This window comes from Nostoc sp., from assembly GCF_036917635.1.
In the GTDB taxonomy this organism is placed as follows: Bacteria; Cyanobacteriota; Cyanobacteriia; order Cyanobacteriales; family Nostocaceae; genus Nostoc.
This window is the reverse complement of the sequence record NZ_JBALCW010000078.1, coordinates 57,672-115,342: the sequence shown is the minus strand read 5'-3', so window position 1 is coordinate 115,342 and position 57,671 is coordinate 57,672. Positions and strand designations below refer to the sequence as shown.

Genomic DNA, 57,671 nt, shown 5'->3' with positions numbered 1-57,671 from the left:
TAGTTCTAGCATTTCTAACTGCTGTTGAATTTGCCGTAACTCTGCTTTGATTTCTGGTGTCTGAGATAAATTATGCTTTAGTTGATCCCGACGCTGTTGCCATTGTGCCTGTTGTTGGCGATCGCGTTGCACTTGATCATAACGTTCTTTTAATGATCGGAGCGATCGCTCTACTTCCTCTAGTTCTTGTTCAAAATCTGGTTCGGGATTTTCTGCTGGCTGCTGTGATTGTTTTGGCGGCTTCATTTACAAGTAGTAAAGTAGAAGTAAATGCAAATGTGCCAATAGTTATGTCCCAATCTACCCAGCTGCCGAAAACCAGTCAACTGAATGAACTTAGTACACTGGAACTAGCTCAAGCTCTCATGGAAAGACTGAGCATTTCCCCTAACGATTGGCATCGCCTCAAGTCTAACCGCAATTCCCGCGCTAATGAACAAGTGGCAGCAGCTATTGTGTATCTTTTAAAGAATCAGCCACAAGAAGCTCAAGCTAGATTAGAACAGGCAATTGGTTGGTTAGATCGCTCCATTTCTGCTCCTCCCTGTCCAACTCACGGAAAAAGTTAAAAGTTAGGAGTGAGGAGTTAAAAATAAGGAGTTAAAAGTTTTAAATTCTTAACTCCTAACTCCTAAGGAACGTGGATTAAATAAAATGCAAATACTTCATCCTCTATCCAGCTTCCCTCTCCAATATATCGGAGAGGGATTGAGGGTGAGGTAAGCTGTCGGACATAAGGGACTGACAAGAAATAAATTATTCCAATAAACGAACCACTCCAGACAAGGCAGCGCGGTCTTGGGGGTTTCCCCCATGAGCGACTGCCGCACAGAGAACGCAGAGAGAAGAAATAAAGAGAGTTTTTGCGTCCGTTTTGGAACATTTTTTTATTTGTCAGTCCCTAAGTTGTATGTTATTTAACTCCTAACTCCTAACTCCTAACTCCAAAATACGCTACCGCCGCAGAGATAAACGAGGACGATTTTCCATTTGTTTACAAAGTCTCAATTCTGTGCCTTTGCGGTTCCACTCTACCTGATCAAAAATTTGATGCAGAAGACATAAACCCCGCCCACTTTCTGATTCATCTGGTGGTAAATAGTCTGTTGGTTCTTCTTCATTAGTAGATGAAGGAGTAAAGCCGCTACCCTGGTCTGATATTATCCACCAATATTGATTATCTATTAAAGAAAAACGGACTACAACTGTTTTACTTGGATCAAGATTATTGCCATGTTTAGCTGCGTTTACTAGGGCTTCTTGAAGTCCTAGCCGCAGTTCTGCTTGTAATTTTGCTGGAATTTCTGCCAACAGTAAATCTAATATTGGACAAAGGTAGAGGGTTGAGGCGAAACTAATAGTGCCCCAATAACGTGCAACTGGACGGAGTGAAATTGTAATCACAAGAGAAACCCCATAGCTTTCAGTTAGCTAGACATCAGTTTGCTATTACAGGCACCCTGATAAAACTTGAGGTGGTCATGCTGCCTTCAAACTTGCGTCTTTAAAACTAAATTTTGAAAATGCTAGGGAGCATTGGCTTTATAGTATGAGTTGGGATTGTTTGGATAGATAACCGCTGGAATAGTTTTGATAATGGATTCAGCAACTTAAAAAGATGCTACTAATTTGAGAGAGTATTGGCATACTCTAGTTAATTCCCGATTTTTCATTTACCCAATCCAATTCATATTTTTAAGAACCTATGCAGCTTGAATTTATTGAAACAAAATGAATTTTTATTTTTGCCTTAATTCAATTTTAGCATCTTTAGTATGCACTAGACTAAAAATTTCAAACTTCAGTTTTTGTAAAGGAATTACTATCCTTGTGCAAATCCGATAGCACAAGAAAGGCGGCAGCTTCAACATGAGCAGTTTGAGGAAAAAAATCAGCAGGTTGTACCCGTGTGATAGTATATTGCCCATCTTGACAAAGCAATTTCAGGTCGCGGGCGAGGGTGGCTACTTTACAGCTGACGTAAACTATCCGAGATGGTTTCAATTGCCGTAAAGTCTCGATGACTGCGCGATCGCACCCCTTACGTGGGGGATCGAGTATTACTACTTCTGGTATTGTTCCCATTTTGGGAAGCAATTTCTCTACTGCCCCGACTTGGAATGTCACATTATCAATTCCGTTGCGGTGGGCATTCAAAATAGCTTGTTCTACTGCTGCTGGTTGCACTTCTAATCCTGTAGCAATCCGTACTTTTTTCGCCAGAGGTAAAGTTAAAGTCCCAATACCACAATAGGCATCAACTAGCAACTCATGCCCTTGAAGATTGAGTTCTGATTGAATTACCTGCAATAGTGCCTCTGCTGTTTCTGTATACACTTGGAAAAATGTATCTGGGCGCACTTGAAATTCCAGTCCAGCAAAATTTTCACGCAGGTGGGGGACTCCAGCGATGCAACGGGTTTCTGACCCAAAGATAGCATTTGTGCGATCGCTATTGCGGTTGAGCGACACTCCTACTAACTGCGGATAGCGCTTTAACCATTCCTGGGCTTGGGTTTCAATTCCTGATAAATTCCAGTCTTTCACGACCAAAGTCAGCAACATTTCTCCAGTGTGTCGGCCAATGCGTAAACTGAGATGGCGAATTTTTCCCTGGTGGCGCTGTTCGTCATAGATTCGCCAACCCCGTTGTTGAATATCCTGCTTAACTTCGGCAAGTAAAGGATTTAATCGCGCATCTTGGACTGGACATTGATTTAAGTTAATTAATTGGTGACTACCTTTTTGGTAGTAACCAGCTTGTACCTGTCCTGTTGCCGATATACCCAAAGGATATGTAGATTTATTACGGTAGCCAAAAGCAGAAGCGGCGGCGAGTACCGCATCTACCGGTGGTTGGACAAAACCGCCAATGCGTTCCAAAGCTTGGATAACTTGATTTTGCTTGGCTACTAGCTGGTAATCATAATTAATATGCTGCCACTGGCAACCACCGCACTTATCCGCCACAATACAACTAGGTCGGATGCGGTCGGGAGATGGTGACAATAGCTGCTGGAGCTTCCCGTGGGCGTATTTTGGTTTAACATGTACCAAGCGGACAATAGCGCGATCGCCTGGTACTGTATCTGGGACAAACACTACACGCTCATCAGCGCGTCCCACACCATCGCCTGTATCACTCAGGTTAGCGATCGTTACTTCAATTAATTCACCCTGTTGCCAAATTATTTTAGTCATTAGTCATTAGTCATTAGTCATTAGTCATTAGTCATTAGTCATTGGGCATTGGGCAAGAATCAATAGTTCTTCTTCTCCCCCACTCCCTCATCTCCCCCACTCCCAACTCCCCAAACAGATAAATTCAATATATAACTAGCTCCTATCCCTTCACTTGTGTACCTCCAACTCGCTAAACTAACAGATAATATTCAGGTGATTTCAATAATCATGACTGTAATTAGCCAAGTTATTCTCAAAGCCGACGACGAACTGCGTTATCCCAGCAGTGGCGAACTTAAAAACATCAAAGACTTTTTGGAAACCGGCGTACAACGGACGCGGATTGCGGCTACCTTAGCCGAAAACGAAAAAAAGATAGTTCAAGAAGCAACCAAACAACTTTGGCAGAAGCGTCCTGACTTTATCTCCCCCGGAGGTAATGCTTACGGAGAACGCCAACGCTCTCTATGTATCCGCGATTTTGGTTGGTATTTGCGTCTAATTACTTATGGTGTGCTTGCTGGCGACAAAGAGCCAATTGAAAAAATTGGTTTGATTGGTGTGCGGGAAATGTACAACTCATTGGGCGTTCCTGTGCCTGGAATGGTAGAAGCGATCAATTCCCTCAAAACAGCCTCCGTTAGCTTACTGAGTGCAGAAGACGCTGCCGAAGCAGCACCCTACTTTGATTACATCATTCAAGCGATGTCTTAATACAAAGTGTGTGCTGGTTTTAGGAGTATACTTCCGGTCTACTAGAGTGAGTGCGATATATTAGCGCTCGATAGGCATAAGATACCCAATTTGATCGTAACCTTCCCCACACTTGGTAGTGGCTGTGGCAAAATCTCTGTCAAGTTACTAACCAGTTGTGGGGAAATTTATTTAAGTATAATTATGGGCATTTCTCAAAGAAGGACATATAGGCATAAAAAACCGACAGTCCTTGATTAAGGCTGTCGGTAATTAAGTGTGTTCCCTATTAATGACTCGGCTAGAGTTCAGTTGTCATTAATTATGCCTAGTTAGCGATCGCAAAGTGACGATCCTAATCATAGATATGTGTGATTCTCGTCACTTGATTGTTACATCTAAACTGCATATACCGGAATAATTTCTGAGCATCAGTAAATATCCGTAACTTTTGATTAATAATATATACGTTGCTAAATGCTTTTTCAGCTTCAAAGCAAACAACACTAATTAGACACTCAAAGGTTAAAACACCAGATAGAGGAATTAACAAACCTATGCCCCGTTTGCCAAACTGCTGTAGCAGAAAGAGCTATCTGCAAAAATAAATTTCTCAAAGCCGGTCGTAGACAAGCTAATGGAGTTTCCATTGTTGTTGAAACTGAGGTTGGCACTTTTAAGAGTATTGCCAGAAATCACACCAGATACAATCAGTTGGGAGCGATTGAAAGCGCTCAGATCGAGGGTGTCAAAACCTCTACCACCATCAACAGTCGCAAGGCCAAATCCTTTAAAGTAGTCATTCCCAGTACCCAGATCAATCTTGATTCCGCCACCGATAGAGACTTTCTGTTGAACTCCGTCTAGGAGACTGGCGGCGATAAGAGAGTCATTGCCATCGCCAGTCTTGATGATTCCCTGTCCATAAATGCCATAGGCAGTGCCACCAATTGTTGCTGTAGCCTGTCCGGTAAGCTTGTCAGAACCATTGCCAGTATCAATGACTCCATCGTTGACAATGCCATAGGTGGTAACGTTTGTTCCTGAACTGTTGCCATAACCAGTAATCGTATCCTTGCCCGACCCTGTAGTGATGGTGCCGTCTTTAGTGTTCTGAATACCAGTCCCAGCACCACCGTTGCCGATGCCACCGTTGCCGATGCCGCCATTGCCGCCAATACCAGTGCCGACGATCGTGTCTTCTCCGTTTTCGGTATCTAGTTTGCCACTATTGCTGATACCGATTCCAGTACCGCCCTTGCCGCCGACCCTCTCAGGACTGACATTGATGCCACCCCCGCCGTTGCCACCAGCACCAGTGCTGATGATTGTGTTTTGTCCGTCCCCTAGATTCAGACTGCTACTGTTAACGATGCCTGTTCCATTACCGCCATCGCCGAAGAAGGTCTGGCCACCGATGCCGCCCTTCGCTGTAGCAGTGATCGCGTCATTTGCGTCCCCTGCATTCAGACTGCCACTGTTGTTGATGCCTGTCCCATCACCCCCGTTGCCAGCGTTGGGAAAACCCTCAGCGCCAATGCCGCCAGTACCTGTACCGGCGATCGTGTTTTGTCCATCCCCTGCATTCAGACTGCCACTGTTGCTGATGCCGATTCCAATACCACCATCGCCAGAGAAGGGACCGCCCTCGCCGCCGATGCCGCCGTTCCCTGTACCGCTGATAGTGTCTTCTCCATTCCCTGTATTTAGACTGCCACTATTAGCAATACCGATTCCAGTACCGCCAAAGGAAGCGCCAAGACCGCTGCCACCCTTGGTGCCAGTACCGGTGCCGATGATCGTGTCTTCTCTATCCCCTGTATTCAAATTGCCACTGTTGTTGATGCCAGTCCCAGTACCAGCATCGCCGATGTTAAAGCGGCCGTCGCCTGCATTGCCGCCAATACCAGTGCCGATGAGGGTATATTTTCCGTTCCCTGTATTAATACTGCCACTGTTAGCGATACCAGTCCCAGTACCGCCGTAGCCACCGCCTGCCTCACGAGATGTTCCATTTCCGCCGTTACCGCCAGTACCAGTGCCGATGATCGTGTCATTTCCGTCCCCTACAATACTGCTATTGTTGGTGATGCCTGTCCCAGTACCACCATTGCCGCCGCCGTCCCCGCTGTCGCCGCCGTTGCCGCCAGTACCAGTGCCGATAATCGTGTCATTTCCGTCCCCTACAATACTGCTATTGTTGGTGATGCCTGTCCCAGTACCGCCCTTGCCACCGTCATCGCTGGGGAAAGGGCCGCCGCCGCCGTTGCCGCCAGTACCAGTGCCGATAATCGTGTCATTTCCGTCCCCTGGATTCAGACTGCCACGGTTGGTGATGCCAGTTCCATCCGCGCCCTTACCGGAGCTACCGATGCCGCCAGCCGCCGTGCCCTCAATAGTGTCATTTCCTGAGAGTGTACCAATGAAACCTCCAGTTAAAATATCAATACCTGTTGCCAGAGATATATTTAAGTCGTTTCCGATTAAAGTGTCGGCATTGGGGGTGCCGATAAAATTGGGTGGAATCGTAAGTCTAGGCACGATCAAAATCCTCTCAATTAGGTTAGTACGGTCGGTTTTATGCACGTTACAAGAAAATTTTATTTTCTGACTTCGCAAGTAACAGTACATAAATCAGAGCATAGTAGGATTTCAGAATTTCATACAATCTATCTTTAGACGTTTACGATATTTATTTAAGTATATTTTACCGTATAGCTATGAACTATCCTAAAGCTGCACCTACAGGGCAAGTAAATCGATAGAATAATGCTGCTCTCTACAACTAGCGACAAACCTAGCTTGGGGTAATCATGGCAACAGAACAAAAGCACAGCAATTATTTATCAGAAGCCGAGAGCCGTTTGCGTCAACTTTCTATTGAAAAGTTGCGATTAGCTGTTGCGTTTCTGGCTTATTTGCAAGAAACAGAAGAAAACGAAGTTATTGAAAAAGTATTATTAAATATTCCTGATTTTGCCCAATCTTTCCGCGAGATTGAACAAAATGAAGACAAGTTAGAAAATACTGCCTCAAATCAGATTGCCTCAGATGAAGACGTATGGCAGGCTTATTTAGCTTCTAAACAGAAATGGCAGGAGGTTTACCGTCGCCTTGCAGACTCCTAGATTTCTTTCTATTTATCAAGTCCTAAACATTCACCAAGATGAGATAAACAGCTTTGGTGGAACATCTGGTGTTAGAGACGAAGGTTTGCTAGATTCAGCATTGGCACAACCTCAAGCTACTTTTGGCGGCGAACTTCTCCATCGTACAATTCACGAGCAAGCAGCAGCCTACCTGTACCATTTAGCAATGAACCATCCGTTTATTGATGGCAACAAGCGCACTGCATTTGCGGTTATGGATACCTTCATAACCTTAAACGGCTACAGTTTTAACTTATCGCAAGAGCAAGCTTACAACTTGGTGATTCAAGTTGTCCAGAGAGAAATATCCAAAGAAGAATTATCTGCATTCCTAGAACTGCATCTGCAAGGCAAGTAAATCGATAGAATAATGCTCTGTCCGCCAGAGTGCATTTTCATAACTGCAAGCTCAAAACCAGCTTACCAAAAATCGTCAAATCTGGAGCCTCAAAGGTTAAAACACGAGATAAGACCTCTTGCAAAAGTCTCTAACACCCCACCCCCCAACCCCTCACCTTACTAAGGGGAGGGGAGCGTTTGCGCCAGCAAATGCGGGGTGAGGTTCTTTATTTTTGATTTATGCAAGAGGTCTATACAGGAATTAACAAACCTATGCCCCGTTTGCCAAAGTGCTGTAGCAGAAAGAGCTATCTGCAAAAATAAATTTCTCAAAGCCGGTCGTAGACAAGCTAATGGAGTTTCCATTGTTGTTGAAACTGAGGTTGGCACTTTTAAGAGTATTGCCAGAAATCACACCAGATACAATCAGTTGGGAGCGATTGAAAGCGCTCAGATCGAGGGTGTCAAAACCTCTACCACCATCAACAGTCGCAAGGCCAAATCCTTTAAAGTAGTCATTCCCAGTACCCAGATCAATTTTGATTCCGCCACAGATAGAGACTTTCTGTTGAACTCCATCTAGGATACTGGTGGCGATAACAGAGTCATTCCCATCGCCAGTCTTGATGATTCCTTGTCCATAAATGCCATAGGCAGTGCCACCAATTATTGCTGTAGCCTGTCCGGTAAGTTTGTCAGAACCCTTGCCGGTATCAATGACTCCATCGTTGACAATGCCATAGGCGGTAGCGTTTGTTCCTGAACTGTTGCCATAACCAGTAATCGTATCCTTGTCCGACCCTGTAGTGATGATGCCGTCTTTAGTGTTCTGAATGCCAGTTCCAGCACCGCCATCGCCGATGCTGCTGCCGCCGATGCCGCCATCGCCACCAGTACCTGTGCCAGTGATAGTGTTTTCACCGTCTTCGGTATTGAGTTTGCCACTATTGCTAATGCCAGTCCCACTACCGCCGTTGCCACCCTCATTACCAGCGCCGCCGCTACCAGCAGTAGCTGTACCGTCGATGGTGTCATTTCCGTCACCTGCATTAAGACTACCACTGTTAACGATGCCGGTTGCAGTACCGCCGTTTCCACTCTGGTTTTGTTCGGGACCGATGCCGCCTGTAGCGATACCGGCGATGGAGTCATTTCCGTCCCCTGCATTAAGACTACCATTGTTAACGATGCCGGTTGCAGTACCGCCGTCGTTGCCCATGCCTGGATAGGAGTAGCCGATATTACCAATACCAGTACCAGTAATCGCGTCTTTTCCGTATCCGGTATTCAGACTACCACTGTTAAGGATGCCAATCCCATTACCGTCGAGGCTGCCAATTCTGCTGTATACCTGAAAGCCACCAGTACCTCTGCCATTGATATCATCTTCTCCGTCCCCTGTATTCAGACTCCCGGTGTTAGCAATGCCGATCCCAGCACCCCTGTTAGAGTCACTGTTATAGTCATTGTAACTGCCACCAGTACCAGTGCCGTTAATCTTGTCTTGTCCTTCCCCGGTGTCCAGTTCGCCACTGTTGGCGATGCCAATTCCATCTCCGGCTAGGCCGTTGTGGTAACCGATGCCGGCGTTGCCGCCAGTACCAGTGCCGATAATCGTGTCTTGTCCTTTCCCAGTGTCCAGTTTGCCACTGTTAGCTATACCAGTCCCAGCAACGCCGTTGCCGCCCTCGAAAATACCTCCATGTCCGCCCTTACCGCCAATACCAGTGCCGATGATCGTGTCATTTCCGTCTCCTGCATTAATATTCCTATTGTTGGCTATGCCAGTCCCAGTTGCGCCATTGCCGCCAATGAAGTCGCTTCGACCTCGGATTAGTCCGCCGCCGTTACCGCCAGTACCAGTGCCGACGATCGTGTCATTTCCGTCTCCTGCATTAATATTCCTATTGTTGGCTATGCCAGTCGCAGTTCCGCCATTGCCGTTAGCGGAGCTGGTGTAGTAATTGCCGTTGACGCCGTTTTCCCCAGTACCGATGCCAGTGATCCTGTCTTTTCCTGAGAGTGTACGAATGTCACCTCCAGTTAAAATATCAATACCAATTGCTGCTGATCTATTTAATTCTTCCCCAAGTAAAGTGTCGGAATCGGGGGTACTGATGAAATTCGGTGGAATGGTGAGTCTAGGCATGAGTCAAATCCTTTCAATTAGTTTAATATGGGCGGTTTGCTCATTTGGATGAGCAGTTTCTCAAAAAACTCCCGGAATTCTTTCTCGAAAAGTTATTCAGTGATTGAGTCTACTGTTGCAAAATTGACTTAAGCTCAATGAAGTTCTGACGAATTAATCATATTCCTGGGCATTAAATTCACATTCTGTAAGTGCGAAAGTGCGATCGCCTCCTATGAATTTTTTCTGCGTTCAGAATAATGGCTCATCTGACAGGCTGATAGACATTTGCATAACCTGGAAATTATCTATGTACCTTGCAGCAAAATTAAATTTTATTACTTTCTAATTTTCAGTAAATAATCACTATTTCAAGATTTAATACAATTGACCTTTAGACGGATTACGAATATTTATTGAGTAAATCTATTTAGTTAATCTTTAGCATTTAGCCATGAACCATCCTAGAACTGCACCTACAGGGCAAGTAAATCGATAGAATAATTCTCTGTACAATTGGTGCATTATTTCCATGACCGCCACATCTCCTGCTCCCTTTTCCCCTCAAGAAATTGCTGCTGAAAGTATAAAGCCAGAAGAATACACAGAAATTGTCCGTCGGTTAGGGCGTCATCCCAACAAAGCCGAACTGGGAATGTTTGGGGTAATGTGGTCAGAGCATTGCTGTTACAAAAATTCTCGACCTCTACTCAAACAATTTCCCACTGAGGGACCCCGCATTCTCGTGGGGCCTGGTGAAAATGCTGGTGTTGTAGATTTGGGCGACGGACTGCAACTAGCTTTTAAGATTGAATCCCACAACCACCCATCAGCTGTAGAACCATTTCAAGGTGCAGCAACGGGAGTAGGCGGTATTCTCAGAGATATTTTTACAATGGGTGCGCGTCCCATTGCTCTCTTAAACTCACTGCGCTTCGGTTCCTTAGAAGATGCCAAAACTCAAAGGCTGTTCCAAGGCGTAGTGGCAGGAATTTCACATTATGGTAATTGCGTTGGTGTACCCACCGTTGGCGGCGAAGTTTACTTTGACCCTGCTTATTCTGGTAATCCCCTGGTGAACGTTATGGCACTAGGGTTAATGGAAACCCAGGAAATCGTTAAATCTGGGGCATCTGGCTTAGGCAACCCTGTGCTTTATGTTGGTTCCACTACTGGGCGCGATGGCATGGGAGGCGCAAGTTTTGCTAGTGCGGAATTGAGCGATCGCTCAATAGACGATCGCCCTGCTGTTCAAGTAGGCGATCCATTTTTGGAAAAGTCGTTAATTGAAGCTTGTCTAGAAGCGTTTAAGACAGGTGCAGTTGTCGCCGCCCAGGATATGGGAGCAGCTGGTATCACCTGTTCTACTTCAGAGATGGCGGCAAAAGGCGGTGTGGGAATTGAACTCGATTTAGATAAGATTCCCGTCAGAGAAACGGGGATGGTTCCCTATGAATATCTGCTTTCGGAATCTCAAGAACGAATGCTATTCGTTGCCCACAAGGGACGTGAGCAAGAGTTAATCGACATTTTCCACCGTTGGGGACTTCAAGCCGTTGTCGCTGGTACTGTCATCGCTGAACCCATCGTGCGGATTCTCTTTCAGGGTGAAGTAGCAGCAGAAATCCCGGCTGAGGCTTTGGCGGAGAATACCCCACTATATAACCGGGAATTGTTGACAGAACCGCCAGAATATGCTAAAAAAGCTTGGGAATGGACATCTGATTCCTTACCTCCTTGCACAACTGCTGGAATAGAACTCAAAAGAGGCGTGCGAAGTTGGAATGATATTGTGTTAACTTTGCTCGATACACCCACGATCGCATCTAAAAACTGGGTATATCGTCAGTATGACCATCAAGTACAAAATAATACAGTAATATTACCAGGTGGTGCAGATGCGGCTGTGATCCGTTTGCGCCCCCTAGAACAAATCCCAAATCTAAAATCCCAAATCCCAAATCTAAAATTAGGAGTGGCGGCGACGGTAGATTGCAACCCTCGTTATGTTTATCTTGACCCCTACGAAGGAGCTAAGGCAGTGGTGGCAGAAGCAGCACGCAATCTTAGCTGTGTGGGTGCAGAACCTGTGGCGGTGACGGATAACCTAAATTTTGGCTCTCCAGAAAAACCGATTGGTTACTGGCAATTGGCAGAAGCTTGTCGCGGTTTGGCAGAAGGTTGTCGAGAATTGGCAACACCCGTCACAGGCGGTAATGTCTCTTTGTATAACGAAACTCTTGATGCTCAAGGCATTCCCCAACCAATTTATCCTACTCCAGTAGTGGGTATGGTGGGCTTGATTCCCGATATCACCAAAATTTGTGGTCAAGGTTGGCAAGCAGCCGGCGATGTCATTTACCTTCTGGGATTGTCTGTGGTATCCAAGTTCAGTTTAGGAGCATCTGAGTATTTAGCTACTATCCACAATAGTGTTGCCGGAAAACCACCACGGGTAGATTTTGACTTAGAACGGCGCGTCCAGAAAGTTTGTCGGGAAGGAATTCGTAATGGTTGGATACGTTCAGCCCATGATTCTGCTGAAGGGGGATTGGCGATCGCAATAGCAGAATGTTGCATTTCTGGCAACCTTGGGGCCGAAATCAATTTAGAAATAACACCAACTCAGTTAACCCGTGTGGATGAGGTGTTGTTTGCCGAAGGTGGTGCCAGAATTTTAGTTTCTGTAACATCCACACAACAAGCAGTTTGGGAATCATATTTACAGGAACATCTCGGTAAGGAGTGGCAAATATTAGGTACAGTTGGAAATTTCGAGACTGGTTTGGGGGTTTTCACCACTGATAATCAAGCCTTAATCAAAGTTAGTATCGAAGATATGAGCGATCGCTATTCCCACGCGATCGCTAGGCGGATCGGCAACCACACCACTATTTCTGAGTCTTGAGTATTTAGACTTCACTCAGAACTATTAACGTCTCTGAGCAGAATTACGGTACTGTTTTAATAGATGGTTAAAGATTTGTTAAGAAATCCACAACTATCCATCGACATTATCCAGTGACTAAATAATTACTAATTCGTAATTCGTAATTCGTAATTCGTAATTGAACCATACAAGCCCCTTGATTAGTCAATGGAAACACAAAAGCTCGTAGCATCACTATTTCAAGCCCCGTAAGGGTTTAGCAATGCTAAATCCATACAATCATGGGCTAATAATTACGAATTACAAATTATCAATTACGAATTATTTTGACTTGACCCCCCCCCACCAGGAGCAAAGCTAGCATGACCTCTATTCATTCTGTCACTTCGGATGAATACCCCGACCCGACTAACAACCCAATCAATAGTCATGAAAATCAGCCTGACAAGCCAGAAGAAGCTTGTGGTGTTTTTGGCATCTATGCACCAGGAGAAAACGTTGCTAAACTGACCTACTTTGGATTGTATGCCCTCCAGCATCGGGGTCAAGAATCAGCCGGTATTGCCACCTTTGAGGGTACACAAGTCCACCTCCACAAAGATATGGGCTTGGTGTCTCAAGTTTTTAATGAATCCATTTTGGATCAGTTGCCTGGTAGCCTTGCTGTTGGTCACACTCGTTATTCAACCACAGGTTCTAGCCGCAAAGTTAATGCCCAACCCGCAGTACTAGAAACTCGCTTAGGTTCATTAGCTCTAGCACATAATGGTAATTTAGTCAATACAGTACAATTGCGTCAAGAGTTGCTTGAGAAAAAATGCAACTTAATCACGACAACAGACTCAGAAATGATCGCTTTTGCGATCGCAGAAGCCGTCAATGCTGGCGCAGATTGGCTAGAAGGTTCAATTCAGGCATTTCATCGTTGCCAAGGAGCCTTTAGTTTAGTTATTGGCACTCCTAACGGCGTTATGGGTGTCCGGGACACCAATGGTATTCGCCCCCTAGTGATTGGCACTTTGGCTGGTAATCCAGTTCGTTACGTTTTGGCTTCGGAGACTTGTGGTTTAGACATCATTGGAGCCGAATACCTGCGAGATGTAGAACCAGGCGAATTAGTTTGGATTACTGAAGAAGGTTTGGCTTCCTATCATTGGAGCCAAAAGCCCCAAAGGAAATTGTGTATCTTTGAGATGATTTACTTTGCCCGCCCTGATAGCATCATGCACAACGAGAGTTTGTACAGCTATCGAATGCGGTTAGGGCATCAACTAGCTAAAGAATCTTGTGTCGATGCCGATATTGTTTTTGGTGTTCCTGATTCAGGTATTCCGGCTGCGATCGGATTTTCCCAAGCTTCTGGTGTAGCTTACGCCGAAGGACTGATTAAAAATCGCTATGTTGGACGAACCTTTATTCAGCCGACACAAACCATGCGTGAGTCAGGTATCCGCATGAAACTTAACCCGCTTAAAGATGTGCTGGCGGGTAAACGAGTAATTATTGTTGATGACTCTATTGTTCGCGGTACTACCAGCCGTAAACTAGTCAAAACCTTACGTGATGCTGGTGCAGTGGAAGTACACATGCGAATTTCTTCCCCACCAGTAACTCACCCCTGCTTCTATGGCATCGATACCGATTCTCAAGATCAGCTGATTGCTGCTACCAAGTCAGTAGCGGAAATTGCCAAGCAACTGGAAGTAGACAGCCTCGCCTATCTCAGTTGGGAAGGAATGCTAGAAGCGACACGAGAAGACACCAATAGTTTCTGCTCTGCTTGCTTTACTGGAGATTATCCCGTAGCGATTCCTGAGCCAGTGAAGCGTTCTAAGTTGAGTTTAGAAAAGGTAGTGGTGTAAAGGCTCCGACAGACTTGAACAAAAAGATCCCCGACTTCTTGAAGAAGTCGGGGATCTGAGCTTCTAGGTGTTTGTAAATTAAATAAGATTGCGATATTATCTCACGCTAAAATGGCTAAATCCCCTAAATAAAGATGGTTTATGAACCAGCCAATATCTGAGAGAGTGCGCTGGACTACCGCCGATTTAGAGTTGTTTCCAGATAACGGGAACCGCTATGAAATTATTGACGGAGATTTGTTTGTGACTAGAGCGCCTCACTGGAATCATCAAAAAGTCTGTGTCAGAATTATGACTCGATTGGATATCTGGTCACAAGCTACTTCTTTGGGAGAAGTTGTTACTGCTCCAGGCATAATTTTTGGCGATAATGATAATGTAATTCCTGATGTTGTCTGGGCTAGCAATGAGAGATTGCCCCTACTTTTAGACGAGGCGGGGCATTTGACTGGTGCGCCAGAACTGGTAATAGAGGTACTGTCTGCTGGTATTGAGAATGAAAAGCGAGACAGGGAATTTAAACTAAAGCTTTACTCAGTAAGAGGTGTTTGGGAATATTGGATTGTGGATTGGCGCAACCAACAGGTGGAAGTTTATCGACGTGAGCAAGCGAGTTTAAAGTTAGTTGCTACGTTGTTCAATGGTGATGAGTTGAACTCACCCATATTGCCTGATTTTACTTGTGCGATCGCATTCTTATTTACTTAACACAAGTTCGCAGAATTGCTGTAATTGCTTACTATTCGCAATTTTTAACAAAGAGCAATAGGCAGAGGAGAAGGTAGAATGTCTCAGCAGTATTCAATTGAGCAAGTTCCTAAGAATCTGGATAAAATTTTTCAGGAAATTGAACAAGGCGAATCGATACAAATTATGCAACAGGGGCAGCAAGTTGCTGTGATTCTATCTGCGGCTGAATATCAGCGTCTGTTGCATGGAAAACCAGCTTTTTGGGAATCTGTAGAGCGATTTCGTCAAGAAATTATGGAAGAAGGAATCGAAATTGATCCTGATGAGGTTTGGAAAAATGTACGCGACAAGTCTCCTGGACGAGACATAATATTGTGAGTCGCTTTTTACTCGATACTAACGTCATCTCTGAGCCATTAAGGCCACAACCGAATGCAGCAGTTATCCAAAAGTTGCAACAGTATCAAGGTGAATTTGCTATTGCTTCCGTTACTTGGCATGAATTGCTATTTGGTTGCTATCGTCTGCCCGCTTCTAAAAGGCGAGAGAGAATTGAACAGTATCTCAAGGAGATCGTCCAACCAAATATTCCTATCCTGCCCTATGAGAGTATGGGAGCCGAATGGTTTGCTTTAGAAAGAGTGCGACTGGTAACTATAGGAAAAACTCCCGCGTATCCAGATGGGCAGATTGCAGCGATCGCAAAACTTAATGGTCTGATTTTGGTAACAAATAATATTTCAGACTTTATCGATTTTCAAGAACTTCAACTAGAGAATTGGTTTTGTTAGTTAAGTAGGTTACTCTTTTTCAAGATGGCAAAACTACTTTTTATTGCGCGATGTCTACGAGAGGCTATTCGGCGATCGCATCCTTATTTACTTAACACAATAACAAGCGATCACTGAAGGGGAGTGCGCTATCTTTGAATATGTTAATTAATGCGGAATTGAGGTATGGATGCCGAGGAATTACTTAGGCGTTATGCTGCTGGAGATAGAGATTTTACTCGAGTTGATTTGAGTAACGCTAACTTGAGTAGAACCGACTTGCGGGGTATTAATCTGAGTAGAGCTTATTTGGATGGTGCAAACCTAATGGATGCCAACCTCTGTGGGGCTTGTTTGGTAGGTACTCACTTCGAGGCTACTGAAATGATTAATACTGATCTCAGACAGGCTAATCTCAGTGATAGTCATCTGAGTGCGGATCTGAGTGGGGCTAATCTCAGTGGTGCTGACCTAAATAGGGCTGACCTGTATAGCGCCTCTTTGGAGAATGCTCTGTTGATTGGGGCTGATCTCTCCTACGCCAAGTTGGAGGCTGCTATTTTTGATGGGGCTAACCTCAGCTATGCTAACTTGACGGGTAGTACTGATGGTGATGTCAATGATGCTATTCTTGATCACACCATCATGTAGGATGGAAGTATTGGAAATAATTAATGCGATCGCTCCCCTCACTAGTTCAGAAACGAAACCCAATATTCATGACCGATATTCAATTCACAAATAGAAAGTACAGCTTAACTGTGCTGCAAAAACTCAACTTTGGGCAATAACGGGTCAGTCACAATACCCACACCGCTAAAACCCCAGCGTTTGAGCAAGTTTCCTAACTGTGTACGCGCAATAGATTCTACAGTAAAGCGATTTGCCAATTCTCCTGCATGGGTGTTGAGATAGCTAAGGGCATCAAAGTTTTCCTGAAACAGCAATAAATAACCTGATGTTTCGGTGTCAGGGCGAGCTATGAGATAATTACCGTCAGTTTTTGAACGCACTAAGTAATAGACTTCGGACAGCATGGAGATGGGGATGGGGAGAGTGGGATTAAACCAATGACAAATGACAAATGACTAATTAAGATTTTCTAGGCGAATACGTGGATCGGCCGCTTTTAACATTAAATCGGCGATTAAATTACCAGCAATCAGCAACACTGCGCCCATTACCAAGCTTGCCATTAACAAATATAAATCTTGAGCTTGTAAAGCCTGTAGAGTCAACCTCCCTAAACCGGGCCAGTTGAAGAAAAATTCGGCAATGAAAGCACCATTTAATAAACTAGCTAATTCAAAACCCAATAAGGTAATCAAGGGATTTATCGCATTACGGAGTGCATGAACGTAGATAACGCGATTTTCTGGCAAACCTTTGGCACGAGCCGTTTGGATATAATCTTGACGCAGCACATCCAATAATTCGCCGCGAGTAATGCGTTGTAAACCAGCAAAACTAGTAATTGAAAGAGCGATCGTGGGTAAAATCATGTGCCAGCCGATATCTAAAATTTTGCCAAACCACGACAGTTCGGAGTGAATGATGCTAGTCATACTACCCACTGGGAATAAGGGCGAGGTGAATTGGGCTAAAACCAGCAGCGCTAAGGCAGTGATGAAACTGGGAAAGCCTTGTCCGGCGTAGCTAATGACCTGTAAAACCCGGTCTGATAGCTTGTTTTGGTTAACAGCAGCAAAGATCCCTAGAGGGATAGCGATCGCCCATGTGACAATTAAAGATGCGATCGCTAATAACAAAGTCGCTGGTACTCGTTCCCACAACAGCGATGCTACTGAACGTTGATAAATAAAACTCGTGCCAAAATCCCCTTTTGTCAAAATTCGCCATAACCATAGCCAAAATTGCTCTGGCCAAGACTTATCCAAACCAAACTGCTGCTTGATTTGTTCAATTCTTTCTGGCGATATCTTCGGGTTTTGCCGCAGGGTATCTACATAATCTCCTGGAGCAAGTTGAATAATGAAAAACGATAACGCTGACGCCAAAAACAAAGTCAGTAGTGCCTGCAATACCCGCTTTCCCACATAAACAAAAGTTTCACTCGTGACTAGCGTTATTAGCCAATCCCGACCTGTCTCCAAAGAAATTCTCGTAGATGTCATTTGTCCTTTGTCCTTTGTCCTTTGTCATTTGTCATTTGTCATTTACTAATCACCAATGACAAATAACTAATATTCAATTAAAGAGATAATCGGCACGTCTGGCAGATATTTACGCCCTTCTAAATCCCGTAGCTCGATAATAAACCCAAATCCTACTAGTTCGCAGCCAATCTTCTGCATTAACTTTGCTGTTGCACTGGCAGTTCCACCCGTGGCAATCAAATCGTCCACAATTAAAATTCGGCTACCTTGGTGTAAACCGTCTTGATGCACTTCTAGGCAGTCCATACCATACTCTAGTTCATATTCAATTGAATAAACGGCTGCTGGTAACTTACCTTTTTTACGGACGGGAATAAAACCAGCTCCTAATTTATAAGCCAGAGGTGAACCAAAAATAAATCCCCTCGACTCTATACCAATGACATAATCCGCCGTTATCCCAGCTTCATTGCATTTTTGTGCTAAAAAGTCAATAGTATAGCGCAGTCCCTCTGGATCGCGCAGCAGGGTAGTAATATCCCGAAATAAAATTCCGGGTTTAGGGAAATCTGGGATGTCACGAACGAGAGACTTCAAATCCATAAAATGGGGAGTGGGGAGTGGGGAAGAAGCAGGGGAGCAGAGGAGCAAGGGAGAAGAGTTTTCTCGTCTGCCTCTTTTCAATGCCCAATGCCAATTTCAGATACCTGAAAAATCGTACACTATAATGTCATACGCTGGTGGTCGAGTCTGAAGCTTCGCCCTTTATTGACGATAATTAGAATCTAAATCAAGCTATAAAGGGTATTGCACTAAATAAATGAGGTGAATTAAGTTATGTTTTAAAATTTTGATTTCAATATAGGGAAAACTTTGAATAGAAAGAGTTAAGTAATGTATATATCAGGTAGTTATGCTATTGCTACAAGTCTAATGCTCAAGCCTTGGCTACCGATCTTAAATTTGTTTTATCTAGTCTGTTGGAACCGCACAAGGTATTTATAGAATGAATGTCTCAGCAAGTTTAACGCCGTTCAACAGTCCAACTCAAGATTCACTGCCGATGGTTTTGGACACTTTACCAGATCCGGCGATCGCTTCCAAAACGTGTCCTCGCAGAACCAGGCTGCAAATTGACCTGATTTTATTGGCAATTGAAGCTTTAGAGCTTGGTGGTTCAGAAGCAATCCTGACTTTTGCTCAAGAGTTGGATCTAAAAGGAATTGTTAAAGACAGAGTGAATTTATGGCGGATGCGTAGCTCTAATCCGCTACGGAGAGCGCATATCCGCCGTCCCTTAAGTATCATGGAAGCAAAAGCTTTGGTGGTGATTGCTTGCTACATAGCACGGCGTTTAACTGTTGTGATTCGCCAGTTACTAATGATTTGTCAACAAATGGAAGAAAAGCAGATTCCATTAGAACAGAATTTGCGCTTATCTAATTACCTAGAGCGGTTTAGAGCGCATTTTAAGAGCCGGATGAATGCTCGACGTTCTGGTCTCTTGGCATTAACTTCTGATGCAAAATTAGATGAGCTAGCGATAAATTTGTTAGGACAATTACTATTTTGTACTGGTACAGCTGGAATGCAGCGATTCTGGATTAGTCTTTTTGACGGTGAAGTGGAATGAACATTCAACGTAAGTACAGTTTGCCTAATTGTACACTGCTTTTAGAAGGGTTAAGCGATCTTAGTAGGGCTGCACATTTCCAGGAAATGCGCCCGGAATTATCAATATTGGTAAATGCAGAATGTTATTTATCTGGTTACAACCAACCCCTAACGGGAGGGCGAGAATTTTTTGAAAGTTTGGTGAGGGCTGTTAGTGGCTATGCCCAAGAATTTTTAAGTAGTGTACCTAATCCGCAAGCACACAATCAGGAATCGGAGCTAGTAGAGTTTCGCAAAATTGACAGCAACCGACATAGGTTAATTATATATTCCGAAGGCGCTCCAGAGGGGTTCGATCGCTCTAACAATTCCAAACGTCCGCCTATTGAAATAGATTTAAATACAGTACAGTTGTTTGATTTAGTGGAAGCAGTGGATCAGTTTTTTGCTGATACTCAAACTTTACCTGAACTTTCCTTAGAACTACAACCAGTTACCAGACGCTATGGCGGTGCTAGTCAGGCTGCGATCAGACAGGCTATACCTGCTGCTGTGGGTGTGTCAAGTTTAGCAGTAGCTGCGATCGCCTTTAACTTGATTCCACCCCCCCAAATTCGTCCACCGCAGCCTCAACCAGATAAGCAAACTAGCTCTACAACAAACAATCTCACTGCTCCAGCATCAGCTGCTGCAACTCCCATCGCTGCTGCAACCCCCACACCAACATCCCCAGCTAATAGAAAGCCGCCAGTTAAAGATTTAGAAGCACTTTTAAATACAGTTCCAGAAATTACCGATCCATCCCAGTTACGTGCATTGAATCGTCAAGTGTACAATCAAATTCATCCAGCTTGGACTAATCGCTCAGGATTGCAAGAGGATTTGATCTATCGTCTGGGTGTAGCTGCGGATGGAGCAATCATTGGTTATAAAGCGTTGAATAAAGAGGCAAATACAGGAGTAGGTCAAACTCCTCTGCCTAACGTACTTTATAATCCAGCTACCCGTCCTGCTATTTCTAATGAACCCATCGCCCAATTCCGAGTCGTATTTACTACAAAAGGTGTGCTAGAAGTTAGTCCTTGGCGGGGATATGCTAAGACGCCAGAGGTAGTAGGTTCAAAAATTACTGACTCTAATATAGTCAAAGGTTTAAACCAAAAGCTTTATAGTACAGTTCGGCAAAACTGGAGTGGTACCCCCACCTTTACGCGAGATTTGAAATATCGGGTAGCAGTCAACAAAGATGGTGTAATTGCTGACTATGAACCACTAAACCAAGTCGCCTTTGACTATTTCCGCGAAACACCCCTTCCCAAAATGTTCAACGCTGTCTACGGTTCCAATGTAGCAGCTCCCAACAATAAAGAACCTCTCGCCCACTTTCAAGTGATATTTAAGCCTAACAGTACGCTGGAAGTTACTCCTTGGCAGGGATATCAGTAGTTGGGAATGGGGCAAGAAAATTAAACCAATTCGCAAACGCACAAGCGTGCCTCCGGCAAGAGTGCGAATTGGTTTAACGCTATCATATTTATGCTTTCATCCCCCATGCTTCTAGCCGGGGGAGATGTGAATGACTTGTTGAGCCAGTAAAACTAATTCCATTACCCCATCCCCTGCATCTACTAAAGATATGGGGGATAATTTTTAGAGTATTAAGATAAATAAGGTGTGACCTATTGGCTTAGTTAGCGTGAGGATATCTTGAGCATGGTAACAAAGTATAAAAATATGCTCATATCTTTATTGGATTTTGAGCATATAGCGGTTGCTATTGAGATGCGGTACAACATTTATCGCAAGGTCTAGGCTGTACCTCACGTAAACGAGAACCACTATATATCGAGCATTTCGAGAACTATAAACCCTGTAACTATTCAATTAAGGTATTTATATGTTTCTAATAACTGGAGCAACGGGAGGAATCGGTCGCAGAGTTGTGCGACTCCTAAGGCAACGAGAACAGTCTGTGCGGGCATTTGTCCGCCTTACCTCGCGCTATAGCGAGTTAGAACACCGGGGTGCAGAAATCTTCATCGGTGACTTGCTTTCAGAAAGAGATATCCAGAAAGCTAGTCGGGGTGTGAAGTATATTATCAGCGCCCACGGTTCTGATAGCGATGCCCTATCTTTAGATTACCGCGCCAATATTGAACTAATAGACCAAGCGAAAGCCAATGGTGTAGAGCATTTTGTCTTCATTTCCGTACTGGGAGCCGATCGCGGATATGAAGACGCTCCTGTGTTCAAAGCAAAACGAGCAGTAGAACGATATTTGTCAGCTAGTGGCTTGAATTACACTATTTTACGCCCATCTGGATTAGCATCTAACTTGCTGCCACTAGTAGAACAATTTCGAGAAACGGGATTGTATTTGCTAATTGGCGATCGCAAAAACCGTACCTCAATTGTCAGTACCGATGATTTGGCAAGGATAGTGGTGGATTCTGTGACACTTGAAGGCGCTCGCAACCAAATTTTATCAGTAGGAGGGCCAGAGATTTTATTACGAGAAGATATCCCTCGGATTTTTGGTCGGATCTTCAACAAACAGCCAGTAATTATTAACTCACCACTATTTGCCATTGATGGGTTACAGGGTGCATTGGGTTTAATTAATCCCCAAATTAAAAAAGCTTTGGGAACTTATCGCACATTGCTAGCAAATGAATTTTTCTGTACAAAAGATGAAATTGCCAATTTAGAGGCAATTTTTAACTTCCAGTTGGAAACATTAGAAACTTTTTTGCGGCGTTATATAGCAGTTTAAATAGTCATTAGTCATTAGTCATTTGTCCTTAGTTATTCACTAATTACAAATGATTAATGACAAATGACAAAGGACAAAGGACAAAAATATATGGTAAATGCTGCTCAAGCACGTCAGACAAAAGAGCGATTCGCCCAACCAGAGGAACAACTCACTTATGAGTTAGGGAAGGCAGTACAGGAATTACCACCCCTGTACACTAGATTATTAGCGGGAACGATTAGCTTCATTGTATTTGGAGCGATCGCCTGGGCGTACTTCTCGCAAATAGATGAAGTAGCAACAGCACCAGGGGAATTAATTGCTTCCACGCAGGTAAGACCGGTGACATCATTGGGTGGGGGGTCAATTGTTGCTGTTAAAGTACGAGAAGGCGATCGCGTTACTAAAGGTGAAGTTCTGATTCAAAAAGATCCAGACTTGCAAATAACCGATGTTTCCCGTCTAGCCAAATCTTCTAGATTGATTCAGGACGATTTGCAACGTTTAGATGCAGAACGCACTGGAGGCAAAACTACTGGGACGAAACTCCAAGATGAACTTTTAAGTTCCCGTCTGCAAGACTTCCAAGCGCGGCAAGCAGGAGCCGAAGCAGAAGCAAATCGCCAACAAGCACTGATCAATCAAGCCAAAGTCCGTTTGACTCGCTTACAAGATAACTTAGTTAATGCCAAAAGTAGCGTTGCCAATGCTAAAACCAACCTTGCCAACGCAGATAGCATCCGAATTAAAATTGAAAGTAATTTGGGCCTTGCAGAACAAAGGGAAAAAAGCCTACGCAGCCTAATGACTACTGGTGCTGTACCTCGTGTCGATTACTTGGATGCCCAAGAAAGATTAACTCGTGCAAAGACAGAAATCACTAGATCGCAAGATGAAGTGACTAACGCCCAGAATAAAATAACTGAGGCTGAAGATAAAGTCACATCATTAGAAAAAGATATTGCTGCCCAAGTCCAAGAAATTCGCCAAGCAGAACAAGCTTATAATGCTGCACGTAGTCAGTCCCAGCGTGTAGCATCAGAACGCCAAAGTGAAATTTTGACCCAGTTCAACAAGCGTAAAGAAGAACTGACAACTGTTCAAGGTCAATTAGAGCAGGCGAAGAAGCAGCAAGCTTTAGAAACGATTGAGGCTCCCGTTGCTGGTACAATTTACAGAGTTAAAGCCACTAAGGGGCCAGTGCAATCAGGTGAAGAATTGCTATCAATTTTGCCGGAAGGGGAAGAAATGCTCCTAGAGGTGAAAGTTCTCAACCGCGATATTGGGTTTATTCGTCAAGGAATGAAGGCAAAAGTGAAAATGGCAACTTTCCCCTTCCAGGAATTTGGCACTGTGAATGGCGAAGTTATGCAAGTCAGTCCGAATGCAATTGTTGATAAAGAATTAGGCTTAGTTTTTCCTACCAGAATTAAGCTAAATAAACACTCAGTGAACGTGCGCGGTCAAGAAGTAGAATTTACGCCAGGTATGTCTGCTACAGGTGAAATTGTCACTCGTAAAAAGTCAATTTTGACATTCATTACTGAGCCTGTGACGCGGCGGTTCAATGAGGCATTTTCCGTTAGGTAGGTTTGCGGCCTGTGCTGTTTTTATAGCTATATGAACAGCTATGCCTAGAATGTCACAAATTACACCTAAAACGTAGGGGTTTAGCAATTGCTCATAGGTGTCAACCTAAGGTGAAAGACATGTACCACAAGGAACTGAAGTTCCTTAGCTTTTAGCGAAAGTCATCTTTTGATGACTAAATTATAGCCAAAAATGTTTAAGTAAGTAGGCGGAAAAATTCATAACTACGTCATTGCGAGTGTAAGGGACTGACAAGAAATAAATTATTCCAATAAACGAACCACTCCAGACAAGGCAGCGCGGTCTTGGGGGTTTCCCCCATGAGCGACTGCCGCACAGAGAACGCAGAGAGAAGAAATAGAGAGAGTTTTTGCGTCAGTTTTGGAACATTTTTTTATTTGTCAGTCCCTAATGAAGTGAAACGAACCAATCGCAATCGTTTCAAACTTTTTACATTTCGTTACATAGTTAGGTTTGTTTATGCCCACCTACTTAGTCTATTTCAATAGACTTTAGCTAAAAGCCAAAGAACTTTAGTTCGAGGCGGGTGAAGAAAGAAGCTAAAAGTTTTGCTACTTTTAGCTTAAGTTGACAACAATGAGCAATTGCTAAACCCCTACCGTCTATTGCATCCAAATGAGAGCCGTAATCAATACTGTGTAGGTTAGGACTTACGCATCAAGTACGAAATGTAGGGGCAATTCATGAATTGCCCCTACGGGAAATCAAGGCTTTCACTGCTTTTTGCGTAAGTCTTTTTTTTAATCATTTTTTTTGATGATTTTGATAAAAAATCATATTGGCTATTATCAATAGTTTTTCTTAAAGTAAAATTACCAATTTTGAATATGTGAAAAAGATATTACTCATGGAAAAGATTAATCCGATTCCAGAAATACTGGGTGAAACAACTGATGTAGAAACTTGGCTAATTCGGGGTGGGCTAAGATTTTCAGACTTAGGTAACGATGCCGCCAGTCTTGCAATCCGTAAGCAATGGCGAGAGTACCAAGCCGCAGTGCAAAGATACTGTGCAACCCTACACCAACCACCGTCACATGTTCAACTAAGCGGCGACTATGCCAAACTGAGAATACCTGGTGCGGCATCAAGCAATTATCCGATAAGCTGTCGAGTCGTGCCAAATCCTTAGACTGGGCAAAAGATAGAAAATCTTAAAGAATCAAGTGTCGGGTAGGGTAACTGCTAACTGTTTGACTAATAATCCTGTTGCACACCGCCTACCACTGGCTTAATTTCCGAAAATGGATCAGTACCGCCACCCCAGTTAAAATCACTAATTCGGATGGTGAAGCCGCCTAACTCTAGCACCGGATTGTAACGCAGGGTGATGCCATAGGTGCGACGGCTATATTCCACAATGTAGTCGGTGCTGGTTTGTTTACCAGTATCCAAGTTAACAGATGTTTGAAAGCCTAAGCGAAAAGGTCCGTAGATTTGCTGTGATATGCCAGCGCTCAATACTTGGTTATCAACGGAGCGATCAAACAAAAAGGGTGATAATCCGTTGTTTAAGCCTTGAGAGTAACTAATATTAAAGGCGGTATAGTCGAAAAAAGGTCGAGAAAAATGACCAATTTGACCTTGTAAGCCAATTGTACCAGTTAGGGTGCTTTGGTTATCACCATTGGTGTAATAACTGGTAGTGCCTGTAAGTCCAGCGATCGCTTGCAAGTAAGGAACTACAGGGTTACCCGTGTATCGTAATCCCTCAGTGGCAGTGGGTGGTAATGGTTTTCCCTGCCACAGCAACAGCCCTTTACTGAGGGAAGCACTGCCTTGAAAACGACCTAATGAGATGCGATCGTTTTCTCGCCCTGGTTTTAGTAAGTCTTGGCGATCGGTGTTGGCATTGATATATCGAGCGCTTCCCTGATACGTGAGGTTGATGCCACTCTTGCCTAAAGGAATTACAGGAGAGGTAATAATGCCGCCGATACTGCTCTGGACGGTTTGAAAGCCGAGGGTACCGTTATAAAAACGATCGCGGTAGCTATACTCCAGATTCAACAGATGCGGAAGGGAAGTCCCTAATATCTGGCGCAATCCTAACCTCGCCCGCAAATTATCTTCTACCTTGTTCAAGTCAAAACTAGTTAATTCTCCAGTCCCGTTAATTACGGCTCGTGGACTCAAAACAGAATTTATCCTTGTCTTGACAGCAAATAGTGAGCCTAAATCACCCGTGCCTCCTTGCACAGCTCTCTGTATTAACAACTGGGGGGTGATCGTCCAGTGTGTCTGCTCTGTATCGATTACTGGAAAGCCATGCTCAATATACAAACCACCCCGATCTTCTCCATCATAGCCAGGAGAGACTATTGCAGGTGTAACGTCCCGCTCCCGGCGGTCAATAGTCCGCTCATTCACCGGAATTGGTAAGGAGACGGTTTGATCCAATACCAAACGCTGCTTCTGTGTCCTGATGCGGTCTACCAAGGGTGATTCTCGCGTCAGAGTTACTGTATCTGCACGCAACTCTAATTCAGGAGGCGAAAAAGGATCGTTGGTGATGCGGACATCTCTTGCTTGCCAGCCTTGGGGATAAAAGTCAATGTGTTCAGCTTCAAATCTGAGCCGATTCACTACACCCCCTGTTTTCGGGGGCGGGATGTTGCTAGCACCCCGACCACCAATTGTTACATCAATTCCTCCAGGGCTGCTCACACCTGAAAGGGGCTGATTGGCTCTAATGCGATCGCTAGGCGGACGTTTTGGAACTCCACCAGCAATTACACTCGTGCTTACACCCGTGGGTGAAAAAGCAAAATCTGTTTGTGCTGAGGGTACGTAAATTTCTCCTCTACCATTTAGCAGTTCCCCGCTATCTTGAACAAAGTTATAGGTAAAGCGTTGTCCACGCAGTATCTGATCGCCTCGTGTTAAAGTTATGTTCCCGTAGCCCGCAGCTATCAAGTTGTCTAAGTTTACTTGCAAGCGATCGGCATCCACCACCGCCCCATCAAATCGCACAACTACATTCCCAACAGCTGTAATAATTCGCCGTTGCTCGTCATACTCTTGCCGATCTGAAGTGACTTCTACAATTCTCGGTTGAGCTGGCGGCGTGCTAACTGGCGCAGTTGTACCAGATATTTGACTTTGTAGCTGATTAGTGCTGTTGCCTGTAGGTGTTGGTGCTTGGGTTTGTTGTTGGGCTTGGGACTTGAATCCTACAGTGATGGGCGATGAGAGTTGGTTTTTCGGGTTACGAGACTTGAATTCTATAAAATTTTGTCCTGATTGAGAACTCGGTGCAAGATCGGCAGCAGATACAGAGATATTGTCTCTACCTAAAGACTGTGGTGCAGTAATATGACTTTGCTGTTTTTGCTGGGTTAACTTCTCAGGTAAAATTCCCGTTTTGGATTCGACTAACTTGTTGCTGTTTGTAGCTCTTGGGACACTTTGAAGAGGAGGCAAAGATTGGGCGAGTTGGGGATTTGGGGAAACTCTATAGCTAAAGCTATCATCCAAAAAAGTTGGTTTTTCGCCACTAGAGTTGGAATTTAGCAAAGACGCAAAGCGGCTTGTCGTCAGATATCGCTCACCGAGTTTTTGAGAAGGTTCACGTTTTACGTTTACAGAGGAAGCCTCCGCTCCAACTTTTATTGGCAACGCAGTGGCTTGTGTTTGCATCTCCCGTTTGCGTAACGCCGCTATAAGGAGAAGTTCCGAACGCCGAACGCCGATGCTGGGACTTGTGTTTGTGTCTTCTTTCTCTTGGGAATTAGAGGTTTTAACCTTCTGTGTGGGATAACCAACGACTAGCGATCGCCCCAAAATTGCAGCAGTTCCAGAAGTCTTGATGGGCGAAATTTCTGGTGGGGAGGTTTCTGTTGAATGAGCTACAGAGGGAGTTTCGGCAACTACCAAGTCATCCTCAGTTGAGTTTATCGCAGTTGGCAATGGCAGATCGCTCTTGGTGTCATTCGCAATTGCCAACTGGGCTAAATCCTTGGGCTGCTTGGATTTGGCTGTATTTTTGTGTATTCCAGTATCTACACCTGAAAGAAACTTTGTATGACTAGCAGATGAGGCGGGATTTACAGCTTGTAAAGATTCGAGGATAAAAGGCGGATCGGGCGGCAGAACTGGATGAAGCATATTTGAGCATAATCGGGCTAACAAACAGCCAAATGACGGAAAGAAGGATTAAATCATTTTGCCTTCAGGCTGTCGCTTTCTGCTACCGGTAGCAAGCCACTTTGCAGGAGGAAACTTACTAGGCGAAAGTTTAGTAAGTTTCCGTGGCGTTTAGTATCTTCCGCCTTCTAAAGTCGCGGATGATTTATCGCCCTTTTACTCTAAGTCCCGACGGCCGGGGTTACGAGCTGGATCGTTTGATAAAAATCCGAAGACGAAGATAGTTACGAACAAGGCAACAACAATATAAACAGCGATTTTTAAAGTCAGCATAGAAATATCTCCAACGGGTAAGACAAAGAAAGCTTTTCTTTCAGGATCTGCCATGCAGAAAAGATAGCTCCTTTATATTACCCAAATCTCGTCCCTTTTTGAGAGGACTCTGGGGACTGGGGACTGCGGACTGGGGACTAGAGTATCTACCTTACGGTTATTGAGAATGGTGCAACATCTCAGCTGTCTGACTTGTAGATGACCCTAAGAAATAACTTAGAGATTGTTTACTCTTGTGACGTTAACTGACGGCAAAAGTTTCTTAAAAAAGGGTAGAGCTTACACCTTATAGGTTACAGGAAATAATTTTCCTTGTCCCCAATCCCCAATCGCCAATGCCCCACCCCCTATTTCTCAGCTTGAAGTAATGCTTAAGTCATTGCCAATTCGGTTTTTGATTACTCGTGCAGGTATGCCTACAGCAACGGAGAAAGGAGGAATATCTCTATTGACAACTGCTCCTGCACCAATAACACTGCCTTTGCCGATAGTAACGCCATCTAATATTGTTACTCCATGCCCTAACCAACAGTCATCCTCAATCACAATTCCTTTGCGGGTAACACCTTGGTATTTAATCGGCTCCATCGGATCGGCAAAATTATGATTATTGGCATATATCCCTGAGTAGGCAGCTATTAAACAGTGCTTACCAATTTTAATGTCTCCTGGCCCTTCAATAGCCACGTTGGGGCCAATGAAGGTGTCTTCATCAATATGTATACACGTATTTTCTAAAGACCCTATATCAACGTTACGCTCAATAGCGACTCTATTTCCTAAATGAATTCTATTATTTTTATGTCCTCTAGCATCTATCCGCCCACCTTTAAAAATATATACTCCAGTGCCTATCTCAATACAGGAAGTACCGTTAAATTCAACACCATTTTGGATATAAACTGGGCTGCCTATCTGGGCAAAAATACTACAATATCCCAAATTACGCAACTTCGGCCCCAAAATAAGTGTAGGAATATCCCCTAACACAGTAGTTACTAAAAGTTCTTGTACACGCTGCAATTTTGAAAAAAATTTCTCGTTAGGCATGGCTACATATCTCTTCAATTAATTGTTGTTGACAAGGTTTCTTTGCTGTGCTTATATCCTAATTTTCCGCCAATACTAACAAGTTATGTATTAAAAAATACATAACTTGCTCTAGCAGCATTATCTAAATTTCCCCATGCTTTTAGATGGTTTTCCAAATGTTAAAAAACCAGAGCTGGCTTTGACTATGTGAGCAATTCTTTAAATTAGTTGCGAGAGAATTACTCAATTGATATGCACAATTGCCTTGGCTTACTAGAAGCTTTTGTACCAGTCTCGGCACGTAATAATTTTGCTTCTTTTTCACCAGAGCAATGAACAAAACAATCTCAGTGGATTGCAGGGTCAAACCCCAGACTATTAAATTGTCTGATAGGAAAATTTGCTGCTTTAGATAGGTTACTGTTGCAGTTATCTGGCAAATTTGCAAAATTTGTTACGCAAATAGGGATATTGTTTGCCTTGAGACTACTTTTTTTCAGGCGGTTTTAGTCTTTTGAAACAACTCAATTCCACAAGCTATTTTGCAACAAAAATACATTTAACTAGACTATATTCAAAAATTAGATAAAATTTCTGCCTAGCATGACAATGTAATTCTTGTTGGATTTTTATGGGTATTTTTGCCCAAATAAAATCCAACTATGGTGGATTATCTCCCACATCAGCCATCACATTGAAGTTAACCATCGGTGCAAACAAGTAAGCGCTTCCCCGACTGCTATGACGGCTTTCTTGCAACGAATTTCTAGAGTATGCTGCTCCAATCATGTTGCACACAGATGATTTACAGACTAACCAATTCATGTTTTTAATTACATAAATGGGTTTTAACAACAATTGTTTTTAACGATAACACATTTTATTTTTAGTGGAACACTCTAGTTAAATAAGTTGATTTCCAAGTTGCTTGTTGATTGTAATGGTGAGATTAGTTAACTTTTTTACTATAGCGATGCCTACGGCGGACAAAGCCTACACTACTCGCAAATAATTTTATACACTTAGAGGAATTTTTTTGAAAGCGGTAACTTTAAAAATGCTCAAAGCGATTAATTACCATTTATATCTATATTTCTACTGTTGCTTGTCCAAATAATTTTATATTTTTGTGTTTAACTCAGAATGATATCTACTATACTTATGATACCCTCTTCGTTGAAAAGCTAAAAATTTTCCTCTTCCCTATTACTTGTATCTAAAAATTTGTAAATCACCCATTCGGGTGAGCCAAGAGGGTGATGCGTGCTTGGCACTATTCATTATAAATTTTATTGAAAGAAAGCTAAAAGGTAGCTTAGTTTCTAGGAGAAGTCTAGAAAAAACATCAAATGCCCAGATTGAGGTATCGGTTTTAACTCACACACTTGGTTCAAATTATGGCTTTAATTAAAGAAATTGTCCAAGAAGCTCTAACTAACGGCTATCTGAGTGTTGTAGCCGAAGATAAACTGCGATCGCAACTTCAAAGTAATTATGACTCAGAAGACCTAGATGCCTGGATAATTTTACAGCGAGCTATTGTCGGGGGTGATGTCAAACAAGAGTCGCGCCGAAAAAAAGCTTCTCTCACTCCTAAAACCAAGGCCGCTTCATCTAATATCAAACTTGCTTATCAAATGGCAGCGGAGATTGCTTATGCAGCAGCTGTAGCTTTGTCAATGACAAAAAATACCAAAGATCAGCCTTCATTAGGCGCGTAGATTAACACATTACTACGTTATTTAACCGATTTGTATTAAAAATTTATACCAAGCAGTTAACGATAGCTTTTCCTAGTTAACTGCTTAGTATTATTTTTACACTATTTAATTTTAGGGGATGTCTACGATGGGCTATTCGGTGTCACATCACCTTAACTTAATACAGTTTTGTAGTAGAGACGTTGCATTGCAACCTCTCTACATAGCTAAAATCAATGCCAAAAATCCTTAACCAAAGAATAATAGAGATAAGTCGTTCCTCTTACACTGCCTCTAAGCTAAGGCGATTTTATTAAAAAATAATTAAATTTTAACTCTTCCTAGACGCACCTATGAGGAATTTTCATCCTCAGCCAAGACCTTAGATTGATCCCCGGAATCAATTCTAAAATAAATATAAATTATTTATTCAAAACTAAATATTTTTTAAGTGATACATGGCAGTAAATGATTAAATTTTAATATACCAAGTACATGGCTGAGACTAAAGCATAGAATTAGAAACACCTTGGTGTAAACTTTAGCAACGAGGTTAAAAAAATTCTCAATGCTTAACAAAGTCATCGCTTTTTCACAAAGTACAGTATAAAGAATTGGCAACATTGGTAAAGAGAGTAAAGAATAACCCTAAACTTGGAGTTTTGCCAACTTATGCAGCCAATTCGCACATTTAACGTATCACCTTCACTACCGCCGCGCCTGGAACCACTACGGCAGCTAGCATATAACTTGCACTGGGATTGGAACGTTGAAAGTAAAGATTTATTTCGTCGCTTAGACTCTGATCTGTGGGAGTCTAGCCATCATAACCCGGTGTTGATGCTCGGTACTATCTCTCAATCGCGGCTTCTGGAAGTTGTCGAAGATGAAGGCTTCCTGGCGCAAATGGATCGATCTGCCCGTCAGTTAGAAGATTATTTGCAAGAGCGTACCTGGTATCAGAAACAACGGGAGCAGAAACCAAAAGAATGCTATGCCTATTTTTCGGCGGAATTTGGACTTGTAGATTGTTTACCCGTCTATTCTGGGGGCTTGGGCGTTTTGGCGGGGGATCACCTCAAATCTGCTAGTGATTTGGGGCTACCACTCGTGGGTGTAGGTTTGCTGTATCAGCAAGGCTACTTTGCCCAGTATCTGAATGCCGATGGTTGGCAGCAAGAACGCTATCTGCTCAACGATTTCTACAATATGCCCTTGCATCTAGAGCGCAACGCCGATGGTTCGGAACTGCGGATTGCGGTTGATTATCCAGGACGCAAGGTATATGCCAGAGTTTGGCGCGTACAGGTAGGAACGGTGCCTCTATATCTGATGGACACCAACGTTGAACCCAACAATGTTTATGACCACGACATTACAGATCAACTGTATGGTGGCGACATCGATATGCGTATCCACCAGGAAATTATGCTGGGGATCGGTGGTGTGCAAATGCTGAAAGCTTTGGGGCTGAAAGTCACCGCTTACCACATGAATGAAGGCCACGCCGCCTTCTCTGCTTTAGAACGTATCCGCTTGCTAATTCAGGAAGAGGGACTGAATTATCCCCAAGCGAAACAGGTGGTGGCTTCTAGTAATATTTTTACCACCCACACGCCAGTACCAGCCGGGATTGACTTGTTCGCTCCCGAAAAAATGCTGCATTACTTGGGGTATTATGCAGAGATATTTGGGTTGCCAAAAGAGCAATTTTTAGGACTGGGGCGCGAGAATACAGGCGATTTATCTGGGCCTTTCAGTATGGCAGTGCTGGCGCTGAAGATGGCAACATTTTCTAATGGTGTCGCCCAACTGCATGGTGTGGTGTCACGGCAAATGTTCCAAGGCTTATGGCAGAAAGTACCAGTAGAGGAAGTGCCAATCGGCGCAATTACTAACGGTGTTCATGCTCGGAGTTGTGTTGCGAAATCGACTCAAGAGTTATACGATCGCTACCTTGGCCCCAACTGGTCATCAGCACCAGTAGATAGCCCATTGTGGGAGCGGATGGAAGCTATACCCGATGAGGAATTGTGGCGGAATCACGAACGCTGCCGCTTGGATATGATTTTGTATGTGCGAGAGCATTTAGTCAAGCATTTGCGCGATCGCGGCGCTTCTGTTTCCGAAATTGTCCAAGCCCAAGAAGTTTTAGATCCTTACGCTTTCACCATTGGCTTTGCTCGTCGCTTTGCCACCTACAAACGTGCTACCCTCTGGATGCGCGATTTGGAACGGATTAAGCGGCTTCTGCTGGCTAACAAAGACCGGAAAGTGCAATTTGTGATTGCTGGTAAGGCACATCCTAAAGATATTCCCGGTAAAGAACTGATCCGCGATATCAATCACTTTATCCGTGAACAGCATTTAGAAAAACAGGTAGTGTTTGTTCCTAATTACGACATTCATATTGCCCGGTTGATGGTAGCGGGTTGTGATATCTGGTTAAACACACCACGTCGTCCCCGAGAAGCTTCTGGTACTAGTGGAATGAAAGCAGCAATGAATGGCTTGCCAAATTTAAGTGTACTGGATGGCTGGTGGGATGAAGCTGATTACGTCCGCACGGGCTGGGCGATTGGACATGGAGAGAATTACGACGATCCCAACTATCAAGATGAAGTAGAAGCAAACGCTCTTTATGAGTTGTTAGAGAAGGAAGTTGTACCACTATTTTATGAACATCGGGATAGTGATGGTTTACCCCGTCCTTGGGTTGCCAAAATGAAGGATGCAATTCGGTTGAATTGTCCTTTCTTTAATACAGCGCGGATGGTAGGAGAATATGCACAGCGAGCTTATTTCCCAGCTAGCGATCGCTATCATACCCTGACTGTTGATAACTATGCCCCAGCAAAAGAACTAGCTGCTTGGAAAGAAAAACTAAGCGAACACTGGTTCAATATAATCATCAAAGATATTGATGTATCAGCAGCTTCAGACATTGAGGTTAACCAAACCGTTGCGGTCATTGCCAAGGTTGACTTAGCAACTTTGACGAATGATGATGTACAGGTGGAGTTATATCAAGGTGCGATCGATGCCAATGGTGAGATTGTCAACGCTATACCAGTGGTGATGGATTATCAAGGCGAAGATGGAGAGCAATTGAGTATTTACACTGGTAATATCACCTATACTGCTTCTGGTTTACAAGGCTTATCTTTGCGTGTATTGCCGAAAAATAAAAATCTGGCTAATCCTTATGAACCAAGGTTAATTGCTTGGGCTGAGTAAGAGTGTTGAGTAGTTATTGAATACTTAATACTAGGCGTTGCTAAACTTAAATTAGCAACGTTTTTTATTGGGCGATGCAGTCTCGCCTCAAAAATATAGCGCTTCTCGTTTGGATGCAATACACTTTGACCTCTCTCCAAACCTCTCTCCTAAAAGGAGAGAGGCTTTGAATCTTACTCCCCTTCCCTACAAGGGAAGGGGCTGGGGGTTAGGTCTATATTCTATGCAATTGAGAACCGCTATAATTATTGCTAAAATGATGAAGAATTATTAAGGAGAGCAATATTTCTATTAAAGAACTTGAAGAAAAAATTGAGAAGGGTGAGGAAGTTGTTGATCGTTATTTTGACTCCACGACAACAAGAGTTGGAACAACTCGTCAAATGACCTCACGAAGACGACAGGATATAGTCACAACAAACCTTGAAATTCCTAGTCCGATGCTCAACGAACTCGACAATATGGCAACCGAACTCAATATTAGTCGTCAAGCTGTGATGAAAATGATGCTAAGACGCGCTCTTGATGAACATTATCTGGCCAAGAGCCAGATTAAATCAACGTGAGTTCGATGAATCTCTTCCTCACAACCTCCCTCTCCGAAACGCAAAGGGAGAAGTAGCAAAAAATTAAGCTTTTTTATGTTAAATTTTTTCAGGTAGATAACTAATATCTAGTAGCTGTTCTAAGGCATAAGTACAATATTGAGGTAAGTTATCTAGTTTACCTTCGGTTTTCTCAATTACATATCCCAAAGCATCATCATAAATTGACGCTAATTCATTTTCTAAATATTGATATAAATTTGTTGTTAGATGACGTTTTAATTGATTCCTAAAACTTCTAATTTCTGCTTTCCAATGTCCAGAATTATATTGAGATTCTTCTGTCCAGTATTGCAGCAACAAAAGATGTCTAATAATTTGCTCTAATAAACTAGCAACTTTGGCTTTGTCTCTCCGACCCAAATTTTCTAGATCCTCAATTAAATTTTCTAAATCTAATTCCTCTAAATGGTTAGCTTTCAAGAGTTTGATTGTTTCCTCTAACCAGAGATGCTCGTCAATTTCATAAAGTTGTTTTAAACTCAAATTAGAACTAACTCCTTGCATAAAAACTCCTTGAGTTAAATATTAGGATATTACAATTTTAGGGTAATATTGTTTGAGGGATGATAATGTAACCAGTGGTATCATCGCCTAATACTAAATTACGTTGTTCTCCCCAATACCACCAGTATGCAGCAACGTAAGCGCAAATTAGGCTATCTAGTTGATCTTCGGTTGCTTTGAGGGCTGCGCCTGTGGTGGGGATTTCAAGAGGAAACGAACCGCCAACACAAGAGAGACGCAGAGAAGGAGAGAGGGAGGGGAGAATATTAAGAAGATAATTTTGGAGTTTGATTAGTTCTAGGCGGCGATCGCTCAGGCGTCCTTTCTTATATTTCAGTATACGTTCTAAGTTGAATAGGTTAACGATCGCTGGGTGGGGAAAGACTTCTATTTGATATCTGCCTAGTTTTTGTGGTTCAATGGTGGGGGCGTGTGCAAAGCCGCGTGATTCTAATTCTAAACCAAAGTTGATGGTGCGATCGGCAAAAGGTAGATTTTTGTTTGCTGGGTAGCATCCTGCATGATATTTGCCAAAGTATTTGTGACTGAGTTTGTCGGCGAGGCGGCTTCCAGTGGCGTTGGGTATGAGGGTAGGCGCATCTACGGCGATCATGGCTGGTTCGTCTGGTTGTACGCTTTTATCGATCCAGGCGAGGATATCTGCAATGGCTTCTTTACGGTCTAGATCGAGTAGTTGCAGTTGTCCATCTATCCATTCTAAACAGCATAGTCCGCTTGGTTGAGATTTCCAGCCTAAATCAATGCCAATAAATTTCATGGTTATATCACGAATTTGCGATTATTTTCGCATTTTGCGGCAACGATTCACCTAAATTTACTTGCTAAAAATTGTGAGAAATAATCTTATAATCTTAAATAGCTTGTCTTAATTTATTTTATCTGGCAATAAATTAATCAAGATTATTCCGATGAAAATCTTATTTTTACATCCTAACTTTCCTTCGCAATTTCGCAACCTAGCGACAGTTTTAGGTAGAGATCCTAACCACAAAGTCGTCTTTGGGACAAATCGTCAAGAAGGGGAAATACCTGGCGTTTACAAAGCTATTTATACTCCTTCTCGTGAAGCTGCTCCCCAAACCCATCATTACGTTCGTAACCTAGAAAATGCTGTTCTCACCGCGCAGGCTGTCTATCGCGTGTCAGAAAAATTAAAAGCCGAGGGTTTCGTTCCAGATATAGTTTATGGTCATTCTGGTTGGGGCCCGACTTTATTTATGAAAGATATTTTTCCGAAAGCAGAATTATTATGTTATTTCGAGTGGTTTTACCATGCTCACGGTTCGGATGCAGATTTTGATCCGAGTGAACCACTGAATGCTGATGATGAGTGCCGTATCCGCGTAAAAAATGCGCCAATTTTGACTGATTTATATAGCTGCGATCGCGGTCTTTCTCCAACCAATTGGCAACGTCAGCAATTTCCCAAAGAATATCATAGCAAAATAAATGTAATTCATGATGGCGTTGATACCAAATATTTTGTCCCTAAACCAGGCGCAAAGTTAGTTTTAACAAGAATAAATCTGGATCTTTCTCATGTGGAAGAGTTGGTAACTTATGTGGGACGGGGGATGGAACCTTATAGAGGTTTTCCGCAGTTTATGGAAACGGTGGCGCTAATTCAGCAGCGACGGCCTAATTGTCATGTGGTAGTTGTGGGCGAAGATCGGGTTGCTTATGGTAAAAATCTCCCCGATGGTCAGACTTATAAACAATTAATGTTAGAAAAATTATCTTTGGATTTATCAAGGCTACATTTTACAGATAGGCTTCCTTACAATGAGTATCTTCAGGTTTTGCAAGCTTCTTCTGCTCATATTTATTTAACCCGTCCTTTTGTTTTATCTTGGTCAATGTTAGAAGTAATGTCAGCAGGATGTTTGCTAATAGCCTCTAACACTTTGCCAGTATTGGAAGTTGTACAGGATGGGGTAAATGGATTGTTGGTGGATTTCTTTTCTCCCCATAATATTGCTAATAGGGTTGAAGAGGCGCTGAATCATCCTCAAGATATGCAAGCAATTCGTGCGAATGCGCGAGAGACAATTCTAAAGCGTTATGATTTGGCGAAACTGTTACCACAGCATTTGCAATGGATGTTCGCTGGTAAAAGTTCTGATAGTTTGAAAAAGCACTCGCCTTCTAAAGGATTTGGCAAAAGTCATTAGTCATTACTCATTGATGATTGGTCATTAGCCTTTTGCATAAATATTTTTTGCCTCAAGCAAAGGTGCAAATAAAAGCTTGTAAATAAGGACTTTTGTCAGAAGTATATTAATTATTAGTTATAGGTCAATAACTAATAATTAATGACTAATGACAAATGAGAAATAAATATAAAAGCGATATTGAAAATGCGAATTATTTTTACCATTGCCCATTTTTTCAAACCTAGCGGTAAGGGTCGTCATGCTTCCCAACGCAAAGATCCACAACCCCGCTTACAGGCGTTAACTAATAGCCTTACTGCCTTACACCAATTATTTGGTAAATCTCAAAGTATCATTAACATTGCTCAACGAATAGCTTTTCCCGCTAACCAGCCGCAGTCGCACGAACTAGATATTGTTATTTGTACAACGAAAGATAATCATCTTCTGAATCAGGTTTCCTTGCCATCCCATTTATATAAGCATCATTCTACTAATGTAGAACCTCTGCTTTTGGGGTTTGAGTGCCAAGCTGTTCTGCAAAGTTGTCTTGGTCAGTACGATTATTACTGTTTCTTGGAAGATGATCTAATTATCCATGATCCTTGGTTTTTTATAAAATTAAATTGGTTTACCCAACAAGCGGGTGATTTAAATTTGCTCCAGCCAAATCGTTATGAAATCTCTCCTAATGGTTTGGTTAATAAAGCTTACATTGATGGAGATTTGGCTTTGCGGGTAACTGCTCTCTTTCAAAACGTGCAGGAGCAACCAGAACTTAAGGGTACAATTATGAATGCACCAATTACCTTTTATCGCGCCCTGAATCCCCATGCAGGCTGCTATTTTTTAAATGCAAATCAGATGACTCATTGGGCTAATCAAACTTATTTCCTTGACCGGGACATTAGCTTTGTTGGGCCTCTAGAAAGTGCTGCAACCTTGGGAATTATGAAAACATTTCGGATTTACAAAACCTCACCTGAGCAAGCAAGTTTTTTGGAGATTCAGCACTCTGGAACTGGATTTATAGGGTTAATTGGAGGACAGGTGAGTTTAGCACAGAGGTAAATCGAATTTAAGAGTTTGGTTTTTGTGAACAAGATTAATGCGATCGCTATTTATAAAAATACATGAGCGATCGCAAAAATACCATTTATTTCTAACCGCCCGTTTCGCGTTAATTGGACTGGATTAGAACCGTTATAACCGCAAAATCTAGCTGTCACGTCCAGATTTTGCGGTTATTCAACAAACGCATAACTATATTGGATATCCAATAGACTAATTGTAGAAATTGAGGCAAATTGCTGATTTAGCCACCCCAAATTTTCTCCAAAACTGCGTTTGGTGAAACATCCGCCGTTTTTCCAGTGGGGGATTCAATAGCCAGGAATTTATCGTTTTTAGGCAACAACTTAGCTGGATCAGTGGGGCCAAATAGGGCGATGGTATAAGTTTTGACTGCAACACTCAGTTGAAGTGCCGCAGTATCAGTAGATAACATCAAATTTGCCCCGGCAATTATGGCAGTTAACTTACCAATATCATCTGGGGCAGTCACCTTGATATCTGGAGAAGACCCCAGAAGCGATCGCACAAACTGCTCATCGTCAACTCCCTTAATCACCACCACAGGCAGATCCGGTTGCTTATCTTGAAAGTTTTGAATAATTTGGTGCCACTTCTCGACAGGGTAGATTTTATCCAGTTCTTTAGCTTGGGATAACTGGCCAGAACCGCCATGAATCAAGATATAACCTGTTTCATGAACCCCTAAACGTTTTTGTTCCTTTTCTGCCCAGTCAATATCTGTTTTTGGCACATTTACAGCTAATTCTGGGACAGGGGTTTTTATGCTTAACGGTTGCAGCAAATCATGATATAATGCCGCCGCATATTGGGATGGTTTAAATGGCACAGCGTTGGTCAGAAAAACCGCTCCTTTGCCTTGGTAGCCAATGCGTGTGGTAATTCCTGTCAACCAGACTAAAAGACCCATCAACCAATTTTGCTTAACAGCAATGGCAACATCGTATTCGCGATCGCGAATTGTCCCCACTAAGTTACCCCAATCTGCCAGACTGTTACGGTCTTGAAAATCAAAGGACAGTACCTCGTGAACTGACTTGCTCACTCGGTAGGCAGCCTTTGATCGGGGTTCAACAACGACATCTATCTGAGCAGACGGGTAATTGCGCTTGAGGTCATCTAGAGTCGGAAAAAAGAGAATTTGGTCGCCAATTCCGCCAGGTACAAGGGCTACTACTCGCATAATATTTATTGACGCTTACTCGCTCCCTATTTTAGGGGAAAATATATAGCTTAAAGATTGAGGAATTCTGTGTATTTACTAATTCCAGCTGCGGGAACCGGAAAAAGAATGGGGAGTAACCGCAATAAACTCCTGCTACTGGTGCGATCGCAACCAATTATTGCCTGGACTCTATTAGCCGCAGAAGCTGCCAGTACAATCAGTTGGATCGGAATTATTTCTCAGCCTACGGATTGGCCAGACTTCAACGCAATTCTCGCCGATCTGAAGCTGACGAAACCAGTGGAATTGATTACAGGTGGTTCCACCCGCCAAGAATCTGTTTACAATGGCTTGCAGGCGCTACCAGTAGCCGCAGAACAAGTGTTAATTCATGATGGGGCTAGATGCCTTGTCACACCAGATTTATTTAACTCTTGTACCCAGGCGATTCGCCACTGTCCCGGTTTAATTGCTGCTGTACCCGTTAAAGACACCATCAAAGTTGTCGATGAACAAGGCATAATTCAAAAAACACCCGATAGACGGCAATTATGGGCAGCACAAACTCCCCAAGGATTTGATGTCAAGTTGTTGAAACAGTGCCACGCTGAAGGTGTCCGTCAAGGTTGGGAAGTAACTGACGACGCCGCCTTATTTGAAAAATGTGGTATTGAAGTGCGAATTGTCGAGGGAGAAGAGACAAATTTAAAAGTGACTACTCCACAAGATTTAGCGATCGCAGAATTTATTCTCACAACTAGAGGCTTTTGAGGGAGTGGGGAGTGGGGAGTGGGGGGATGAGGGAGCAGGGGAGGCAGGGGAGGCAGGGGGAGCAGGGGAGGGCAGGGGAGGCAGGGGGAGCAGGGGAAGCAGGGGGAGCAGGGGGAGCAGGGGAGGCAGGGGAGGCAGGCGGAGAAGAACTATTTATTGACCAATTCCTAATGCCCAATCCCCAATCCTCAATTTGAGAGGATCAAAACAATATTTTGACAATTTACGATATAATCCCACACACTTGTTGATTGTTAGTTGTCATCTGCTAATGACCAATGACTAATGACCAATGACTAATAACTAAATGATTACAGCCACAGCGACGAAGATAGAAGCAATTCTGTATTTAAAGGGTAAACCCTTGTCGCTCGGCGAAATCGCCGAGTATGCCGCGTGCGATCGCGCCAGTGTCAAAGAAGGCATAATTGAATTAATGGACAACTATGCCCACCGAGATAGCGCCCTAGAGGTAGTAGAAACTCCAGATGGTTACAGTTTGCAACTCCGGTCTGATTTTCATGACTTAGTGCAAACGATGATACCAGTAGAATTGGGTGTAGGTGCATTGCGAACTTTAGCTGCGATCGCCCTTAATAGTCCCATACTCCAAAGCGACTTGATTAACCTGCGCGGTTCAGGAGTATATCAGCACGTTCCAGAACTCGTCGAACTTGGTTTCATCCGAAAGCGCCGAGACAGCGATTCTCGCTCCTATTCACTCCAAGTAACCCCGAAATTTCATCAATATTTCCAAATCGAACAACTCCCTCAAATACTTTCCACTAGCCAGAAGGAAGAACAATTAGAACTAGAACTAGAACTGGAGGGAGTGAGGGAGTGAGTGACAAGATATTAATAACCATTGCCCATTCCCCACTCCCCTCCTCTTGACTTATACCTGTGGTGAATGCGCTACCTTTGTACTATGGTTTAAAGTAGAGTTAGCAATTAAGCTAAATAAAACTGCCAATGGTGTTTAATCCTGACTTTTTAAATGACAACTCTGAGGAACACCCTAATCAACTTCTTTCAGACCACTCTGAGCAATACCCCAATCAGTTACTCAAATATCTACAGCATCAGTCTCCTGATGTTTTAGCGAGGATTGCTCAGTCCGCCAGCCCCGAAATTAAACAAATCATCTCGCAAAATGTCCAAGGGCTTGTGGGAATGCTCCCGCCAGAAAATTTTAACGTGCAAATCACAACAGATCGGGAGAACTTAGCTGGGCTTCTAGCGTCGGCCATGATGACAGGGTATTTTCTGCGCCAGATGGAACAAAGAATGCAGTTAGAGCATTTGTCTAATGGTCAATAGTCAATAGTCAAATATTTTGGAAATATTGACCAAATAATTCGTAATTCGTAATTCGTAATTCGTAATTAAAAAGGTCACACCAGCCCACACTGAATTATTTAATTCAGTGGTTAACAAGACATTTGGCGAGAGTTCAAGCTTCCACTGATAGCGACGCTAAAAGCAAGTCGGCGTTCGGTTTTAGCGTCTTCTAGAGAGCGTCTTGGAATTACGAATTACGTTAGCGAGTCCGCTAGCGTCATTATCAATTACGAATTATTTTGACTACTTCCTTTCTGGATAAGCTCCTGATTGTACTTTGAAGGTTTGAATTTTACTGTTACGGTTGACTTCGATAGCTATTATGTCCCCAACTGTGCTGGACTCTACGAGCTTCTGGACTTGGGCTGAGGTTTTGACTGGTTTACCGTTAACTTTTTGAATCACGTCTCCAGGAAGCAGTCCTCCACGCTTGGCTGGGGAATCCTCTGTAACTTCTTTAATCACAATCCCAGCTTCCTGCTGAATGCTGATCTCTTTTTCTTGATTAATCTGCTGTTTTCTGATGGGAGAAAGGTCTGCCATTTCAATACCCAAGAAGGGATGTTCCGCACGCCCTTTGGTAAAAAGTTCATTAGCGATGCGGGCGGCGGTTTCAATGGGTATGGCGAAACCGAGTCCTTGAGCATCAGCGCGGATGGCAGTGTTAACACCAATCACTTCGCCTTGGGCGTTTAACAATGGTCCACCAGAATTACCAGGGTTAATTGCGGCATCAGTTTGAATAAAGCTGACTCGCTTATCTGGCACACCAACTTGAGCGCTGGTGCGATCTGTAGCGCTGACGATGCCGATAGTGACAGTATTATCTAAACCTAGAGGATTGCCAATAGCGATCGCCCATTCTCCTGGTATCAAGTTTTGCGAATTGCCCAGTTTCACAGTCGGTAAATGATGTGCTTCTATTTTCACTACTGCCACATCTGTTACCGAATCAACTCCTACCACCTTCCCCTCTAGACTCCGACCATCTTTGAGGGTGACTTGTACTGTATCTGTATCAGCTACCACATGAGCGTTAGTGAGTAATTCTCCATCTTCGCTCAAAATAAATCCCGATCCTGTACCGCGCTCAATGCGTTCTTCAGGAATTGGTTGCTCATCCTCCCCAAAGAATCGCCGCAAGAGGGGATTTTTTAAAGCGTCAGAAATAGGATTAGCGACTTTGCGAGTGGCATTAATTCGCACCACAGCCGGCCCAACTTTTTGCACTGCCATCGCAATAAAATTCACATTATCGCCCCCAGTAGCTTCAATTGCTCCGTTAGAGGAATTTGGCACTACAGATTCTGGAGGGGAAGCCATTGTTACATTTCTTAACTGTTGGAACGAAGAATTTTTGAGCAGGAAATAGCGACTGCCAAATATACCTGCACCACAGCCAAACGCCACTAAAAATATATAAACCGCCAGTTGCTTTAAGGATAACTTCATAATCATTCTGCTTAAGGACAGAAATGCAGTTGCTAACTTCTAAGTGTAGTCAAGCTAACGGCAAGTGGACAGATCAATTTACGAGGAATTGGGCATTAGTCATTGGTTATTCTTCTTTTCTCCCTCATCTCCCTCATCTCCCTCATCCCCCCTCATCCCCCCACTCCCCACTCTTCCCATTTAAAATTTAATAATGCGATCTTGACCTGTATACATGACTTTACCCTTTCGTCAACTCCTTCTCTGTAGCTTAGTTAGCGCCTTGAGCTTAGTATCCATACTGCCAAACATCAACAGCGCCAAGGCTGCTGTGGGTGGTTGCCCAACTCCAGCCCTATCTCGCTTCCAACGCCATAAAGTTGTTCGTGGCGAAACTTTAGAGAGCATAGCGCAACGTTACAATCTCCTGCCTACAACTATTATTGGCATGAATCCCGCTTTGCAGAGCGCTACAATCGCACCGGTTGGTAGTGTACTTCAAATTCCTCCCTACAATGGGATTGTCGTTGAAGTGCCTCGTGGTGAAACTTGGCGACAAGTGGCGGCACAATACAAAGTTCGTGCTGATAGCCTTTTTGAGGTGAATGGCTGCCAACAAAACCCCAGAATTGTGTTTGTTCCGGGGGTAAATTGGTCGCCCAATGGTGTTGTAACTAAGTCTCCTTTACCTACTGATGCAGGTACGCCAAACCGTGCATCCTTGTCTGGATATCCTTTGGGGGAAGTGGCAAATGTGGGGTTAGCTTACGGCTGGCAAATTAATCCTGCTACAGGTGAAGTTTTCTTCCATAGTGGTGTTGATTTATTGGCACCAGTTGGTACAGATGTGCTAGCGATCGCACCTGGAACCGTAGCCTTTGCTAATGATCAAGGTTCTTATGGCAAGTTGGTCATTATTAACCACAGTGGCGGACTCCAAAGCCGCTATGCCCAGCTTGACAGTATCAAGGTTTCTGTCGGTCAGCAAGTAAAAAAAGGAGACTTATTGGGAACAGTAGGCACTAGTGGAAAACCAAGTTCCAGTCAACCGCACCTCCATTTTGAAGTGCGTTCTAGCTCGTCTCTGGGTTGGGTAGCGGAAGATCCCAAGGGTTATTTGAAGAAATGAGGTTTGTTTTGAAACGCAGAGGGACGCAAAGGGAAGCGCAAAGGAACGCAAAGGAAATCTCTGTGTTCCTCTGCGAAACCTTTGCGATCGTTTGCGTTAAAGAAAGGATGCTATATTTTCGCTAGATTTTACAATGTGCATTCCTGCCTCTGCAAACCTTGCAAATGCTGCATCTGCCTGTTCTGTATAGTCCACAATATTTGGAACGACAACGGGGGAAGTGCAATCTTCTAATAGATAGATTTTTTCAGCAAGGTTAGCATCTACCTGTTTAATTTCTGTTAATAAATCGTCAATTGTCCAAGCGACGCAGTGACTTTTAGCTTGACCACCAATAATTACTGCATCATATTCTAAAAGTTGCTTAATCAGGCGCGTGTTCTTTAAAGCAAGTGGACGTTGCTCAAAATCTTCTAACACCTCTGGACGCAAAATGGAATAGTTTTCTGTTAATGGATTTTCACCTTTAATTTCAAATTGCGTCTGGCTTTGACGAGCAATCCCGTGAAAAAATATCGCTTCTTCTACTGATGAAACTAAAGCATGACCAATACCACCCAACATAGAATGATAAGGCCAAACTGTCAGGGGATATTTACCGTCTTGACTTAGTTGTTTAAGGTAATGGTAAGTATGTTTTTCTAATAATTTATAATCCCCATTAGTAACAGTGTCAGCAACTGCTGGGTTAACTTTCCAGATACCTTGTTCGATGTCTTTTGGGGTAATGTTAGTAGCTGCTGGAGTAGGATGTTTTCCGGCGGCGTTCACCCAAAAGATGGGATGGAAGATTTGTGTGGCTGTGTGGGTATCCAGGGTGGGTACAATTTTTGTAATTACTCCCAAATTCCGATATATAAATTCACACAATCTGACGTTATCATCCACTGCTCCTTTGCCAGATTTTCCACCTACAAATAATTCAAATCCAGGTATGCAGAAGGTGTTTTGGACATCAATTAATAGTAAGCAAATCCGGCTTTTATCTAAAGATGCAGATTTGATATAGTGTTGCTTTGCCCAGATTTCAGCTTCGGCGGAACGTTCTTGGTAAGGTACGCGCCAGACATCGCCGACTTTTTCTGAGTTAAAGCACGGAGGAATTGGTAGTTGGGGTGTTGTTTGGGTGTTCATAATTACAGCCACTTTTATTCTGTAATAACATCTATGATTTCAATTCCCAAATTTTCTCAAGCCTAGTGTTGCCTTAGTAAACATCATCATGAGAACCCAAGGTCAACAAATAAATCACTAATTCCCCAGAATCGGGATGAGGAACAAACTAAAATAGAATACGATTGCTGTAGTCTATGGAACAAGCCCATGTACCCAATAAATCCCCTTTAAGTTTATGAGTACGCAAGCTAGGGTAAAACGGATCTTCAGCAAGTTGTTGTAATCTTTGCTCAACTACAGAGCGTAATTCTGGATTTCGACGGGCTAAACGCTTAAAATCTCGAATAAATCTTGCACTCCAAAGCAGTTGCATCAATCATCTAACTCCGCCATTAAATCAGCAACAGTTCCACTACGTACCTCCCCTTTAGCATAGGCTTCACGAGCTTCTGCAACCGCCTTTAATAAGTCATCCCGTCCCTGTTGTTTGAGGCGCTTTTGGATAATATCAACAAGAATAGCCTGAGCTTCTGGATCTAATGCTTCTACAGCTTCTATGGCTTTCTGGAATGTAGATGTTTTTTCTAGCATGGGCGTCAAAGAATTTGATGATAAATCTAATTTAGCTGCTGGTGTGTGTAATCTGTTTACTCAATAGTATATTTGTATTAAGTAAAACGGCGTAAATAATTAAAGGTTTGTAGTAAGGACTTCAGTCCTTCTTTTAGGACTAAAGTCCTTACTACTAACTCAGGGTTAGCGCGTCTCAAAATTTATTGACAAGAGGACTTACCTGATCAGCAATCAGGTTGAATCGCCTCAATCAATTGGTCGATTTCCGATTCTAAAGTAAAGTAATGGACGGTAACTCGTATACAGCTAGGATCGGCAATTGTCCGAGTTAATATTCTTTGTGAGTCTAAAAATTGCACTAATTTGAGATTAGCTTGGGGCTGATTATTTATGAGTTGGAACGAGACGATACCGCTTTCGGGTGGGGAAGTTCGTAGACACTTGACATCAGGTAACGCCACTAACCGCCGCCAGAGGTAATCACTGTTATGGCAAATTTGCTCGTAACGTTCCTGAGAGGTTCCCCATTGCTGATGGATTGCGATCGCCTCCCGTAACCCAACATACAACGGATAAGCTAATGTAGACACTTCATATCGTCGCCCATCTGGAAGCCAATCCACAGGCTGAGATTGACTATCTACAACAATGCCATTCAAACCAATAAAGGTAGGTTTCAGGCTTTCTCGTGCTTCTGGTCGGACATACAAGCCACCAGCACCCGCAGGGCCACATAACCATTTGTGACCAGTGAAAGCATAAAAATCTACACCCAATTCAGTCAAGTTTAAAGGCAACAAACCAGCAGATTGGGCAGCATCTATCAGTAAAAAAGAATGATTATTTCTGCATACTTCGGCGATTTTATCAAGTGGTAAAACTTGACCAGTATTCCAGAAAACATGACTTAATATTACAAGACGGGTATTAGGGCGCAAATGCTGGGCAATAACTTTTACAGGGTCGCCCTCATTTAAAGTTGCCTTTAGGGGACAGGTGGTAACTTCCACGGCAAATCTTCGTGAGATTTCCTGGGTTGTGGCAATTACGCCTGGATGTTCGCAGTCTGAAAGTAGTATATGGTCCCCAGCCCGCCACTCAATGCCCCACATGGCGATATTACAGCCAACAGTGACATTCTGCGTAAGAGTAATTGTTTCGCTTGGTGCATGTAACTCCGAAGCGATCGCCTCTCTTGCAGCTTGAGTCTGGGGCGCTATCCAGCCATACGCCTCATTACCAAAGGGGCCTATTTGCTGAACATAAGCTTGAGTTTGGGCGATCGCATCCATTGCCCTTTGGGGCATCGGCCCTTGTCCCCCATAATTGAAATAAGTCTTATTCGCTAAAGCCGGAAATTGCTCTCGATGGCTATGCAACCTGGTTTGTGTAACAGAAGTAGTGGTCATACCAATTTTAGATTTTAGATTGTACATTTTGGATTAGTCAAAAGTCATTGATTATTCGTTATTTTTTACTCATCCCCCTCATCTCCCTCATCCCCTCCATTCTCCCACTCCATGATTAGTTGTCTGAGTTACTCCCAGACTGTACTAATTCTTGTTAACTTAAAAGAATGCTAATTAATGCTGAACTCCTACTGCAATACCAACGCTGTAAACGCCGGACTTTTCTAGATATCCACGGTGACAAAAGTCAGCGTGATGCTCCCAATGAGTTGCTGCAAAAACTGCAACAGGACAAAATCGCTCATCAGCTGAGTACTTTGGCAAAGGTGACTTATCAGCAACCAGATTATTCTTATGGAAACTGGGAAGCGGCAGAGGCAGCAACTTTAGAATTGATGCAGCGTGGGGTTGAGTACATCTATAAGGGAGTACTGTTAGCAAATTATTCTCAAGGATACACCCTGCTAAGTCGTCCAGATTTACTTGTCAAACGCCCAGGAAAATCCTGCTTTGGAGATTGGATGTATGTTCCGGCTAGTATTGAACTGGGTAAGCGCCCTAAGCAAGAATATCAAGTTGTTGCCGCATTTCACGCCCAGGTATTGGCAACAATCCAGGACTTTGTACCAGAAACAGCTTGGCTAATATTGCGTACTAAAGATCAAAATTATCCTGTGGATTTGCTCAAATGGACACCACGGATGCAGCAAATTCTGGAGGATTTTGTTGAAGTTTTACAATTAGCGAATCCGCCAGAGGTGTTTATTTCTCGGCAAAAGTGCAACCTTTGCCATTGGTATAGTCAATGTTATGCGATCGCTCAATCTGAAAAACATCTCTCACTATTACCAGGCGTAACACCCATTCGCTACACTCAACTCCAAGACGTAGCCATCACCACACTAGAATCTCTCGCTAATACCAGTCCCAGCGCCTTAGAAAACTTAGTTGGTTTTGACCGTGAAGTAGCGCCAAAGCTGATAGTGCAAGCTCAATCTGCACTGGAAAAACGACCGTTAATATTACCCTACCCGCTACCAATAAAAGATATTACATTCACAGCACCCATAGAGCTTTACTTTGATATTGAAGCACAGCCAGACTTGGATTTAAATTATCTTTTAGGGGTTTTAGTCGTTGATAGACTTGCCAATACAGAACAGTTTTATTCGTTTTTAGCAGATAAACCAGAAGACGAAGAATTAGTTTGGCAGCAATTTTTGGATTTAGTTTGGCAATATCCCGAAGCGCCAATTTATCATTTTTGTGTGTACGAGTTTGATACAGTTAAACGGTTGGCAAGGCTTTACAACACTCCTCCTTCCTCAGTGCGTCCTGTACTGAGTCGATTTGTGGATGTATATGAACAATTAACCCAAAGTGTAGCATTGCCTGTAGAAAGTTATGCCCTGAAAGCGATCGCTCGTTGGTTAGGATTTGAGTGGCGAGAAAAAGAGGCTAGTGGTGCAAAGTGTATTTACTGGTACGATCAGTGGCTAGAAACAGGCGATCGCACCTTACTAGAAATTATCCAAAGCTACAACGAAGATGACTGTCGCGCTACCCTCAAAGTTAAAAACTGGCTTGTAAACTTTTTTCAGGATCAATATGGTTTGCGGCTAGCTTAACTAATTTCGTATTTTTAAAGGTTTTCAATTGCTTAGAATACATCTTATTTGTAGCGGTGTAAAGATATGAACCCTGCTTGCTTCAGCGCGATCTCTTATTTATAATTTTACCACTTCCACAAAAAATATATGCAGCTAATTAAAAATATCTTCAAAATTCCCCGAATTATTTACTTCTTTATCCCAATTATAATTATCATCATTTTATTTAATTTTTTACCCATAAATGCTGTTGAAATCAGTAGCATAGACTTTATCGGTGAAGCTACTTTAGCAAAAGGTTTAACTTTACAAAAAACTGAAATTGGAGGTTTATCTGGAATTACATATAATGCCAAAAACAACCTTTATTATGCTATTTCCGATGACCGTGGGCAAAAAGCTGCCGCCCGTTTTTATACCCTGAAAATTGACTTAAGCAAAGGTTCCCTACAAAAGGGTAAAGTTGTTCCCATCAGTGTTACTACATTATTAAATGAAAATGGTCAAACATTTCGCCCTGGTGAAACTGATACAGAAGGTATTGCCTTAAGTAATAAAGCAACTGTATTTATTTCTTCAGAAGGCGATGTTGCAAAATTAATTAATCCTTTTATTAAAGAGTTCTCCTTATCTTCTGGCAGAGAAATTACAACACTTCCCATACCAAACAAATTTTTGCCTGATAAAACTGGTAAACAAGGTATCCGCAACAATTTGGCTTTTGAAAGCCTTACCATCACACCCGATAAAAAGCATCTATTCACAGCCACCGAAAATGCTCTAATTCAAGATGGTGTCGCAGCGAAAGCTAACATCGGTACTCCTTGCCGGATTTTGCAATACAACTTGCTCAACAATCAACCAGAAAAGGAATTTATTTACCAAACAGAACCAGTTTCTCCCTTTTTGAATGTGACTGGCAAATTCGCTAGTGGATTACCTGATTTACTTGCTCTGGATAATCAAGGACACTTCCTAAGTTTAGAAAGGTCATTTACTGGTTTAGGATTTGCTATTTCCCTGTTCCAAGTTTCTTTAGAAAAAGCTGATGATATTCATCAGATTGATAGTCTTTTAGCAGTTGACTCCAAGAATATTAAACCAGTTCAGAAAAAACTGCTGTTAGATTTGAGAACCCTAGATGTACTACTAGACAACATCGAAGGCTTAACTCTTGGGCCTAAACTACCCGATGGTCAGCAATCATTAATTCTCATCAGTGATAACAATTTTAACTCCCTGCAACGCACGCAGATACTAGCCTTTAAAATTAAAATTGAAACACCGCTAATCAGATTTTTACGCCGTTTACTCCCGAATCTCAACCGCTAGCTGTACAGAGGTATCAGGGTTTTACTGCCATTTACTTTTTACTGTGTATTCACGGAATCTACTAGGTAAGTTTATCTAGTTGATTTGTAGTTTCCGTGTAATTTCTCAACCGTATTGCTTAATAAATATGTTACACAATATATAGGAAATTTTACAAATAGATTAAACATGATTACAGCATATGATTAATTGTCTACAAATTATGATACTTTTTAAATTTAGATTTAATAATTAGCTAGACTTATTAAAGTATTTTGCCAACAATATTTTTCATACATAATTTTGATGTCACCAACTAAAATTGAGAATATGGTAGGGCAAAAAGCAGGGTTAGACGATTACATTGGGCAACTTTTAAATAATCGCTATTTAATCAGACACTTGATTGGCAAAGGGGGGATGGGTAGAGTTTATTTAGCAGAAGATACTGCTAAAGGTGGTATGCCGATCGCAATCAAAATTTTATCACTGAGTTTGGCGAACCAGCAGATGTCCCAACGCTTTGCCAGAGAAATTTTTATTGGCGCTCAATTGGGTCGTAAAAGTAAAAATATTGTTCGCATATTAAGTTATGGCATTACTGAAGATAAAACTCCTTTTTATGTAATGGAATACCTGCAAGGAAAAAATCTCAAACAAATTGTCAAAATTCAACCCTTAGCAATATCGAAGTTCTTAAATATTTCTAATCAAATTTGTTTAGGCTTACAATGTGCTCACCAAGGTATCAGCCTCAAAGGAGAGATTTATCCCATTGTTCACAGGGATATAAAACCAGAAAATATATTCATTACTGAAGATAGTAAACAAGGAGAAATTGTTAAAATACTAGATTTTGGTATTGCCAAGTTTTTAACAGAGCGAAGTGGGATGACTCTGACAGATTCTTTTATTGGCAGTTTACCTTACTGTTCTCCAGAACACATGGAAGGGCGAAAATTGCTAGATGTCCGCTCTGATATTTACAGTTTGGGAGTACTAATGTTTGAGATGCTGACAGGAAAGCATCCATTTCAGACAAAAAGTAACTCCTTTGGTACTTGGTATCAAGCGCATCGCTTTCAAATTCCACCTACCTTTGAGGAAGTGAATCCGCAAGTCAAAATTCCGCAGGTGTTAGAAAAAATAGTAATGAATTGTTTAGCTAAAGAAGTAAGCGATCGCCCTCAAAATATCAACCAAATATTAGAAGGTTTAGAAAAAGTTAATCTTCAGATTAATGATGGTATTCCTAGCAATAGCAGTGACATTATTAAACTTTCATTTCCGGTTCAATTAATTCCTTCAACTTTATTATCAGAAAAAGAGTGTTTACAAAAGAATTGGCCTAAAAATAAACCAATTGCGCCAATTGGGTTTCCCCATTTAATACAAACGCCTCAAAGAGCTATACCAACTTTTTGGGCAATGTTACCCAAACAAGAAATTACAAAATTTTTGGATAAAATACATGGTACTGAATTTATTAGTCAAATGAATGTTTACCCGATGCTATTGTGGGTAACAGTCCTATATGATGCCCAACCTTCTATGGCTAAGTGGCTACCTTATTTTCTGGATTTGAAAGATAAGAAAGCCCAGAATATAGCACGCAATTTAGCAGAAGTAGGTTACTATCATCTACTATTTTTTGCTATAGAATATCCAACCCAATGCTCTCATGTAAAAACTTTAAGCCTTACGCCTAAACAGCGCCAGCAACTTATAGATTGCTTAGATATGAGTCAACATTCAAATGAATTAATTCCGTCTAATCAAGCCAAAAATATTCTAAAAACAAATTATGAAAAGCTGAAGTTAGACATTTTGCAAAACTTAGCCGCATCTAAAAAAACTGAGATAGAAGGTTTAAAAAATTGGATGGATAAATTTTGGGATATGTTTTTAAACCTTTTATCACGTTCTTGAAAATTTGCTATCAAAATTAAAATAGTTTCTCCCATTATCTAATCATATTTTTATGTGTATATTACTAAGAAATAGACTCAGCAGCAGAGGTAAAAAAAGTGAATCAGAGCTTATTTACATCTCCAAGTAGTACGGGCTTACTTGCCAATCGTTATCAACTCAAGCAATTAATTGGTAGCGGTGGCATGGGTGAAGTTTTTTTAGCAAATGATATTTTGTTAGGAGGCATACCAGTTGCTATCAAGTTTTTGACTCAAACTGTTGTTGATACTAAGATGCAACAAGACTTTGCTCGTGAAGCTTTAATGAGTGCAGCTTTGAGTCAAAAGAGCTTACATATAGTGCGGGCCCATGATTATGGTGTGAATGAGAAAGGAAAACCATACTACGTCATGGAATATCTATGTGGCAAGAGTTTAAAGGATTTAATTCCGCTACCATTGCCGATGTTTTTGACTCTCTCCCGCCAAATTTGTTTGGGCTTACAGTGCGCCCATCAAGGTATTAACGTTGATGGTAAAATTTGCCCGTTAGTTCATAGAGATATCAAACCTGCCAATATATTAGTTATTCCCGATCCGATATTAGGCCAGTTAGTTAAAATTCTCGATTTTGGGATTGCTAGATTTTTGAATTATGCATCAAAAGCTAGTACATGTAGCGGATTTAATGGCACTTTACCCTACTGTTCTCCAGAACAGCTAGATGGGGAAAAATTAGATAGTCGCTCTGATATTTATAGTCTGGGTGTGATGATGTTTGAAATGCTCACAGGCAAAAAACCTTGGCAACCAGAAACTGATTACTTTGGCGCTTGGTATAAAGCACATCACTTTGAGCAACCAAAAGCGATCGCAGAGGTTAAACCCACTCTTAAAATACCTCAAAAGCTAAATAATTTAATCATGTCTTGTCTGGCGAAAAAACCTGGCGATCGCCCCCAAAATATCGCTCAGATTTTGCAAGTTTTAAACAGTTTAGAAGAGTCTAATTGTCCCAGTGTACCTACAATACCCTCTAGTTCCATCTTTAGCCGTCCAATAGATTCAGGTTTACCAATCACAGTAGAACAAAGCTGTCGCAAAGTTCTATGGCCTGAAAATAAACCAATTCAAGAAATTGTTTTTCCCCAGCTTCTAGACACCGCACAGGGATCTATAACAGCGCTATGGTTGATGTTGCGTAAACAAGAAATCAAAAACTATGCCCTTTCTACCCGTTACAACCAGTTTATCTTCATGACATCCCCTCACCCAATGCTGTTGTGGGTGACTATACTCTACAATCGGCAATTGTCTCCTAAGTGGCTACCATGCTATTTAGATATGCAAAATCCCCAAAATCTAAAGCTGGTAAGTTTGTTGGCTGAAAATGAACACTATCCTTTGATTTTCTTTACTCTCGAAGCTCCACATTCCTGCATCAACGTTCTTAGCAGTCGCATCCAGCCAACTCAGCGACAAATGTTGAAAAGCTGGGTGCAACAAATTCATACTCTACCACCCGCTTCTCAACTCCAGTTGAGCAAAGAGCTATTAAAGCAGCAGTATAAACAAATGCAATCCCGCATATTGCAGCATCTGGAATCACAGCCACAAGTTGTATTATCACGGTTTTAAGGAAAAATCCGCACCTTGGAGAGACGGGACAAAAAGAATTCCTAATTTCCAACTCCAAAACACTTGACAAGTAGAAAAAAAATAGTGATAATAGAAAAGTTGCCAAACAAGGGACTGTAGTTCAATTGGTTAGAGCACCGCCCTGTCACGGCGGAAGTTGCGGGTTCGAGCCCCGTCAGTCCCGTTCTAAATTTATGAGTAGTAAATCACTGAACTGAACTTCGGTGATTTTGGATTTTGAATTACCCAAAGGGATTGACTCAGAATTCAGGGTTTGAATATAAGCTACATTTATCATGCTTTGCGAAAGAGAGAATTAACTGTGACTGTCAGAGTCAGAATTGCGCCGAGTCCAACCGGAAATTTACATATTGGTACAGCTAGAACGGCTGTATTTAACTGGTTATTTGCCCGCCACCACGGCGGGAAGTTCATTCTACGAATAGAAGACACAGATTTAGAGCGATCGCGTCCCGAATACACCGACAATATTCTTGAAGGATTGGGTTGGCTAGGGCTTAACTGGGATGAAGGGCCATTTTTCCAATCTCAACGCCTGGATATTTATAAGGAAGCAGTGCAAAAACTGCTAGATCAAGGATTAGCTTATCGCTGCTATACCACTTCTGAAGAACTAGAAACTCTAAGAGAAGCTCAGAAAGCTAGAGGCGAAGCTCCTCGCTATGACAACCGTCACCGCAACCTCACCCCAGAACAACGCGCCGCATTTGAAGCAGAAGGTCGCTCCTCTGTGATTCGCTTCAAAATCGAAGATGGGCGAGAAATTATCTGGAATGACCTAGTAAGGGGAAAAATGTCTTGGCGAGGTAGCGATTTAGGTGGTGATATGGTCATCGCCCGCGCCTCAGAAGAGAGTAGCGGTCAACCTTTATACAACTTTGTCGTTGTAGTGGATGACATCGATATGCAAATCACCCATGTCATCCGGGGAGAAGACCACATCGCCAATACCGCCAAGCAAATTTTACTGTATGAAGCAATGGGTGCAAAAATCCCAGAGTTCTCCCATACGCCCCTGATTTTGAACATGGAAGGACGCAAGCTTTCTAAGCGAGATGGTGTTACTTCCATTTCTGACTTTCAGCAAATGGGCTTTATTGCTGAAGGCTTGGTGAATTACATGACATTGCTGGGTTGGTCGCCACCAGACTCGACGCAAGAAATATTTATCTTAGAAGAAGCAGCGAAAGAATTTGGCTTTGAGCGGGTAAATAAAGCAGGTGCAAAGTTTGACTGGGACAAGCTGGATTGGTTGAACAGTCAGTATATCCACAAGACGCCAGTAGATAAACTCACAGATTTACTCATACCCTTTTGGGAAGCGGCTGGGTATAAATTTGATGGTGGAAGAGAACGCCCCTGGTTAGAGCAGCTTGTAACTTTAATTAGCCAGAGTTTGACTCGTTTAGTAGATGCAGTACCTCAAAGCCAACTGTTTTTTAGCGACACAGTTGAATTTAGCGAGGAAGGTAGTACACAACTAAAGCAGGAAGGTTCTACTGCTGTGCTTGAGGGGATTGTCACAGCTTTAGAAAATCAGCCGCAACTCTCAGAAGCCGCCGCCCAGGAGATTATTAAACAAGTGGTGAAAGAGCAAAAAGTCAAAAAAGGCTTAGTAATGCGATCGCTCCGAGCAGCCTTAACTGGAGATGTTCATGGCCCCGACTTGATCCAATCTTGGTTACTACTGAATCAGATTGGTTTAGATAAGTCACGCTTGAGTAAGGCAATAACGGAAGCTAGTTAGCGATTACAACAATTTTTAGATAGGTCTTTTAGTGGGGAATTGTGAGTGAGGGATTAGGGACTGACAAGAAATAAATTATTCCAATAAACGAACCACAAAGCCACAGAGAACGCAGAGAGAAGAAATAAAGAGAGTTTTTGCGTCAGTTTTGGAACATTTTTTTATTTGTCAGTCCCTTATAAAAATTCTTCCCTTATTCCCCATTCCCCATTCCTCACTATTAAGAACAAGAAATCATTGACTAATTACTAATGAATTATCCCCACTTTCAAATCTAAAATAGGTAGTCAATTATCCTCACTTTGGGAACTTGGTGTGTAAAATTCATGTCTTCAAAAACACTTAGAAGCGAACGTAATTACAATGCCGACAAAAGCGCTCAATAGAGGGATGAGATTATCGTTCATAATAGTTACACTCTTGATCGCATCGACAGTTAATCCTGCCGTTGATGCTCAGGAAACGCCAACGATATTTGGAGATGTCACTATTGGCCCTCAGTTTTCTCCAGACCCCCTGACAGTTCGCGGCATGAGTGGTGGTTCAATATCTGGGAGTAAAGTAGGTGGGAGGAGCGAAACAGCTACTGGCCCTTGCACCGGCTTTGTTGATGAAACACCAGACCACACATTAGCGCTAACAAGTAAATTTGACTACCTAAAGCTGCAAGTGCAAAGCCCTGAAGACACCACCATCATTATCAAGGGGCCTGGTGGTACTTGGTGCAATGACGATTTTGATGGCAAAAATGCTGGCATGATTGGTGAATGGCTGCCTGGAAGTTACCAAATTTGGGTTGGTTCCTACGAAAAAGGTAAGTATCTTCCTTACACTCTACAAATTACAGAAGTTAAGTAAAGTATTGGGAATAATGTGCAAAAACCTTGATAGCCCTCATCCCCTAACCCCGAATCCCTTCATATGGGATTCGGGGAACTAGAATTATGTCTCCCGTCTCCCATGTTTGGGAGAGGGGCTGGGGGTGAGGGAAAAGATTTAAGCCAAAATTGGGATGCTCCCCCATCTCCCCCACTCCCCCTAATCAGAGATGGAACGGCACAAGGAACATTCTGGAGAAATTATCCGTGGCGAGAGCATCCCGTTGCCCTCCCTTTTCTCGTGCGATTTTGTATTAAAATTAAGTTAACTTTGATTAAGATTCTTGTTGGCATCGCCATAATGCGCCAATCGCTGTATGGCAGTGCATATAAGAGATCAAATTACACAAAATGGATTTATAAACATCCGTTTAACAGCTTAAAGTGGCATGATGAACATTCGGTTACTAAGGCTGATGAATTGTATAGGCATCTAGAGGCAAATTAAAATGAAATTCTCTTGGAAAGTGGTAGTACTCTGGACATTGCCTGCTTTGGTAATTGGTTTTTTCTTCTGGCAAGGGGCTTTTGCAGGCGCTCCTACTGACATGAGTAAGAATGCAGCCAATACCCGCATGACCTATGGTCGCTTTCTAGAATACTTGGATGGCGATCGCGTCAACAGTGTCGATCTGTACGAAGGCGGTAGGACAGCAATTATCGAAGCCCGCGATCCAGACATTGAAAATCGTGTCCAAAGGTGGCGGGTGGATTTGCCTATTAACGCTCCTGAGTTAATTAGCAAGCTCAAAGAAAAATCCATTAGTTTTGATGCTCACCCGATGCGGAATGATGGCGCAATTTGGGGATTGTTGGGCAATCTGATATTCCCAGTTTTATTGATTACTGGGCTGTTCTTTTTGTTCCGGCGTTCTAGCAACCTCCCCGGCGGCCCAGGTCAAGCGATGAACTTCGGCAAATCTAAGGCGCGTTTCCAAATGGAGGCGAAAACCGGGGTCAAATTTGACGATGTAGCGGGGATTGAAGAAGCTAAGGAAGAATTGCAAGAAGTTGTCACCTTCCTGAAGCAGCCAGAAAGATTTACCGCAGTAGG

52 protein-coding genes and 1 tRNA gene (2 of these 53 cut by a window edge) are annotated in these 57,671 nt (G+C 42.7%); 33 read left to right on the top strand and 20 right to left on the bottom strand.

The window, feature by feature from the left end; genetic code table 11:
- Positions 1-246, bottom strand: the 5' portion of a protein-coding gene (locus V7K32_RS18635; RefSeq protein WP_334995286.1) for a hypothetical protein. 117 nt of this gene lie to the left of the window's left edge; 246 of the gene's 363 nt are visible here — the first part of the coding sequence; it begins with the start codon at positions 244-246; its stop codon lies off the left edge, out of view.
- A gap of 44 nt (positions 247-290) precedes the next feature.
- On the opposite strand from V7K32_RS18635, the gene V7K32_RS18630 reads away from it, so the two are divergent.
- Positions 291-569: a DUF6439 family protein gene (locus V7K32_RS18630; protein WP_094328229.1), complete on the top strand. Its 279-nt coding sequence runs from the start codon at positions 291-293 to the stop codon at positions 567-569.
- A 385-nt stretch (positions 570-954) separates the two neighbouring features.
- Here the strand turns inward: V7K32_RS18630 and V7K32_RS18625 are convergent, their stop codons facing one another.
- Positions 955-1,404, bottom strand: a complete 450-nt coding sequence (locus V7K32_RS18625) for an ATP-binding protein (RefSeq protein WP_334995285.1) — start codon at positions 1,402-1,404, stop codon at positions 955-957.
- A gap of 390 nt (positions 1,405-1,794) precedes the next feature.
- A complete protein-coding gene (gene rlmD, locus V7K32_RS18620; protein ID WP_334995284.1) occupies positions 1,795-3,201 on the bottom strand; it encodes a 23S rRNA (uracil(1939)-C(5))-methyltransferase RlmD in 1,407 nt (468 codons plus the stop codon).
- Positions 3,202-3,411: 210 nt separating this feature from the next.
- Between rlmD and V7K32_RS18615 the strand changes: the two genes are divergently transcribed.
- A complete protein-coding gene (locus tag V7K32_RS18615; protein ID WP_334995314.1) occupies positions 3,412-3,897 on the top strand; it encodes an allophycocyanin subunit alpha-B in 486 nt (161 codons plus the stop codon).
- Between the two features lie 534 nt (positions 3,898-4,431).
- On the opposite strand, the gene V7K32_RS18610 is transcribed toward V7K32_RS18615, so the two are convergent.
- A complete protein-coding gene (locus V7K32_RS18610) occupies positions 4,432-6,417 on the bottom strand; it encodes a beta strand repeat-containing protein (protein WP_334995283.1) in 1,986 nt (661 codons plus the stop codon).
- A gap of 272 nt (positions 6,418-6,689) precedes the next feature.
- Between V7K32_RS18610 and V7K32_RS18605 the strand changes: the two genes are divergently transcribed.
- Positions 6,690-7,004 carry a hypothetical protein gene (locus V7K32_RS18605; protein ID WP_334995282.1) on the top strand — a complete coding sequence of 105 codons (315 nt, stop codon included), beginning with the start codon at positions 6,690-6,692 and terminating at the stop codon, positions 7,002-7,004.
- Entirely contained in the window at positions 6,991-7,383 is a 393-nt protein-coding gene (locus V7K32_RS18600; protein WP_334995281.1) for a type II toxin-antitoxin system death-on-curing family toxin, read from the top strand. Before V7K32_RS18605 ends, V7K32_RS18600 begins: the two co-directional genes overlap by 14 nt.
- A 252-nt stretch (positions 7,384-7,635) precedes the next feature.
- Here the strand turns inward: V7K32_RS18600 and V7K32_RS18595 are convergent, their stop codons facing one another.
- Positions 7,636-9,513: a beta strand repeat-containing protein gene (locus tag V7K32_RS18595; RefSeq protein WP_334995280.1), complete on the bottom strand. Its 1,878-nt coding sequence runs from the start codon at positions 9,511-9,513 to the stop codon at positions 7,636-7,638.
- Positions 9,514-10,024: 511 nt separating this feature from the next.
- On the opposite strand from V7K32_RS18595, the gene purL reads away from it, so the two are divergent.
- The 6 genes from purL to V7K32_RS18565 all read left to right on the top strand — a co-directional run bounded on the left by purL (position 10,025) and on the right by V7K32_RS18565 (position 16,355).
- Entirely contained in the window at positions 10,025-12,400 is a 2,376-nt protein-coding gene (gene purL / locus V7K32_RS18590) for a phosphoribosylformylglycinamidine synthase subunit PurL (protein WP_334995279.1), read from the top strand.
- Positions 12,401-12,744: 344 nt separating this feature from the next.
- Positions 12,745-14,244: an amidophosphoribosyltransferase gene (purF, locus tag V7K32_RS18585; protein WP_334995278.1), complete on the top strand. Its 1,500-nt coding sequence runs from the start codon at positions 12,745-12,747 to the stop codon at positions 14,242-14,244.
- A gap of 141 nt (positions 14,245-14,385) precedes the next feature.
- Positions 14,386-14,952 carry a Uma2 family endonuclease gene (locus V7K32_RS18580; protein ID WP_334995277.1) on the top strand — a complete coding sequence of 189 codons (567 nt, stop codon included), beginning with the start codon at positions 14,386-14,388 and terminating at the stop codon, positions 14,950-14,952.
- 78 nt (positions 14,953-15,030) lie between these two features.
- Positions 15,031-15,312 (top strand): type II toxin-antitoxin system Phd/YefM family antitoxin, encoded by a 282-nt coding sequence (locus V7K32_RS18575; RefSeq protein WP_334995276.1) that lies wholly within the window; start codon positions 15,031-15,033, stop codon positions 15,310-15,312.
- Positions 15,306-15,725, top strand: a complete 420-nt coding sequence (locus V7K32_RS18570; protein WP_442938768.1) for a type II toxin-antitoxin system VapC family toxin — start codon at positions 15,306-15,308, stop codon at positions 15,723-15,725. The genes V7K32_RS18575 and V7K32_RS18570 overlap by 7 nt, the downstream gene beginning before the upstream one ends.
- A gap of 165 nt (positions 15,726-15,890) precedes the next feature.
- Positions 15,891-16,355 carry a pentapeptide repeat-containing protein gene (locus tag V7K32_RS18565; RefSeq protein WP_334995274.1) on the top strand — a complete coding sequence of 155 codons (465 nt, stop codon included), beginning with the start codon at positions 15,891-15,893 and terminating at the stop codon, positions 16,353-16,355.
- 104 nt (positions 16,356-16,459) lie between these two features.
- Here V7K32_RS18565 and V7K32_RS18560 read toward each other — a convergent pair whose 3' ends face one another.
- From V7K32_RS18560 to V7K32_RS18550, 3 genes are all read right to left on the bottom strand, one after another.
- Positions 16,460-16,741 carry a hypothetical protein gene (locus tag V7K32_RS18560; RefSeq protein ID WP_334995273.1) on the bottom strand — a complete coding sequence of 94 codons (282 nt, stop codon included), beginning with the start codon at positions 16,739-16,741 and terminating at the stop codon, positions 16,460-16,462.
- A gap of 51 nt (positions 16,742-16,792) precedes the next feature.
- Positions 16,793-17,839 carry an ABC transporter permease gene (locus V7K32_RS18555; RefSeq protein ID WP_334995272.1) on the bottom strand — a complete coding sequence of 349 codons (1,047 nt, stop codon included), beginning with the start codon at positions 17,837-17,839 and terminating at the stop codon, positions 16,793-16,795.
- 66 nt (positions 17,840-17,905) lie between these two features.
- Positions 17,906-18,424, bottom strand: coding sequence for an adenine phosphoribosyltransferase (locus V7K32_RS18550; protein WP_334995271.1), 519 nt, complete (start codon positions 18,422-18,424; stop codon positions 17,906-17,908).
- A gap of 403 nt (positions 18,425-18,827) precedes the next feature.
- Here V7K32_RS18550 and V7K32_RS18545 point away from each other — a divergent pair, with 403 nt between their 5' ends.
- The 5 genes from V7K32_RS18545 to V7K32_RS18525 all read left to right on the top strand — a co-directional run bounded on the left by V7K32_RS18545 (position 18,828) and on the right by V7K32_RS18525 (position 24,933).
- Positions 18,828-19,454: a DUF3038 domain-containing protein gene (locus V7K32_RS18545; protein ID WP_334995270.1), complete on the top strand. Its 627-nt coding sequence runs from the start codon at positions 18,828-18,830 to the stop codon at positions 19,452-19,454.
- A complete protein-coding gene (locus V7K32_RS18540) occupies positions 19,451-20,881 on the top strand; it encodes a DUF4335 domain-containing protein (RefSeq protein WP_334995269.1) in 1,431 nt (476 codons plus the stop codon). Before V7K32_RS18545 ends, V7K32_RS18540 begins: the two co-directional genes overlap by 4 nt.
- Positions 20,882-21,332: 451 nt before the next feature.
- Positions 21,333-22,208, top strand: a complete 876-nt coding sequence (locus V7K32_RS18535; protein WP_334995268.1) for an SDR family oxidoreductase — start codon at positions 21,333-21,335, stop codon at positions 22,206-22,208.
- A gap of 63 nt (positions 22,209-22,271) precedes the next feature.
- Positions 22,272-23,780, top strand: a complete 1,509-nt coding sequence (locus V7K32_RS18530; RefSeq protein WP_334995267.1) for an HlyD family efflux transporter periplasmic adaptor subunit — start codon at positions 22,272-22,274, stop codon at positions 23,778-23,780.
- A gap of 868 nt (positions 23,781-24,648) precedes the next feature.
- Positions 24,649-24,933: a hypothetical protein gene (locus tag V7K32_RS18525; protein ID WP_334995266.1), complete on the top strand. Its 285-nt coding sequence runs from the start codon at positions 24,649-24,651 to the stop codon at positions 24,931-24,933.
- Between the two features lie 65 nt (positions 24,934-24,998).
- Here V7K32_RS18525 and V7K32_RS18520 read toward each other — a convergent pair whose 3' ends face one another.
- The 4 genes from V7K32_RS18520 to V7K32_RS18505 form a co-directional block, all read right to left on the bottom strand.
- Positions 24,999-27,908, bottom strand: a complete 2,910-nt coding sequence (locus tag V7K32_RS18520) for a DUF3769 domain-containing protein (protein ID WP_334995265.1) — start codon at positions 27,906-27,908, stop codon at positions 24,999-25,001.
- Between the two features lie 195 nt (positions 27,909-28,103).
- Entirely contained in the window at positions 28,104-28,220 is a 117-nt protein-coding gene (locus tag V7K32_RS18515; RefSeq protein ID WP_334876896.1) for a photosystem II reaction center protein I, read from the bottom strand.
- 354 nt (positions 28,221-28,574) lie between these two features.
- Positions 28,575-29,270, bottom strand: coding sequence for an acyltransferase (locus tag V7K32_RS18510; protein ID WP_334995264.1), 696 nt, complete (start codon positions 29,268-29,270; stop codon positions 28,575-28,577).
- A gap of 642 nt (positions 29,271-29,912) precedes the next feature.
- Positions 29,913-30,077, bottom strand: a complete 165-nt coding sequence (locus V7K32_RS18505) for a hypothetical protein (protein ID WP_179063512.1) — start codon at positions 30,075-30,077, stop codon at positions 29,913-29,915.
- 572 nt (positions 30,078-30,649) lie between these two features.
- On the opposite strand from V7K32_RS18505, the gene V7K32_RS18500 reads away from it, so the two are divergent.
- The 3 genes from V7K32_RS18500 to V7K32_RS18490 all read left to right on the top strand — a co-directional run bounded on the left by V7K32_RS18500 (position 30,650) and on the right by V7K32_RS18490 (position 34,755).
- Positions 30,650-30,973, top strand: a complete 324-nt coding sequence (locus V7K32_RS18500; protein WP_334995263.1) for a hypothetical protein — start codon at positions 30,650-30,652, stop codon at positions 30,971-30,973.
- Between the two features lie 651 nt (positions 30,974-31,624).
- Positions 31,625-34,189 (top strand): alpha-glucan family phosphorylase, encoded by a 2,565-nt coding sequence (glgP, locus tag V7K32_RS18495; RefSeq protein ID WP_334995262.1) that lies wholly within the window; start codon positions 31,625-31,627, stop codon positions 34,187-34,189.
- Between the two features lie 383 nt (positions 34,190-34,572).
- Entirely contained in the window at positions 34,573-34,755 is a 183-nt protein-coding gene (locus V7K32_RS18490) for a hypothetical protein (RefSeq protein ID WP_334995261.1), read from the top strand.
- Positions 34,756-34,833: 78 nt separating this feature from the next.
- Here the strand turns inward: V7K32_RS18490 and V7K32_RS18485 are convergent, their stop codons facing one another.
- A complete protein-coding gene (locus V7K32_RS18485; RefSeq protein ID WP_334995260.1) occupies positions 34,834-35,301 on the bottom strand; it encodes a DUF29 domain-containing protein in 468 nt (155 codons plus the stop codon).
- Positions 35,302-35,338: 37 nt separating this feature from the next.
- The gene (locus V7K32_RS18480; RefSeq protein WP_334995259.1) at positions 35,339-36,079 is read right to left on the bottom strand and encodes a DUF429 domain-containing protein; all 741 of its coding nucleotides are present in this window, start codon (positions 36,077-36,079) and stop codon (positions 35,339-35,341) included.
- 151 nt (positions 36,080-36,230) lie between these two features.
- Here V7K32_RS18480 and V7K32_RS18475 point away from each other — a divergent pair, with 151 nt between their 5' ends.
- The gene (locus tag V7K32_RS18475; protein ID WP_334995258.1) at positions 36,231-37,493 is read left to right on the top strand and encodes a glycosyltransferase family 4 protein; all 1,263 of its coding nucleotides are present in this window, start codon (positions 36,231-36,233) and stop codon (positions 37,491-37,493) included.
- A gap of 186 nt (positions 37,494-37,679) precedes the next feature.
- Complete coding sequence (locus tag V7K32_RS18470; protein WP_334995257.1) at positions 37,680-38,546, top strand: calcium-binding protein; 867 nt, start codon at positions 37,680-37,682, stop codon at positions 38,544-38,546.
- Between the two features lie 244 nt (positions 38,547-38,790).
- Here V7K32_RS18470 and V7K32_RS18465 read toward each other — a convergent pair whose 3' ends face one another.
- Positions 38,791-39,750, bottom strand: a complete 960-nt coding sequence (locus V7K32_RS18465; RefSeq protein ID WP_334995256.1) for a glycosyltransferase family 9 protein — start codon at positions 39,748-39,750, stop codon at positions 38,791-38,793.
- A 69-nt stretch (positions 39,751-39,819) separates the two neighbouring features.
- On the opposite strand from V7K32_RS18465, the gene ispD reads away from it, so the two are divergent.
- The 4 genes from ispD (at position 39,820) to V7K32_RS18445 (ending at position 41,823) form a co-directional block, all read left to right on the top strand.
- Complete coding sequence (gene ispD / locus V7K32_RS18460) at positions 39,820-40,503, top strand: 2-C-methyl-D-erythritol 4-phosphate cytidylyltransferase (protein ID WP_334995255.1); 684 nt, start codon at positions 39,820-39,822, stop codon at positions 40,501-40,503.
- 26 nt (positions 40,504-40,529) lie between these two features.
- Positions 40,530-40,700, top strand: coding sequence for a hypothetical protein (locus tag V7K32_RS18455; RefSeq protein WP_334995254.1), 171 nt, complete (start codon positions 40,530-40,532; stop codon positions 40,698-40,700).
- A 110-nt stretch (positions 40,701-40,810) separates the two neighbouring features.
- A complete protein-coding gene (scpB, locus tag V7K32_RS18450) occupies positions 40,811-41,347 on the top strand; it encodes an SMC-Scp complex subunit ScpB (RefSeq protein WP_334995253.1) in 537 nt (178 codons plus the stop codon).
- Between the two features lie 128 nt (positions 41,348-41,475).
- The gene (locus V7K32_RS18445; protein ID WP_118162998.1) at positions 41,476-41,823 is read left to right on the top strand and encodes a DUF760 domain-containing protein; all 348 of its coding nucleotides are present in this window, start codon (positions 41,476-41,478) and stop codon (positions 41,821-41,823) included.
- 264 nt (positions 41,824-42,087) lie between these two features.
- Here the strand turns inward: V7K32_RS18445 and V7K32_RS18440 are convergent, their stop codons facing one another.
- Positions 42,088-43,296, bottom strand: coding sequence for an HhoA/HhoB/HtrA family serine endopeptidase (locus V7K32_RS18440; RefSeq protein ID WP_334995252.1), 1,209 nt, complete (start codon positions 43,294-43,296; stop codon positions 42,088-42,090).
- A 214-nt stretch (positions 43,297-43,510) separates the two neighbouring features.
- Here V7K32_RS18440 and V7K32_RS18435 point away from each other — a divergent pair, with 214 nt between their 5' ends.
- Positions 43,511-44,404 carry a M23 family metallopeptidase gene (locus V7K32_RS18435; protein ID WP_334995251.1) on the top strand — a complete coding sequence of 298 codons (894 nt, stop codon included), beginning with the start codon at positions 43,511-43,513 and terminating at the stop codon, positions 44,402-44,404.
- A gap of 96 nt (positions 44,405-44,500) precedes the next feature.
- On the opposite strand, the gene V7K32_RS18430 is transcribed toward V7K32_RS18435, so the two are convergent.
- From V7K32_RS18430 to V7K32_RS18415, 4 genes are all read right to left on the bottom strand, one after another.
- Positions 44,501-45,538 (bottom strand): cysteine hydrolase family protein, encoded by a 1,038-nt coding sequence (locus tag V7K32_RS18430; RefSeq protein ID WP_334995250.1) that lies wholly within the window; start codon positions 45,536-45,538, stop codon positions 44,501-44,503.
- Positions 45,539-45,686: 148 nt separating this feature from the next.
- Positions 45,687-45,893, bottom strand: a complete 207-nt coding sequence (locus V7K32_RS18425; RefSeq protein ID WP_334995249.1) for a type II toxin-antitoxin system RelE/ParE family toxin — start codon at positions 45,891-45,893, stop codon at positions 45,687-45,689.
- Positions 45,893-46,111, bottom strand: a complete 219-nt coding sequence (locus V7K32_RS18420) for a hypothetical protein (protein ID WP_334995248.1) — start codon at positions 46,109-46,111, stop codon at positions 45,893-45,895. The genes V7K32_RS18425 and V7K32_RS18420 overlap by 1 nt, the downstream gene beginning before the upstream one ends.
- A 206-nt stretch (positions 46,112-46,317) precedes the next feature.
- Positions 46,318-47,502, bottom strand: a complete 1,185-nt coding sequence (locus V7K32_RS18415) for an aminotransferase class V-fold PLP-dependent enzyme (RefSeq protein WP_334995313.1) — start codon at positions 47,500-47,502, stop codon at positions 46,318-46,320.
- Between the two features lie 167 nt (positions 47,503-47,669).
- Here V7K32_RS18415 and V7K32_RS18410 point away from each other — a divergent pair, with 167 nt between their 5' ends.
- The 8 genes from V7K32_RS18410 to ftsH2 all read left to right on the top strand — a co-directional run.
- Complete coding sequence (locus tag V7K32_RS18410; protein ID WP_334995247.1) at positions 47,670-49,130, top strand: TM0106 family RecB-like putative nuclease; 1,461 nt, start codon at positions 47,670-47,672, stop codon at positions 49,128-49,130.
- A gap of 129 nt (positions 49,131-49,259) precedes the next feature.
- Entirely contained in the window at positions 49,260-50,444 is a 1,185-nt protein-coding gene (locus V7K32_RS18405) for an esterase-like activity of phytase family protein (RefSeq protein ID WP_334995246.1), read from the top strand.
- 285 nt (positions 50,445-50,729) lie between these two features.
- Positions 50,730-52,352 carry a serine/threonine protein kinase gene (locus tag V7K32_RS18400; RefSeq protein WP_334995245.1) on the top strand — a complete coding sequence of 541 codons (1,623 nt, stop codon included), beginning with the start codon at positions 50,730-50,732 and terminating at the stop codon, positions 52,350-52,352.
- Positions 52,353-52,450: 98 nt separating this feature from the next.
- Positions 52,451-53,971, top strand: coding sequence for a serine/threonine protein kinase (locus tag V7K32_RS18395; protein WP_334995244.1), 1,521 nt, complete (start codon positions 52,451-52,453; stop codon positions 53,969-53,971).
- 110 nt (positions 53,972-54,081) lie between these two features.
- A tRNA-Asp gene (locus V7K32_RS18390) sits at positions 54,082-54,155 on the top strand.
- Between the two features lie 138 nt (positions 54,156-54,293).
- The gene (gene gltX / locus V7K32_RS18385) at positions 54,294-55,739 is read left to right on the top strand and encodes a glutamate--tRNA ligase (RefSeq protein WP_334995243.1); all 1,446 of its coding nucleotides are present in this window, start codon (positions 54,294-54,296) and stop codon (positions 55,737-55,739) included.
- A gap of 363 nt (positions 55,740-56,102) precedes the next feature.
- A complete protein-coding gene (locus V7K32_RS18380; protein ID WP_334995242.1) occupies positions 56,103-56,597 on the top strand; it encodes a hypothetical protein in 495 nt (164 codons plus the stop codon).
- 469 nt (positions 56,598-57,066) lie between these two features.
- Positions 57,067-57,671, top strand: the 5' end (the start) of a protein-coding gene (gene ftsH2 / locus V7K32_RS18375; RefSeq protein WP_334995241.1) for an ATP-dependent zinc metalloprotease FtsH2. 1,282 nt of this gene lie beyond the right edge of the window; 605 of the gene's 1,887 nt are visible here — the first part of the coding sequence; it begins with the start codon at positions 57,067-57,069; its stop codon lies beyond the right edge, outside the window.

What these genes read in the sequence shown, in the direction of transcription:
- V7K32_RS18630 (WP_094328229.1), top strand. Translation starts at nt 291, where the DNA reads ATGTCCCAATCTACCCAGCTGCCGAAAACCAGTCAACTGAATGAACTT.
- rlmD (WP_334995284.1), bottom strand. Translation starts at nt 3,201, where the DNA reads ATGACTAAAATAATTTGGCAACAGGGTGAATTAATTGAAGTAACGATC.
- V7K32_RS18615 (WP_334995314.1), top strand. Translation starts at nt 3,412, where the DNA reads ATGACTGTAATTAGCCAAGTTATTCTCAAAGCCGACGACGAACTGCGT.
- V7K32_RS18605 (WP_334995282.1), top strand. Translation starts at nt 6,690, where the DNA reads ATGGCAACAGAACAAAAGCACAGCAATTATTTATCAGAAGCCGAGAGC.
- V7K32_RS18595 (WP_334995280.1), bottom strand. Translation starts at nt 9,513, where the DNA reads ATGCCTAGACTCACCATTCCACCGAATTTCATCAGTACCCCCGATTCC.
- purL (WP_334995279.1), top strand. Translation starts at nt 10,025, where the DNA reads ATGACCGCCACATCTCCTGCTCCCTTTTCCCCTCAAGAAATTGCTGCT.
- purF (WP_334995278.1), top strand. Translation starts at nt 12,745, where the DNA reads ATGACCTCTATTCATTCTGTCACTTCGGATGAATACCCCGACCCGACT.
- V7K32_RS18580 (WP_334995277.1), top strand. Translation starts at nt 14,386, where the DNA reads ATGAACCAGCCAATATCTGAGAGAGTGCGCTGGACTACCGCCGATTTA.
- V7K32_RS18575 (WP_334995276.1), top strand. Translation starts at nt 15,031, where the DNA reads ATGTCTCAGCAGTATTCAATTGAGCAAGTTCCTAAGAATCTGGATAAA.
- V7K32_RS18565 (WP_334995274.1), top strand. Translation starts at nt 15,891, where the DNA reads ATGGATGCCGAGGAATTACTTAGGCGTTATGCTGCTGGAGATAGAGAT.
- V7K32_RS18560 (WP_334995273.1), bottom strand. Translation starts at nt 16,741, where the DNA reads ATGCTGTCCGAAGTCTATTACTTAGTGCGTTCAAAAACTGACGGTAAT.
- V7K32_RS18555 (WP_334995272.1), bottom strand. Translation starts at nt 17,839, where the DNA reads ATGACATCTACGAGAATTTCTTTGGAGACAGGTCGGGATTGGCTAATA.
- V7K32_RS18550 (WP_334995271.1), bottom strand. Translation starts at nt 18,424, where the DNA reads ATGGATTTGAAGTCTCTCGTTCGTGACATCCCAGATTTCCCTAAACCC.
- V7K32_RS18545 (WP_334995270.1), top strand. Translation starts at nt 18,828, where the DNA reads ATGAATGTCTCAGCAAGTTTAACGCCGTTCAACAGTCCAACTCAAGAT.
- V7K32_RS18540 (WP_334995269.1), top strand. Translation starts at nt 19,451, where the DNA reads ATGAACATTCAACGTAAGTACAGTTTGCCTAATTGTACACTGCTTTTA.
- V7K32_RS18535 (WP_334995268.1), top strand. Translation starts at nt 21,333, where the DNA reads ATGTTTCTAATAACTGGAGCAACGGGAGGAATCGGTCGCAGAGTTGTG.
- V7K32_RS18530 (WP_334995267.1), top strand. Translation starts at nt 22,272, where the DNA reads ATGACAAAGGACAAAGGACAAAAATATATGGTAAATGCTGCTCAAGCA.
- V7K32_RS18525 (WP_334995266.1), top strand. Translation starts at nt 24,649, where the DNA reads ATGGAAAAGATTAATCCGATTCCAGAAATACTGGGTGAAACAACTGAT.
- V7K32_RS18520 (WP_334995265.1), bottom strand. Translation starts at nt 27,908, where the DNA reads ATGCTTCATCCAGTTCTGCCGCCCGATCCGCCTTTTATCCTCGAATCT.
- V7K32_RS18515 (WP_334876896.1), bottom strand. Translation starts at nt 28,220, where the DNA reads ATGCTGACTTTAAAAATCGCTGTTTATATTGTTGTTGCCTTGTTCGTA.
- V7K32_RS18510 (WP_334995264.1), bottom strand. Translation starts at nt 29,270, where the DNA reads ATGCCTAACGAGAAATTTTTTTCAAAATTGCAGCGTGTACAAGAACTT.
- V7K32_RS18505 (WP_179063512.1), bottom strand. Translation starts at nt 30,077, where the DNA reads ATGAATTGGTTAGTCTGTAAATCATCTGTGTGCAACATGATTGGAGCA.
- V7K32_RS18500 (WP_334995263.1), top strand. Translation starts at nt 30,650, where the DNA reads ATGGCTTTAATTAAAGAAATTGTCCAAGAAGCTCTAACTAACGGCTAT.
- glgP (WP_334995262.1), top strand. Translation starts at nt 31,625, where the DNA reads ATGCAGCCAATTCGCACATTTAACGTATCACCTTCACTACCGCCGCGC.
- V7K32_RS18490 (WP_334995261.1), top strand. Translation starts at nt 34,573, where the DNA reads ATGACCTCACGAAGACGACAGGATATAGTCACAACAAACCTTGAAATT.
- V7K32_RS18485 (WP_334995260.1), bottom strand. Translation starts at nt 35,301, where the DNA reads ATGCAAGGAGTTAGTTCTAATTTGAGTTTAAAACAACTTTATGAAATT.
- V7K32_RS18480 (WP_334995259.1), bottom strand. Translation starts at nt 36,079, where the DNA reads ATGAAATTTATTGGCATTGATTTAGGCTGGAAATCTCAACCAAGCGGA.
- V7K32_RS18475 (WP_334995258.1), top strand. Translation starts at nt 36,231, where the DNA reads ATGAAAATCTTATTTTTACATCCTAACTTTCCTTCGCAATTTCGCAAC.
- V7K32_RS18470 (WP_334995257.1), top strand. Translation starts at nt 37,680, where the DNA reads ATGCGAATTATTTTTACCATTGCCCATTTTTTCAAACCTAGCGGTAAG.
- V7K32_RS18465 (WP_334995256.1), bottom strand. Translation starts at nt 39,750, where the DNA reads ATGCGAGTAGTAGCCCTTGTACCTGGCGGAATTGGCGACCAAATTCTC.
- V7K32_RS18455 (WP_334995254.1), top strand. Translation starts at nt 40,530, where the DNA reads ATGAGGGAGCAGGGGAGGCAGGGGAGGCAGGGGGAGCAGGGGAGGGCA.
- scpB (WP_334995253.1), top strand. Translation starts at nt 40,811, where the DNA reads ATGATTACAGCCACAGCGACGAAGATAGAAGCAATTCTGTATTTAAAG.
- V7K32_RS18445 (WP_118162998.1), top strand. Translation starts at nt 41,476, where the DNA reads ATGGTGTTTAATCCTGACTTTTTAAATGACAACTCTGAGGAACACCCT.
- V7K32_RS18440 (WP_334995252.1), bottom strand. Translation starts at nt 43,296, where the DNA reads ATGAAGTTATCCTTAAAGCAACTGGCGGTTTATATATTTTTAGTGGCG.
- V7K32_RS18435 (WP_334995251.1), top strand. Translation starts at nt 43,511, where the DNA reads ATGACTTTACCCTTTCGTCAACTCCTTCTCTGTAGCTTAGTTAGCGCC.
- V7K32_RS18430 (WP_334995250.1), bottom strand. Translation starts at nt 45,538, where the DNA reads ATGAACACCCAAACAACACCCCAACTACCAATTCCTCCGTGCTTTAAC.
- V7K32_RS18425 (WP_334995249.1), bottom strand. Translation starts at nt 45,893, where the DNA reads ATGCAACTGCTTTGGAGTGCAAGATTTATTCGAGATTTTAAGCGTTTA.
- V7K32_RS18420 (WP_334995248.1), bottom strand. Translation starts at nt 46,111, where the DNA reads ATGCTAGAAAAAACATCTACATTCCAGAAAGCCATAGAAGCTGTAGAA.
- V7K32_RS18415 (WP_334995313.1), bottom strand. Translation starts at nt 47,502, where the DNA reads ATGACCACTACTTCTGTTACACAAACCAGGTTGCATAGCCATCGAGAG.
- V7K32_RS18410 (WP_334995247.1), top strand. Translation starts at nt 47,670, where the DNA reads ATGCTAATTAATGCTGAACTCCTACTGCAATACCAACGCTGTAAACGC.
- V7K32_RS18405 (WP_334995246.1), top strand. Translation starts at nt 49,260, where the DNA reads ATGCAGCTAATTAAAAATATCTTCAAAATTCCCCGAATTATTTACTTC.
- V7K32_RS18400 (WP_334995245.1), top strand. Translation starts at nt 50,730, where the DNA reads ATGTCACCAACTAAAATTGAGAATATGGTAGGGCAAAAAGCAGGGTTA.
- V7K32_RS18380 (WP_334995242.1), top strand. Translation starts at nt 56,103, where the DNA reads ATGCCGACAAAAGCGCTCAATAGAGGGATGAGATTATCGTTCATAATA.